This is a genomic window from Aeromonas sp. 6P (assembly GCF_051919525.1).
In the GTDB taxonomy this organism is placed as follows: Bacteria; Pseudomonadota; Gammaproteobacteria; order Enterobacterales; family Aeromonadaceae; genus Aeromonas; species Aeromonas veronii.
This window is the reverse complement of sequence record NZ_JBQBEO010000002.1, coordinates 564,579-617,799: the sequence shown is the minus strand read 5'-3', so window position 1 is coordinate 617,799 and position 53,221 is coordinate 564,579. Positions and strand designations below refer to the sequence as shown.

General features: G+C 57.7%; 71 protein-coding genes and 1 pseudogene (2 of these 72 only partly in view). 46 read left to right on the top strand and 26 right to left on the bottom strand.

Annotated elements, in window-relative coordinates:
* The 9 genes from ACTG2J_RS03075 to murJ form a co-directional block, all read right to left on the bottom strand.
* A protein-coding gene (locus tag ACTG2J_RS03075; protein ID WP_101530170.1) for a PilW family protein crosses the window boundary here: on the bottom strand, positions 1–605 show its 5' portion. It extends 397 nt beyond the left edge of the window; 605 of the gene's 1,002 nt are visible here — the first part of the coding sequence; its start codon is at positions 603–605; its stop codon lies off the left edge, out of view.
* On the bottom strand, positions 602–1,171 hold the full coding sequence (pilV, locus tag ACTG2J_RS03070) for a type IV pilus modification protein PilV (RefSeq protein WP_439965112.1): 570 nt from the start codon (positions 1,169–1,171) through the stop codon (positions 602–604). Before pilV ends, ACTG2J_RS03075 begins: the two co-directional genes overlap by 4 nt.
* 2 nt (positions 1,172–1,173) lie before the next feature.
* Positions 1,174–1,578, bottom strand: coding sequence for a type IV pilin protein (locus tag ACTG2J_RS03065; protein ID WP_216949680.1), 405 nt, complete (start codon positions 1,576–1,578; stop codon positions 1,174–1,176).
* Between the two features lie 110 nt (positions 1,579–1,688).
* Complete coding sequence (ispH, locus tag ACTG2J_RS03060; RefSeq protein ID WP_058057986.1) at positions 1,689–2,624, bottom strand: 4-hydroxy-3-methylbut-2-enyl diphosphate reductase; 936 nt, start codon at positions 2,622–2,624, stop codon at positions 1,689–1,691.
* Positions 2,624–3,076, bottom strand: coding sequence for an FKBP-type peptidyl-prolyl cis-trans isomerase (gene fkpB, locus ACTG2J_RS03055; protein ID WP_042059691.1), 453 nt, complete (start codon positions 3,074–3,076; stop codon positions 2,624–2,626). Before fkpB ends, ispH begins: the two co-directional genes overlap by 1 nt.
* The gene (gene lspA, locus ACTG2J_RS03050; protein ID WP_439989035.1) at positions 3,073–3,570 is read right to left on the bottom strand and encodes a signal peptidase II; all 498 of its coding nucleotides are present in this window, start codon (positions 3,568–3,570) and stop codon (positions 3,073–3,075) included. The genes fkpB and lspA overlap by 4 nt, the downstream gene beginning before the upstream one ends.
* Positions 3,570–6,431: an isoleucine--tRNA ligase gene (ileS, locus tag ACTG2J_RS03045; RefSeq protein WP_113740102.1), complete on the bottom strand. Its 2,862-nt coding sequence runs from the start codon at positions 6,429–6,431 to the stop codon at positions 3,570–3,572. The genes lspA and ileS overlap by 1 nt, the downstream gene beginning before the upstream one ends.
* A complete protein-coding gene (gene ribF / locus ACTG2J_RS03040; RefSeq protein ID WP_113740101.1) occupies positions 6,431–7,405 on the bottom strand; it encodes a bifunctional riboflavin kinase/FAD synthetase in 975 nt (324 codons plus the stop codon). Before ribF ends, ileS begins: the two co-directional genes overlap by 1 nt.
* Before the next feature lie 155 nt (positions 7,406–7,560).
* Entirely contained in the window at positions 7,561–9,123 is a 1,563-nt protein-coding gene (gene murJ, locus ACTG2J_RS03035; RefSeq protein ID WP_005348927.1) for a murein biosynthesis integral membrane protein MurJ, read from the bottom strand.
* 191 nt (positions 9,124–9,314) lie between these two features.
* Here murJ and rpsT point away from each other — a divergent pair, with 191 nt between their 5' ends.
* Positions 9,315–9,578, top strand: a complete 264-nt coding sequence (gene rpsT / locus ACTG2J_RS03030; RefSeq protein WP_005308808.1) for a 30S ribosomal protein S20 — start codon at positions 9,315–9,317, stop codon at positions 9,576–9,578.
* A gap of 49 nt (positions 9,579–9,627) precedes the next feature.
* On the opposite strand, the gene ACTG2J_RS03025 is transcribed toward rpsT, so the two are convergent.
* From ACTG2J_RS03025 to ACTG2J_RS02995, 7 genes are all read right to left on the bottom strand, one after another.
* Complete coding sequence (locus tag ACTG2J_RS03025) at positions 9,628–9,930, bottom strand: ArsR/SmtB family transcription factor (RefSeq protein WP_013724128.1); 303 nt, start codon at positions 9,928–9,930, stop codon at positions 9,628–9,630.
* A gap of 51 nt (positions 9,931–9,981) precedes the next feature.
* Positions 9,982–10,914 (bottom strand): transcriptional activator NhaR, encoded by a 933-nt coding sequence (nhaR, locus tag ACTG2J_RS03020; RefSeq protein WP_005340434.1) that lies wholly within the window; start codon positions 10,912–10,914, stop codon positions 9,982–9,984.
* Positions 10,915–10,979: 65 nt separating this feature from the next.
* Positions 10,980–12,035 (bottom strand): phage integrase, encoded by a 1,056-nt coding sequence (locus tag ACTG2J_RS03015; protein ID WP_323896417.1) that lies wholly within the window; start codon positions 12,033–12,035, stop codon positions 10,980–10,982.
* A gap of 57 nt (positions 12,036–12,092) precedes the next feature.
* Positions 12,093–12,575 carry a hypothetical protein gene (locus ACTG2J_RS03010; RefSeq protein WP_439997183.1) on the bottom strand — a complete coding sequence of 161 codons (483 nt, stop codon included), beginning with the start codon at positions 12,573–12,575 and terminating at the stop codon, positions 12,093–12,095.
* 16 nt (positions 12,576–12,591) lie between these two features.
* Positions 12,592–12,798 carry a membrane protein insertion efficiency factor YidD gene (gene yidD / locus ACTG2J_RS03005; protein WP_439997181.1) on the bottom strand — a complete coding sequence of 69 codons (207 nt, stop codon included), beginning with the start codon at positions 12,796–12,798 and terminating at the stop codon, positions 12,592–12,594.
* The gene (locus ACTG2J_RS03000) at positions 12,798–13,040 is read right to left on the bottom strand and encodes a hypothetical protein (protein ID WP_439997179.1); all 243 of its coding nucleotides are present in this window, start codon (positions 13,038–13,040) and stop codon (positions 12,798–12,800) included. The genes yidD and ACTG2J_RS03000 overlap by 1 nt, the downstream gene beginning before the upstream one ends.
* 9 nt (positions 13,041–13,049) lie before the next feature.
* Positions 13,050–13,733, bottom strand: a complete 684-nt coding sequence (locus tag ACTG2J_RS02995; RefSeq protein WP_439997178.1) for a LexA family protein — start codon at positions 13,731–13,733, stop codon at positions 13,050–13,052.
* 121 nt (positions 13,734–13,854) lie between these two features.
* Here ACTG2J_RS02995 and ACTG2J_RS02990 point away from each other — a divergent pair, with 121 nt between their 5' ends.
* The 19 genes from ACTG2J_RS02990 (at position 13,855) to ACTG2J_RS02900 (ending at position 22,311) form a co-directional block, all read left to right on the top strand.
* Complete coding sequence (locus ACTG2J_RS02990; RefSeq protein WP_439997177.1) at positions 13,855–14,049, top strand: Cro/CI family transcriptional regulator; 195 nt, start codon at positions 13,855–13,857, stop codon at positions 14,047–14,049.
* A 10-nt stretch (positions 14,050–14,059) separates the two neighbouring features.
* On the top strand, positions 14,060–14,269 hold the full coding sequence (locus tag ACTG2J_RS02985; protein ID WP_323896410.1) for a Cro/Cl family transcriptional regulator: 210 nt from the start codon (positions 14,060–14,062) through the stop codon (positions 14,267–14,269).
* 48 nt (positions 14,270–14,317) lie between these two features.
* On the top strand, positions 14,318–14,830 hold the full coding sequence (locus ACTG2J_RS02980; protein ID WP_439997176.1) for a phage regulatory CII family protein: 513 nt from the start codon (positions 14,318–14,320) through the stop codon (positions 14,828–14,830).
* A 10-nt stretch (positions 14,831–14,840) separates the two neighbouring features.
* On the top strand, positions 14,841–15,299 hold the full coding sequence (locus tag ACTG2J_RS02975; RefSeq protein WP_439997175.1) for a hypothetical protein: 459 nt from the start codon (positions 14,841–14,843) through the stop codon (positions 15,297–15,299).
* Between the two features lie 67 nt (positions 15,300–15,366).
* Positions 15,367–15,555, top strand: coding sequence for a hypothetical protein (locus ACTG2J_RS02970; protein WP_128830362.1), 189 nt, complete (start codon positions 15,367–15,369; stop codon positions 15,553–15,555).
* Between the two features lies 1 nt (position 15,556).
* The gene (locus ACTG2J_RS02965; RefSeq protein ID WP_439997173.1) at positions 15,557–15,820 is read left to right on the top strand and encodes a helix-turn-helix domain-containing protein; all 264 of its coding nucleotides are present in this window, start codon (positions 15,557–15,559) and stop codon (positions 15,818–15,820) included.
* Positions 15,821–15,822: 2 nt separating this feature from the next.
* Complete coding sequence (locus ACTG2J_RS02960) at positions 15,823–15,996, top strand: hypothetical protein (RefSeq protein ID WP_368227663.1); 174 nt, start codon at positions 15,823–15,825, stop codon at positions 15,994–15,996.
* On the top strand, positions 15,993–16,202 hold the full coding sequence (locus ACTG2J_RS02955) for a hypothetical protein (protein ID WP_019838929.1): 210 nt from the start codon (positions 15,993–15,995) through the stop codon (positions 16,200–16,202). The genes ACTG2J_RS02960 and ACTG2J_RS02955 overlap by 4 nt, the downstream gene beginning before the upstream one ends.
* Positions 16,199–16,735 carry a hypothetical protein gene (locus tag ACTG2J_RS02950; protein ID WP_439997171.1) on the top strand — a complete coding sequence of 179 codons (537 nt, stop codon included), beginning with the start codon at positions 16,199–16,201 and terminating at the stop codon, positions 16,733–16,735. Before ACTG2J_RS02955 ends, ACTG2J_RS02950 begins: the two co-directional genes overlap by 4 nt.
* Positions 16,732–17,046, top strand: coding sequence for a hypothetical protein (locus ACTG2J_RS02945; protein WP_439997170.1), 315 nt, complete (start codon positions 16,732–16,734; stop codon positions 17,044–17,046). The genes ACTG2J_RS02950 and ACTG2J_RS02945 overlap by 4 nt, the downstream gene beginning before the upstream one ends.
* The gene (locus ACTG2J_RS02940; RefSeq protein ID WP_439997169.1) at positions 17,043–17,327 is read left to right on the top strand and encodes a hypothetical protein; all 285 of its coding nucleotides are present in this window, start codon (positions 17,043–17,045) and stop codon (positions 17,325–17,327) included. Before ACTG2J_RS02945 ends, ACTG2J_RS02940 begins: the two co-directional genes overlap by 4 nt.
* Positions 17,324–17,581, top strand: a complete 258-nt coding sequence (locus ACTG2J_RS02935; RefSeq protein ID WP_439997168.1) for a hypothetical protein — start codon at positions 17,324–17,326, stop codon at positions 17,579–17,581. Before ACTG2J_RS02940 ends, ACTG2J_RS02935 begins: the two co-directional genes overlap by 4 nt.
* Complete coding sequence (locus ACTG2J_RS02930) at positions 17,578–19,941, top strand: replication endonuclease (protein WP_439997167.1); 2,364 nt, start codon at positions 17,578–17,580, stop codon at positions 19,939–19,941. Before ACTG2J_RS02935 ends, ACTG2J_RS02930 begins: the two co-directional genes overlap by 4 nt.
* An 80-nt stretch (positions 19,942–20,021) precedes the next feature.
* Positions 20,022–20,507: a hypothetical protein gene (locus tag ACTG2J_RS02925; protein ID WP_439997165.1), complete on the top strand. Its 486-nt coding sequence runs from the start codon at positions 20,022–20,024 to the stop codon at positions 20,505–20,507.
* Between the two features lie 2 nt (positions 20,508–20,509).
* On the top strand, positions 20,510–21,121 hold the full coding sequence (locus ACTG2J_RS02920) for a 3'-5' exonuclease (RefSeq protein WP_439997164.1): 612 nt from the start codon (positions 20,510–20,512) through the stop codon (positions 21,119–21,121).
* Positions 21,118–21,336 (top strand): hypothetical protein, encoded by a 219-nt coding sequence (locus ACTG2J_RS02915; protein ID WP_439997162.1) that lies wholly within the window; start codon positions 21,118–21,120, stop codon positions 21,334–21,336. The genes ACTG2J_RS02920 and ACTG2J_RS02915 overlap by 4 nt, the downstream gene beginning before the upstream one ends.
* Complete coding sequence (locus ACTG2J_RS02910) at positions 21,333–21,461, top strand: hypothetical protein (RefSeq protein WP_256042919.1); 129 nt, start codon at positions 21,333–21,335, stop codon at positions 21,459–21,461. The genes ACTG2J_RS02915 and ACTG2J_RS02910 overlap by 4 nt, the downstream gene beginning before the upstream one ends.
* Positions 21,454–21,786: a hypothetical protein gene (locus ACTG2J_RS02905; RefSeq protein ID WP_439997160.1), complete on the top strand. Its 333-nt coding sequence runs from the start codon at positions 21,454–21,456 to the stop codon at positions 21,784–21,786. Before ACTG2J_RS02910 ends, ACTG2J_RS02905 begins: the two co-directional genes overlap by 8 nt.
* Before the next feature lie 90 nt (positions 21,787–21,876).
* Positions 21,877–22,311 (top strand): hypothetical protein, encoded by a 435-nt coding sequence (locus tag ACTG2J_RS02900; RefSeq protein ID WP_439997159.1) that lies wholly within the window; start codon positions 21,877–21,879, stop codon positions 22,309–22,311.
* A gap of 78 nt (positions 22,312–22,389) precedes the next feature.
* On the opposite strand, the gene ACTG2J_RS02895 is transcribed toward ACTG2J_RS02900, so the two are convergent.
* The 3 genes from ACTG2J_RS02895 to ACTG2J_RS02885 are packed head-to-tail and all read right to left on the bottom strand — an operon-like array spanning position 22,390 to position 25,532.
* Positions 22,390–22,641, bottom strand: a complete 252-nt coding sequence (locus ACTG2J_RS02895; RefSeq protein WP_082037449.1) for an ogr/Delta-like zinc finger family protein — start codon at positions 22,639–22,641, stop codon at positions 22,390–22,392.
* Between the two features lie 57 nt (positions 22,642–22,698).
* Positions 22,699–23,715, bottom strand: coding sequence for a phage portal protein (locus ACTG2J_RS02890; RefSeq protein ID WP_421179694.1), 1,017 nt, complete (start codon positions 23,713–23,715; stop codon positions 22,699–22,701).
* Positions 23,712–25,532, bottom strand: coding sequence for a terminase large subunit domain-containing protein (locus tag ACTG2J_RS02885; protein WP_439997158.1), 1,821 nt, complete (start codon positions 25,530–25,532; stop codon positions 23,712–23,714). The genes ACTG2J_RS02890 and ACTG2J_RS02885 overlap by 4 nt, the downstream gene beginning before the upstream one ends.
* A 175-nt stretch (positions 25,533–25,707) precedes the next feature.
* On the opposite strand from ACTG2J_RS02885, the gene ACTG2J_RS02880 reads away from it, so the two are divergent.
* The 24 genes from ACTG2J_RS02880 to ACTG2J_RS02765 all read left to right on the top strand — a co-directional run bounded on the left by ACTG2J_RS02880 (position 25,708) and on the right by ACTG2J_RS02765 (position 43,786).
* A complete protein-coding gene (locus tag ACTG2J_RS02880; RefSeq protein WP_439997157.1) occupies positions 25,708–26,559 on the top strand; it encodes a GPO family capsid scaffolding protein in 852 nt (283 codons plus the stop codon).
* 10 nt (positions 26,560–26,569) lie between these two features.
* Positions 26,570–27,649, top strand: coding sequence for a phage major capsid protein, P2 family (locus ACTG2J_RS02875; protein ID WP_439997155.1), 1,080 nt, complete (start codon positions 26,570–26,572; stop codon positions 27,647–27,649).
* A gap of 3 nt (positions 27,650–27,652) precedes the next feature.
* Positions 27,653–28,381: a terminase endonuclease subunit gene (locus ACTG2J_RS02870; RefSeq protein ID WP_171279749.1), complete on the top strand. Its 729-nt coding sequence runs from the start codon at positions 27,653–27,655 to the stop codon at positions 28,379–28,381.
* 113 nt (positions 28,382–28,494) lie between these two features.
* Entirely contained in the window at positions 28,495–28,956 is a 462-nt protein-coding gene (locus tag ACTG2J_RS02865) for a head completion/stabilization protein (protein ID WP_439997154.1), read from the top strand.
* Positions 28,953–29,477: a phage tail protein gene (locus ACTG2J_RS02860; RefSeq protein WP_439997153.1), complete on the top strand. Its 525-nt coding sequence runs from the start codon at positions 28,953–28,955 to the stop codon at positions 29,475–29,477. The genes ACTG2J_RS02865 and ACTG2J_RS02860 overlap by 4 nt, the downstream gene beginning before the upstream one ends.
* Entirely contained in the window at positions 29,474–30,184 is a 711-nt protein-coding gene (locus ACTG2J_RS02855; protein ID WP_439997151.1) for a phage virion morphogenesis protein, read from the top strand. The genes ACTG2J_RS02860 and ACTG2J_RS02855 overlap by 4 nt, the downstream gene beginning before the upstream one ends.
* Positions 30,185–30,188: 4 nt before the next feature.
* Complete coding sequence (locus tag ACTG2J_RS02850) at positions 30,189–31,313, top strand: DUF2586 domain-containing protein (RefSeq protein ID WP_439997150.1); 1,125 nt, start codon at positions 30,189–30,191, stop codon at positions 31,311–31,313.
* 3 nt (positions 31,314–31,316) lie between these two features.
* Positions 31,317–31,772 carry a phage protein gene (locus tag ACTG2J_RS02845; protein ID WP_439997149.1) on the top strand — a complete coding sequence of 152 codons (456 nt, stop codon included), beginning with the start codon at positions 31,317–31,319 and terminating at the stop codon, positions 31,770–31,772.
* Positions 31,773–31,775: 3 nt separating this feature from the next.
* Positions 31,776–31,985, top strand: coding sequence for a TraR/DksA family transcriptional regulator (locus tag ACTG2J_RS02840; protein ID WP_017782570.1), 210 nt, complete (start codon positions 31,776–31,778; stop codon positions 31,983–31,985).
* A gap of 21 nt (positions 31,986–32,006) precedes the next feature.
* Entirely contained in the window at positions 32,007–32,321 is a 315-nt protein-coding gene (locus ACTG2J_RS02835) for a phage holin, lambda family (protein WP_049045767.1), read from the top strand.
* Complete coding sequence (locus ACTG2J_RS02830; protein ID WP_439997148.1) at positions 32,318–32,800, top strand: TIGR02594 family protein; 483 nt, start codon at positions 32,318–32,320, stop codon at positions 32,798–32,800. The genes ACTG2J_RS02835 and ACTG2J_RS02830 overlap by 4 nt, the downstream gene beginning before the upstream one ends.
* Positions 32,797–33,240, top strand: a complete 444-nt coding sequence (locus ACTG2J_RS02825) for a hypothetical protein (RefSeq protein ID WP_439997147.1) — start codon at positions 32,797–32,799, stop codon at positions 33,238–33,240. The genes ACTG2J_RS02830 and ACTG2J_RS02825 overlap by 4 nt, the downstream gene beginning before the upstream one ends.
* Complete coding sequence (lysC, locus tag ACTG2J_RS02820; RefSeq protein WP_439997146.1) at positions 33,122–33,367, top strand: Rz1-like lysis system protein LysC; 246 nt, start codon at positions 33,122–33,124, stop codon at positions 33,365–33,367. The genes ACTG2J_RS02825 and lysC overlap by 119 nt, the downstream gene beginning before the upstream one ends.
* Entirely contained in the window at positions 33,364–33,624 is a 261-nt protein-coding gene (locus ACTG2J_RS02815; RefSeq protein WP_216993494.1) for a putative phage tail assembly chaperone, read from the top strand. The genes lysC and ACTG2J_RS02815 overlap by 4 nt, the downstream gene beginning before the upstream one ends.
* 41 nt (positions 33,625–33,665) lie before the next feature.
* Complete coding sequence (locus tag ACTG2J_RS02810; protein ID WP_162837654.1) at positions 33,666–33,809, top strand: DUF6890 family protein; 144 nt, start codon at positions 33,666–33,668, stop codon at positions 33,807–33,809.
* Between the two features lie 6 nt (positions 33,810–33,815).
* On the top strand, positions 33,816–35,594 hold the full coding sequence (locus ACTG2J_RS02805) for a phage tail tape measure protein (protein WP_439997145.1): 1,779 nt from the start codon (positions 33,816–33,818) through the stop codon (positions 35,592–35,594).
* Entirely contained in the window at positions 35,594–35,917 is a 324-nt protein-coding gene (locus tag ACTG2J_RS02800) for a DUF2590 family protein (RefSeq protein WP_016352032.1), read from the top strand. The genes ACTG2J_RS02805 and ACTG2J_RS02800 overlap by 1 nt, the downstream gene beginning before the upstream one ends.
* Positions 35,914–37,101: a baseplate J/gp47 family protein gene (locus ACTG2J_RS02795; RefSeq protein ID WP_439997143.1), complete on the top strand. Its 1,188-nt coding sequence runs from the start codon at positions 35,914–35,916 to the stop codon at positions 37,099–37,101. The genes ACTG2J_RS02800 and ACTG2J_RS02795 overlap by 4 nt, the downstream gene beginning before the upstream one ends.
* Positions 37,094–37,792, top strand: a complete 699-nt coding sequence (locus tag ACTG2J_RS02790) for a phage tail protein (RefSeq protein WP_439997142.1) — start codon at positions 37,094–37,096, stop codon at positions 37,790–37,792. Before ACTG2J_RS02795 ends, ACTG2J_RS02790 begins: the two co-directional genes overlap by 8 nt.
* 63 nt (positions 37,793–37,855) lie before the next feature.
* A complete protein-coding gene (locus tag ACTG2J_RS02785; protein ID WP_439997141.1) occupies positions 37,856–40,537 on the top strand; it encodes a phage tail-collar fiber domain-containing protein in 2,682 nt (893 codons plus the stop codon).
* A 2-nt stretch (positions 40,538–40,539) separates the two neighbouring features.
* Positions 40,540–40,794, top strand: coding sequence for a hypothetical protein (locus tag ACTG2J_RS02780; RefSeq protein WP_439997140.1), 255 nt, complete (start codon positions 40,540–40,542; stop codon positions 40,792–40,794).
* Between the two features lie 324 nt (positions 40,795–41,118).
* Positions 41,119–41,619, top strand: a complete 501-nt coding sequence (locus ACTG2J_RS02775; protein WP_439997139.1) for a hypothetical protein — start codon at positions 41,119–41,121, stop codon at positions 41,617–41,619.
* Complete coding sequence (locus ACTG2J_RS02770) at positions 41,616–42,179, top strand: hypothetical protein (protein ID WP_284488926.1); 564 nt, start codon at positions 41,616–41,618, stop codon at positions 42,177–42,179. Before ACTG2J_RS02775 ends, ACTG2J_RS02770 begins: the two co-directional genes overlap by 4 nt.
* Complete coding sequence (locus ACTG2J_RS02765; protein ID WP_439997138.1) at positions 42,176–43,786, top strand: hypothetical protein; 1,611 nt, start codon at positions 42,176–42,178, stop codon at positions 43,784–43,786. Before ACTG2J_RS02770 ends, ACTG2J_RS02765 begins: the two co-directional genes overlap by 4 nt.
* A gap of 853 nt (positions 43,787–44,639) precedes the next feature.
* Here ACTG2J_RS02765 and ACTG2J_RS02760 read toward each other — a convergent pair.
* The 6 genes and pseudogenes from ACTG2J_RS02760 to rppH form a co-directional block, all read right to left on the bottom strand.
* Positions 44,640–45,047, bottom strand: coding sequence for a hypothetical protein (locus ACTG2J_RS02760; RefSeq protein WP_019445581.1), 408 nt, complete (start codon positions 45,045–45,047; stop codon positions 44,640–44,642).
* Complete coding sequence (nhaA, locus tag ACTG2J_RS02755; RefSeq protein WP_005348917.1) at positions 45,044–46,234, bottom strand: Na+/H+ antiporter NhaA; 1,191 nt, start codon at positions 46,232–46,234, stop codon at positions 45,044–45,046. Before nhaA ends, ACTG2J_RS02760 begins: the two co-directional genes overlap by 4 nt.
* A gap of 223 nt (positions 46,235–46,457) precedes the next feature.
* Positions 46,458–47,250: pseudogene (thyA, locus tag ACTG2J_RS02750) on the bottom strand (thymidylate synthase).
* Entirely contained in the window at positions 47,250–48,074 is an 825-nt protein-coding gene (lgt, locus tag ACTG2J_RS02745; protein WP_113740098.1) for a prolipoprotein diacylglyceryl transferase, read from the bottom strand. Before lgt ends, thyA begins: the two are co-directional and overlap by 1 nt.
* 67 nt (positions 48,075–48,141) lie before the next feature.
* Positions 48,142–50,421: a phosphoenolpyruvate--protein phosphotransferase gene (gene ptsP / locus ACTG2J_RS02740; RefSeq protein ID WP_005348914.1), complete on the bottom strand. Its 2,280-nt coding sequence runs from the start codon at positions 50,419–50,421 to the stop codon at positions 48,142–48,144.
* A gap of 14 nt (positions 50,422–50,435) precedes the next feature.
* Positions 50,436–50,963, bottom strand: a complete 528-nt coding sequence (gene rppH / locus ACTG2J_RS02735; protein ID WP_005357996.1) for an RNA pyrophosphohydrolase — start codon at positions 50,961–50,963, stop codon at positions 50,436–50,438.
* Between the two features lie 733 nt (positions 50,964–51,696).
* Between rppH and mutH the strand changes: the two genes are divergently transcribed.
* Together mutH and ACTG2J_RS02725 are read left to right on the top strand one after the other, a co-directional pair.
* On the top strand, positions 51,697–52,371 hold the full coding sequence (gene mutH / locus ACTG2J_RS02730) for a DNA mismatch repair endonuclease MutH (RefSeq protein WP_042084339.1): 675 nt from the start codon (positions 51,697–51,699) through the stop codon (positions 52,369–52,371).
* Positions 52,372–52,451: 80 nt separating this feature from the next.
* On the top strand, positions 52,452–52,775 hold the full coding sequence (locus ACTG2J_RS02725) for an isoamylase early set domain-containing protein (RefSeq protein WP_005348910.1): 324 nt from the start codon (positions 52,452–52,454) through the stop codon (positions 52,773–52,775).
* Positions 52,776–52,883: 108 nt separating this feature from the next.
* Here ACTG2J_RS02725 and rplS read toward each other — a convergent pair whose 3' ends face one another.
* Positions 52,884–53,221: the 3' portion of a 50S ribosomal protein L19 gene (gene rplS, locus ACTG2J_RS02720; RefSeq protein WP_005313505.1), read on the bottom strand. Its footprint extends 10 nt past the window's final position; 338 of the gene's 348 nt are visible here — the last part of the coding sequence; its start codon lies off the right edge, out of view; it ends in the stop codon at positions 52,884–52,886.

Here is a 53,221-nt window from a genome sequence, read left to right as displayed (position 1 = left end):
TAATAGATATAGTGCTGATATTCCCAAAGCTGACTTTCATTATTGGCCCCAAAGATCGGTCTGGTATTGCTCCCCTTAATACCGCGAATAACTCTCGCCTCTTGGCTATTGGTCGCCATATAAAAACGATTTTCATCCAAATTTTCGGTCTCAGGAATAGGTCGCCCAACCAGCCGCTTTATACTGATCACGTCCGAATTAGCTACTCGGTCAGCCTCTTTAATACAGGTGAGTCCCTCTAGCGATTTGGTGGCCGAGACCCGACTCACCCATAGTCCCCTGATGGGCGCTTTATTTGATGGTAAGCTGCCAACGTCACGTTCATCCAAGCAGTCATCATCGTCATCAATTACAATGTCATTTCTTAAAGAAGGGCCAATCTGTACAGGCTGGCCGGTATAAGCTCCAAAAAAGCCAGCCCATTTGATATCCTGGCTGATCAACCGAATGGCCAATCGACCATTTTCCTGTAATTCACTTTGATCAAAGGCATCTTCAGAGCTGGAGCGAGACATCACAAAAACTGTGAATACCCCCGCCAACAAAAATAGACCGAGCAGCATAGCGACTAGCCACTCTACCAGCGTGAAACCGCGAGAATTCATAAAGTCGTCGTCAGAATAAACTGGCGCCTCGAAAGATTATTTGCTGTCGAGAGTTGACACTCATTGATCAGCGTTGCTGCGGCGGCAGCAGCCCCCCCATCAGATATCTCTTGCTTGCCAGCCCAGAATATCCCGACAGCCAATACATTATTGGCCCGCCGCACCACGCAACCTATCGGTGAATTCAAGGAAGATGCAGCCCCCGACACACTGGCCCCAAGCAAGGCTTGTTGCCAGTAGTGAAGGTCGGCATTACGTAAATCTGCAGCACTGCAATTACTGATAGTGCCATCTTCCGATGCGCAAGTCGGTCGAGTTAAATTAGAGGCAAGACCTACCGCTGCAGAGCTTTCTTCACTCCAGCTGTCCCTGTTGATCCGCACCCGCTCGACCATATCGTTAGCCAGCCAGCTGGCAATCGTGCGCTGACGAGCTTCATAACTGGCAAATTTGGAATGGGTTTGCAAAGCAACCAGACCAAGCAGCCCCAACGACAGGATTACTGCGGTGATCATCACCTCCAGCAGGCTGAATCCTCTCTCATGTGATGAAACATGAATGGCCATGGCTATTCCCAACAGCTATTGCTAGCTGCACCAGAGGCACTTTTGACGCCCAACTGATTAATGGAAAACACTGTGCAATCGGTATCGTTAGCTTGGGCTGTCGTCGCGCCAGCACTGGCTGACAAGGTGTAGGTGTTACCTGATACGGCAATGGATAATTGATACAGACCATTCTCAGATGCACTACTGATACCAAGAGCAGCAGCAGAGGATGCATACTGATTGAAATCCATAAAATAGGTTTCTTGCCGATTGGCCGCATTGAGCAGCATGCTCTTGGCTTCGACACGATGACTGGTCAGCACATATTGCTGATAGGCGGGATAAGCGATGGTGCCAAGAATCGCCACGATGGCGATGACAATCATCAACTCAATAAGAGAAAAGCCACGAAAGTATCCAATCATATCCCATCCTTGGTGACAGACTGCTTCATAAGTTTAACGCCGAGCCTGTCTCTTGAACAAACCCGGCGCCATTATCAACACACTTTATTCTTAAGCCTTCCTGGCTGCACTCAAATTATTCTAAGTTCGGGAGGAACCTCAAAGACTACGTTCTCTTCACGGCCAGGATGCTCGGCGACCACCTTGCCTCCCAGCTCCCGCAGGCGGGCAATCACGTTTTGCACCAGCACCTCGGGGGCGGATGCACCTGCAGTGACGCCGATCGCCTTCACGCCTTCCAGCCAGCTCGCCTCGATCATCGACGCATCGTCGATAAGATAGGCTCTGGCGCCCACCTTCTCGGCCAGCTCGCGCAGACGGTTGGAGTTGGAGGAGTTACGAGACCCCACCACCAGCATGGCGTCCACCAGCCCCGCCATCTCCCGCACCGCATCCTGACGGTTTTGGGTGGCGTAGCAGATATCGTCCTTGCGCGGCCCCTGGATCTTGGGGAAGTGCTTGCGCAGCGCATCGATGACGTCAGAGGTCTCATCCACGCTCAGGGTGGTCTGGGTGACGAAGCAGAGGTCATCCGGATTCTTTACCTTGAGCTTGGCCACATCTTCCGGTGTTTCTACCAGATACATGCCGCCTTCGCGATTCTCGTACTGCCCCATGGTCCCGATCACCTCGGGGTGACCGGCGTGGCCGATGAGCACAGCCTCGGAGCCCTTGCGGCTGGCGCGATGGACTTCCATGTGAACCTTGGTCACTAGCGGACAGGTGGCATCAAATACCTTGAGGGCGCGGGACTTGGCCATCTCGCGCACTGTCTTGGCCACGCCGTGAGCAGAAAAGATGACGATGCTGTCGTCCGGCACCTCGTCGAGCTCCTCGACGAAGACTGCGCCAGCCTCTTTCAGCTTGTTCACCACATACCGGTTATGCACCACTTCGTGGCGGACATAGATGGGGGCACCGAACTTCTCCAGCGCGCTCTCGACAATGCTGATGGCGCGATCAACACCGGCGCAAAAACCGCGAGGGTTAGCGAGCAGAATATCCATTAATGCACCTTCTCCTCATCATCAACGCCCAGGATCTCCACCTCGAAGGTGACGGTATGACCGGCCAGCGGGTGGTTGAAATCGACCGTCACCGACATCCCGGCTACCGCCCGGATAATGCCCGGCAGCTCGCTGCCATTGGGCTGATCGAACAGGATGATGGTGCCGACTTTTGGCTCCACATCGGCGCCAAATTTGGCACGGTCGAGATGGTAGATATTGTCGGGATTGGAGAGACCAAAGGCCTCTTCCGGCGCCAGAGTAAAACTCTTGCTCTCCCCTTCGCACAGGCCCAGCAGACACTGCTCGAAGGTGGGGGTCAGGCTGCCATCGCCCATCCGCAGGCGGGCTGGTTTGCCGTGCAGCGCCGTGCTGTCGGCAACCGAGCCATCTTCCAGCTTGATGGAGAAGTGGAACAGCACGCTGCTGTTAGCGGTGATCTGCTGGCTCATGCCTGCTCCTTTTTCTCACCACGGAAACCGTCCAGCACAATCATGGCGGCCCCGATAAAGATAAAGCTGTCGGCCAGGTTGAACGCAGGCCAGTGAGCGGAACCCCAGTAGAAATCGAGAAAATCGACCACATGGCCCAACACCAGTCGATCAAAGACGTTGCCGAGGGCGCCGCCGATGATGAATGAATAGGCGATACCGCTCCAACGCTGGGTCACCGACTGCTTGTGCAGCCAGTGGATCAGCAATCCACAGATGGCAAAAGCCAGCACCGCGAAGAACCAGCGCTGCCAGCCCCCCTGATCAGCCAGAAAGCTGAATGCGGCGCCCTTGTTGTAGACGTGAACCAGATTGAAGAAGGGGGTGATCTCCACCCCCGGGTAACCAAATGGCAGCAACTTGACCACGGCAAGCTTGCTCGCCTGGTCCAGTACAAAGGCCAGCACTGCCAGCCACAGCCAACGCAGGCCGCTTTTATGTTGAGTCATGTTCATCAGGCAAATTGACGCGTTTCGCCGTCACCCTCGACGTTGGTGACGCAGCGGCCACAGATCTCTTCGTGACCGGCTATGGTGCCCACATCTTCGACATGGTGCCAGCAGCGGTCGCACTTGGCGGCGGCAGACTGGGCCACGCTCAGCCACAGGTCATCACGTTCGGTCGCCACAGAGCCTTCCGGCGCAGTATCAACCACGACCACCTTGGCCTTGGAGGTGAGCAGCACGAAACGCAGCTCATCGGCCAGGGCATTCAGGCGTGCAGCCAGCTCCGGCTTGGCGAACAGGGTCAGTTCGGCCTGCAGGGAGCCTCCGATACGCTTCTCGCCACGGGCCACTTCCAGCGCCTTGTTCACTTCACCACGCACGGTGAGGATCTCGGCCCAGAAATCGTCGTTCAGCACTTCGCCCGCTTCCAGCCCGAACAGGCCGTCGTACCACTCTTCAGTGAAGACGAACTCGCCGCGCTCACCCGGCAGCAGGGCCCAGATTTCATCGGCGGTGAAGCTCATGATCGGCGCCATCCAGCGCACCATGGCCTCGGCGATGTGATAGAGGGCGGTCTGGCAGGAGCGACGGGCCAGGCTGTCAGCCTTGGCGGTGTACTGACGATCCTTGATGACATCCAGATAGAAGGAGCCCATCTCGATGGAGCAGAACTGCATCAGCTTCTGTGTCACGCCGTGGAAGTTGTACTCGTCGAATGCGGCCACGATCTCGGCCTGTACTGCTTTGGCACGGCCCACAGCCCAGCGATCCACTACCACCATGTCGGCAGGAGCCACCATGTCGGTCGCCGGATTGAAGCCGTTCAGGTTGGCCAGCAGGAAGCGGGCGGTGTTGCGGATACGACGATAGGCATCGGCAGAGCGCTTGAGGATCTCGTCGGAGACGGTCATCTCGCCGGTGTAGTCAGTGCTCGCTACCCACAGACGCAGGATGTCTGCACCCAGCTTGTTCATTACGTCCTGCGGGCTCACCACGTTGCCGATGGACTTGGACATCTTGCGACCCTGACCATCCACGGTGAAGCCGTGAGTCAGCACCTGGTTGTAGGGAGCCTTGTCCTTCATGGCCACACCGATCATCAGGGAGGACATGAACCAGCCACGGTGCTGGTCAGAACCTTCCAGATACATGTCGGCTGGCTTGCCGTTGAACTCGGGACGGGCATCGACCACGGAGGCGTGGGTAGAACCGGAGTCAAACCAGACGTCGAGGGTGTCAGGCACCTTGTCGTACATGTCGGCGTCGCTACCCAGCAGCTCAGCCTTGTCCAGATCCCACCATGCCTGAATGCCGGACTGCTCGACCCGCTTGGCTACTTCGTGCATCAGGCGCACGGATTCCGGATGCAGTTCCTGGGTCTCTTTATGGACGAACAGGGAGATGGGCACACCCCAAGTACGCTGACGGGAGATACACCAGTCAGGGCGGTTCTCAACCATCGCCTGAATGCGGTTTTTACCCCAGGCCGGTACCCAGCCGCTCTGGCCTTGCTGGGCAATGCCGTCCTTCTCGATGCGCTCGATCTCTTCCAGCGCGCGCTTGCGCAGACCCTTCTGCTCCATGCTGATGAACCACTGCGGGGTGGCACGGAAGATGATCGGGGTCTTGTGACGCCAGCAGTGCGGATAGGAGTGGTTGAACACCTTGTGATGCAGCAAGGCGCCGCGCTCGGTCAGCACTTCGATCACGGAGGCATTGGCCTTGAACACATGCTGGCCAGCAAACAGTTCGGTATCCGGCAGGTAAACACCGTTGCTGCCAACCGGGTTGGCCACTTCCAGACCGTATTTCTGGCCGACCACGAAGTCTTCCTGACCGTGGCCTGGGGCAGTGTGTACGGCGCCGGTACCGGCATCCAGGGTGACGTGGTCACCCAGTACCACCGGCACGTCGAAGCTGTAGAAGGGGTGGTTGAATCGCAGCAACTCAAGCGCGGCGCCCTTGGCGTAACCCAGATTGTGGAACTTCTCGATACCGGCGCGATCCATCACATCCTTGACCAGCTCGGCGGCCAGGATCAGACGCTCGGGATGCTCACCTTCAACCTGCACCAGTGCGTAATCCAGATCGGCGTGCATGGCGATGGCGCGGTTGGCTGGCAGGGTCCACGGAGTGGTGGTCCAGATCACCGCAGAGATCGGGCCCTTGCCGGTGTGGCCTTCGGCGCAGTCAAACTTGGCGGCAACGGTCGCCTCATCAACGGCCTTGAAGCGCACATCGATGGAGGGAGAGTTCTTGTCGTAGTACTCCACTTCGGCTTCAGCCAGCGCGGAGCCGCAATCGGTACACCAGTGCACCGGCTTGGAACCTTTGTGCAGGTGACCGTTTTCAACGATCTTGGCCATGGAGCGGATGATGTTGGCTTCGGTGCCAAAATCCATGGTCAGGTAGGGGTGTTCCCAGTCACCCAGCACACCCAGACGGATGAAGTCGGTCTTCTGCGCTTCGATCTGGGTCTTGGCGTATTTGCGGCACTCGGCGCGGAATTCGGCAGCGGAAACCTTCTCGCCCGGCTTGCCGACCATGCCTTCTACTTTCAGTTCGATAGGCAGACCGTGGCAATCCCAACCCGGCACATAGGGGGAATCGAAACCGGAGAGGCCCTTGGACTTGATGATGATGTCTTTGAGGATCTTGTTGACCGAGTGACCGATGTGAATGTTGCCGTTCGCATAGGGGGGGCCATCATGCAGAATGAAAGAAGGCTTGCCCGCTTTGGCGCGGCGAATAGCGCCGTAGAGATCCTGATCGTACCAACGTTTCAGCATGTTGGGTTCGCGCTTGGCCAGATCGCCACGCATCGGAAACTCGGTTTCCGGAAGATTCAGGGTGTGTTTATAGTCGCTCATCAGTCCTGGGTTCCCTTCTTTTCTAAAAGAGTGCTGGGTAAATTGAATTGTGGCAGCCCGAACCAGGCTCGGGCCGCCAGGGCATCTCGTTCGATCTGCTCTTTCAAGGCAGTGAAAGAGGCAAACTTCTGCTCTTCGCGCAGCTTGTGGCGAAGCAGCACCTTGACCTGCTGACCATATAGATCACCAGAAAAATCAAATAGATGTACTTCCAATCTGGCTTGTGTACCGCTCAAGGTCGGCCGTACACCCACATTGGCTACACCGGGGAAGGTCTTGCCGGAACATATCACTTCCACCGCAAACACGCCACCGACCGGGATCACCTGACGCTTGAGGGCCAGATTGGCAGTGGGAAAACCTATGGTGCGCCCCAGCTTGTCGCCGTGGGCCACCCGGCCGCTGATGATGTAGGGACGGCCAAGCATCAGCTCCACCTCCGCCATCCTGCCCGCTTTCAAGGCCTCACGTACTAGTGTGCTGCTGACCCGCTGCCGTTCGAGCTGGAAGCTCTGGGTACTGATCACCTCGAAGCCGAAGCGATGGCCCGCCTCCTCCAGCAGGTGGAAATCCCCTTCCCGCCCCTTGCCGAAGCGAAAATCATCGCCGACCACCAGATAGCGCACTCCGAGCTTCTCCACCAGCAACTGCTCGATGAATGTCGAGGCCGCCTGCTCGGCAAAGCGGTAGCTGAAGCGCACACAGAGCATGCGGTCGATATGCAGCCCCTGCAGTGCTTCGTACTTTTCCCGCAACCGGCTCAGCCGGGCGGGCGCAGCTGTGCCGGCAAACAGCTCCAGCGGCTGCGGCTCAAACAGCATGACGCAGGCGGGCAATCCCAGCTGGGCCGCTTTCTCCTTGAGACGTGCCAATACCGCATGGTGACCCTGATGAACCCCATCAAAGTTGCCAATGGTTAATACACATCCCCGGTGACGGGGCTTGAGATTGTGAATGCCGCGAATAAGCTCCATCAGTGCCTTGTGCGTTGCTGCCATGGAAATCGGCGGATTATATATCAGGCAGCAGGCAGGGTCAGCCCTCATAGCCTGATTTCAACTATCCGGGCCCAATCCCGCCCCTTGGCGGCGCCATGAGACACTATCCCCATGACACCGCAGGATCACGGCTACTGCTGCCCCGATTTAAGGTGACGCGGCCGAATGCCCAGCAGCAGCAACACCACGGCATAGACCGCAGCCCCCAGCGACAGCAGCATGGTCAGCTGCAAACTGGCCTTACCCATGCTCCATGCGCCCCACTGGGCCAGATCCGGCGACAGATAGGCGAGCACGCCGCCCATCAGCACGCTGGCGACCAGCAGCTTGAGGCAGAATACGCCAGTATGGCGGGAGGGACGATAGACGCTCTGCTGGTACAACCCCTTGAACAGCAAGGCCGCATTCAGAGTGCCCGAGCAGGCGGTCGAGAGCGCCAGCCCCACGTAACCGAGCGGGTAGATGAAGATGAGGTTGCAGACCATGTTGGCAATCATCGACATCACCCCGATCCGCACCGGAGTTTTGGTGTCCTGACGGGCGTAGTAACCGGGTGCCAGTACCTTGATCAGCATCAGGGAGAGCAGACCGGTAGTGGAGGCCAGCAGGCTCGCGCTCGACATGCTCACTTCATGCAGGCCGAACTCGCCGCGCATGAACAGCACCCGCAAAATGGGCTCGCGCATCACCGCAATGCCTATCATGGCGGGCAGGCCGAGCAGCATCACCATCCGCACCCCCCAATCCATGGTGCGGGAGAAGTCCGCCGGATCGGCATCCACATGCTTCTTAGCCAGCGCAGGCAGGATCACGGTACTGATGGCTACCGCAAACAGCCCGAGGGGGAACTCCAGCAGGCGATCCGAGTAGTAAAGATAGCTGATGGCACCGGTCGCGAGGAAAGAAGCCAGCATAGTGTTGACCAGCAGGTTGATCTGGCTGACCGAGACCCCGAACAGGGCTGGGATCATCAGTGTGCGGATCTTCACCACCCCAGGGTGATTCCATCCCCACTTGGGCCATACCAGCATGTTGATTTGGCGCAAAAAGGGGTACTGGAACAAAAACTGCACCAAACCGCCCAAAAAGACACCAATCGCCAGCGAGATCTCAGGTTTGTCCATCAGCGGCGCAATCCACCAGGCCGCCGCAATCATGGTGATGTTGAGAAACACCGGCGTAAACGACGAGACTGCAAAGCGGCCGAAGGTGTTGAGGATGGCCCCCGCCATGGCGGTAAAAGTGATAAACCAGAGGTAAGGGAAGGTGATTTTGAGCATCAGACTGGCGAGCTCGAACTTCTCGGCCGCAGGGCCGCCATGCAGCCAGTCCCAGAACCAGCCCCAGCCAAACAGCGCGGTCAGCACACCAGACCCCAGCACACCGAGCAGGGTGACCACAGTCACTATCCCCCCCAGCGTGCCCGCCACTGCGGCCAGCAATTCACGCACTTCCCCCTCGTCGCCATTTTTCTTGTACTCCGTCATCACGGGAACAAAGGCCTGGTTGAAGGCACCTTCGGCGAACAGGCGACGCAGAAAGTTGGGAATGCGATTGGCAAAAAAGAAGACGTCGGCGGCCACCCCGGCACCGAGCAGATTTGCGATAACCACATCGCGAACCAAGCCCATTACTCGGGATGCCAGCGTCATTCCGGACACTATCATGCCGGATTTGATCAATTTCTTACTCAAGACGAGGCCTCTGGAACTGTCAGAATGAAAAGAATGCTGCTAGAATCGGCCGACAGTTTAACCGTCTCCCTACTGACACACCACCGGGAGGCGGTGTTTATTTGCACAAATCATTTGACAATATGTGGTTGGAAGGGCATATTTCCGGGCCTTTTCAATACACTCGCTAAGACAGTTTTAGGAGTTTTACCTTGGCTAACATCAAATCTGCTAAGAAGCGCGCTCTTCAGTCAGAAAAACGCCGTCAGCACAACGCCAGCCGTCGTTCCATGACCCGTACCTACCTGAAGAAAGTCATTGCTGCTATCGCCTCTGGCGACAAAGCTGCTGCGACTGCCGCTTTCGCTGTTGCTCAGCCGATCATGGATCGTATGGCGACCAAAGGCCTGATCCACAAGAACAAAGCTGCTCGTCACAAGAGCCGCCTGTCTGCCCAGATCAAAGCTATGGCTTAATCAGCTTCTGCTGATCAAAGCTGAAAAAACCGGCCTTAGTGCCGGTTTTTTATTTATCTGCGCTGCAATAAAGTCGATGCAGCAAACTGATCATTTCACGCACCTCATGGCTGCGCAGCGAATAGTAGACCGTCTGGGCCTCTTTGCGCGTTGTCACCAGCTCATCCCGCCGCAGCAGCGCAAGATGCTGTGACAAGGCCGACTGACTCAATCCCAATCGCTCGTTGAGCTCCCCCACCGACAGTTCGCGCTCCAGCAACTGGCACAGAATAAACAGCCGCCGTTCGTTGGCCAGCGCCTTGAGCAAGGCCACCGCTTTACTCGCATTGGCTTCCATCTCTTCAAGTTGCATCATATCTCTCCTCTACCACTGATCGCCGATGATACGTGGTGACGGGTCGTTTTAAAACGACAGGGTGGCCGGCTGGATGGCGGAGAAGTTCTCCTGGCCGGAAAAGAGAAAGGTAAAATCGCTCTCGCAGACCCGCTTCACCGCCGGATGCTGGATCATTCGCTCGGCGAAGATGACGTAATACTCCTCCATCAGATCCTGGGTTTCCCCGATCAGCATCACCCCCTCCCCCTCAAGGATCTCCTCCCGATAGATGGTGGGAGCCATGAAGATGCCCTGATTGAAGAAGCCAAACGCCTTCATCAAGGCGGCATCATCAAACTCGCCAAGAATGCTGGGAGAAACCCCCTGCTGCTCGAACCACTGGGTCAGCTGACGCCCCATGGCAGTACGGCGACCGGGGATCAACAGCTTGCGCTCCTCCAGACAGGCGGGAAATGGCTTTTCGGGCAATGGCGCCTTGCAGAAGAAGCTGACGCCACAGCCGCCCAGCCGTTTGGAGAGCAATCCAGCATGCTGGCTGGAATCTACCGGGCAGTCGGAGAGGATCATATCGAGCTTGTGCTCGCTCAGCTGCTCCAGCAGTAGTTCGTGGGTCGATTCGAAGCAGCGCAGGTGGATGGAGCCATCATTGGGGATGACAGAGAGCAGCACGCGGCTGGCAAGGCGCTTGGAGAGGGCATCGGCGATGCCGACGTCGAACAGGATCTGGCTCTCCTTGCGGTAGTTGACGATATCGAGCATCTCGTAGGAGAGGCTGAACATCTTGTCGGCATAACGAAACACCAGCTGACCCAGCTCGGTCGCCTCAAGAGAGCGCCCCTTGCGTTTGAGCAGCTTGCCCCCGAGGCGCTGCTCCAGCAGCTTGATCTGACCGGTGACGGTTTGCGGGGTCAAAAAAAGGGCTTCTGCTGCCTGGGTAACGGAGCCCTTCTTCTGAGTCATCCAGAAATAGTAGAGATGGTTGTAGTTAAGGTGTGACATAACGGCTGAATCCCTTGATTTTCAGGCTATCAACGGGGAATAAGGGGCAATAAAGGCGAATAATCCTAAGCTGTGCCGCCATTTTGCCGCCACATCTCCAACGGGTTTAATCGGGCGGCCTCTTCCAAATGGTCGGGGGCAAAGTGGGCATAACGCATCGTGTCACGAATGTTCGCATGGCCCAGTATCTTTTGTAGAACCAAGATATTTCCGCCATTCATCATGAAGTGGCTGGCGAACGAGTGACGCAAGACATGGGTCAGCTGGCCATCAGGCAATTCAATGCCGGTTGTTTTCAGTGCCCTGCCGAAGTCCAGATAGCAGGGCTGAAACAGCTGGCCGCTCTTGTTACCCGTCAGCAGCTCATCATAAAGCGCTTTGCTGATCGGCACCGTCCGGTTTTTGTTGCCCTTGGTGTTTGTATAAGTGATGCGGTACGGGGTGACCTGCGATGTGGTCAATGATTCCGCCTCACGCCAGCGCGCGCCGGTCGCCAGACAGATTTTTATAATGAGCGCCAAATCAGGGTTAGGGTATCGCTGCGCCGCCGAGAGCAGATCGGCGATCTGCCACTGCTGCAGAAAGGTCATCTCTGGATCGGGGGTCTTTACTGCGGCGGCGGTCTGCAATGGGTGCGGGTGCAGCCATTCACCCAAGCGGATCAGCTCACCAAACACCGCCTTTAGGAAGGCCAGTTCCTGATTAACCGTTCGCGCCGTGATGGCCTTTTTTGCTCCAACATTCCAACCGTTGTCGATTTCACCCGCCATTCGCTTGGCGCGGTAATGAGCCCACATTTTAGGGGTGACGTCGATCGCCTTCGGGTTTCCCATGCCGTTGCAGATGATCTGCAACTTGGCCAGCCTGACCTGCTGACGCTTAAGGGTCTGACCATGCAGCTTGAACCAGAGATCGATAAGATCTTGCAAGGTGCGATGCTCTTTCACCTCTTGCCCTAGCCAGGGCTTGGCCTGATGCTCATCCAGGGTGAAGCGCTCCCATGCCAAGGCTTCGCCTTTGGTGGCGAAGCGCTTGCGTTTGCGGGGTCCTTCACGGCCTTGGGGATAGACCTCGGCAAGCCAGAGCTTGGGCTTGCCATCGTCAAGTTTTCGGACGGTCATTGGTAAATAGGTAGCGAGAGTGCATCTATAGGATGAATATCCTGTCTAAAGACATTATCAATTCAATAACTTTTTAAGGTCATCAGGATTAACAATTTTTAGAGAAACATTTTTGAATTCTATAAATTCGCTAAGAGAGGCAGTATCTATAACTTTTAACGATACGTTTACGTCTGCTTTATCTGTAGTGACAGAGGTAACATCTAATGAGATATATGTGGGGTGCTTAGCGGAAAGCACATAGCTTTTTTTATCCCAAGTACAGCTTACATTTATAGAAAGGTCGCTTTTTGATTGTGACTGTATTGAAAATCCGGTGTTGAAATTTTCCTTCGGCACAGTTAAATCACAGTAATTTTCATCATCTTTACCGAAGTAAATAGATGAAGCGGGTTTCTCTGAAATGGTGAAGCCATCAGAAACAAACATCGTTGATAGCGGAGCATCTGCGGCAATGCTTGGCCGTACCTCATCGCCGCAGCCAGTGAGGAAGAAAGGCAGCAACATGGTAAGAAGAGATAAGTTGACGTGAGATTTCATAACGTATCCAGTCAGTCTATGGAAAATCATCGCCACCACCAGGTGGCTGGCAGCGATAAATTCTGTTAAGAGTCATCCGCCAGCCAACTAAAAATCCATATTTGCGTAAGGCTAGCAGTGCATATTCAGAACAAGAAGGATTGAAGCGACAACTGCTGCGAAGTGACTTAGGTGCAACAGCTCGGTAAAAATAAATCGCTCGAATACTTAAACAAACAAGCATTAGACGGGCTTGCGGAACGTGATGACATAATAAGAGGTGACGCCTGCTTTCTTACCAGACAAGGCACCAAAGCAACCAGGTTGAACATCAACTGCAAAAGAATCTACTCGCTGAAACTCCCAACCATCTACGGCCTGAGCGTTTACCGTGTGTTGTAAATAACTTGCCGCCGCGCCTTGAGCGTTATCTTTGCCAGTGATGGCAATAGTTGGGGGCACTTGGATCATTTTATAGGTGTACATAACGCGTCCTTATCGTTTTCTAAAAATACGGTGTTCAACCATCACGCCGATGATCTCGATATGCTGCCGGTCGGAATACATGGGCGGGTAATCGTCGTTGAGGGGAACCAGCTCAAACACCTCTTGCCCGTGCTCATCGATGCCACGAGGCCTGTACTTTTTGAAGGTGGCCTCGTCACTGCCGTTTTTAGCCACCACGAAATCACCCGGGCGTGGCTGTTCGTCAGGGTCAACGATCACCAAATCACCTTCGTTGAATTGCGGTGCCATCGAGTTGCCACGCAACCAGAGACCAAAACCACGGGGGCCGATGTCCACACTGGCCGTCACATACTCCACATTGCCATCAAAGCCCGTGGCCTGTTCGCATATCTCCCGCCAGTTGCCTGCCTGCACATAGCTGAGGATCGGTACTCGTCCACCCTGCGGGATGACCGCAGGCTCTACGTTGCGGTAACCAGGGAACGGAGACTCCGCCACGCCAGTGCTGCCTTCTTCTTTGCCGGTCAGCAGCCAATCGACAGACACGCCAAGCGCAGCCGCTAAGTCGTTGAGATAGCGGCCTTTTGGCTGGTTCAGCCCTGATTCCCATTTACCTACCGAAACACCGCTTATGCCAATCGCCTTGGCTAGTGCGGTTTTGGAAAGGCCGAGAGCAGTTCTTCTACTGAGTATTCGATCTGAGATGTGCATTAATCTAGCTTAACTTTCGAGACCAAACCTTAAGGTTAAATAATTCAAACCTTAAGCTTGCTTATGATTAAACCCTAAGTTAGGATTGCCATCATTGAAACTTAAGGTTTGAGAGGTGTATATGAAAAAAGCAGATGCCATCAACTACTTCGGGTCAGCGGCTGAGCTGGCGAAGAAGCTGAACATTTCAGAAGCAGCAATTTCCCAATGGGGAGAAACCATCCCACAAGGACGCGCCTACCAGATTGAGGTTCTGACCGGCGGCAAGTTGAAGGCCGATCCCATCAAGCCAACCCCTGATAACAACGCACAGTAAGGGCATCGCCATGACGCCAAACATCACTGTTTATACCTTTCCGGTTTGTTCAAAAGAGAAGTTCGCCGAGCTGGCCGGGTTCAGCGAAGACTACGTCCAGACCCTGCTTGAAGATGGCCGTTTGCCAACCCTGCCAAAAACCGGTCGGCGTCAGAAGGTGATCATCAATCTCGAAGCACTGCGCGAGCAGTGCCAAAAAGAGGCGCTGGTTTCACGTTGAGTTGCCTGGCAGCCAGCTAACCATAGCGAACTTTGGAGAGGAATCAGAGTGTCAAATAAGCCCGAAAATTCACACGGCCACTTTGTCAGTGCCTGCGAGCGTTTCAAGGAGAGGCATAACATCAGCCAGTTGGAACGCACCCTCGGCATGAAAAGCGGCGTGCTACACAACAAGCTCAACCAGGCATGCGAAAACCACAAACCGACAGCCATCGATCTTATCGCGCTGTACCACGCCACCGAAGGGGACGAAACCCTGATCGACGGCATGCTGATGGAATGCGGGCTGACCGCCATCGCCATCCCATCAGCGGAACGGGCGCCATCCCTCCCCCATCAAGCAATCGACCTCAATGCCAAGGTGGCCAGCATTGGCCAGCGGGCGCTGGAGCTGGCCGAGCGGGGACGTGTGTCGCGCACAGAACGCAACACCATCGTCAGTGTGGCTACCTCTGCAATGGGGTCGTTGGCACTGCTTATCCACGACATCGAAGCCCGCTTTCAGGCTGTGCCGACTGTCGCCTGCGCATCAGACCTCCTGATGCAAACCATGACCATGTAAGGGGAAACCCATGCAACAGCAACACATCAACCATGAAGAACGCAATCTGGCTGGCCTGACGCCAACAGAGCAAGTGGCCATGAACACCGCGGGCTGCATGCTGCTGCGCGAGATGTTCGGCAAGACCCGCAGCAGTCTGGACACAGACTGGCTGGCCATCAGCGCCGCCAAAAAAGCGGCCATCTGCACCATCGCCCGCCAGCCACGCGGCCAACTGATGACCGCAACCCTGTCAGCCCTGCCCCATGCGCAGCGCGAGGCGATCCGCCTGGCCGTGCTGGAGCTGGATTATCAGGGGGAGTTTCGCTGCGGCTGTGACAGCAAGGTATGGCATCCGGCACCGGTGACCACCCCAACAGGAGATATCGAAAGACTGAAAAAGGAACGGGCAGCACGGCTGCAACAACGGCGCGCCATTGCGGCGGGCATCGCGATCAGCCAACAAGGCCCGCGAGCGATCGGGCAATAAAAAGCCCGCTTAACGGAGCGGTAACTCCAAGCGGGCCTTCAGTAATCAATCCATAGGAAGAATCGACATGCAAACTTTAGCGATCCCCTGCGCTATGCGCAACCTTCGCATTCAACAACGTAAGCTTGCGGGCCGTTATGGCTCCCGTCTTAGCCAACATCCGGACGGTGTGGCGCTTATCGAGCGCTCCACTGCGCTGGCATGGGCCTCCCTGTTCAGTTGCATCACCCCCTGCACCACTTCACAAGGAGCCTGACATGAACGCGCCTATGACCGAGATCAATCTGCTGAACCACCGCGCCGCCAAGCGCCTGCGCCAGTTGCGGGAGCAGCTGAACCTGAGCCGCCCGAAGTTTGCCGACCTGCTGGGCATTCCGCCCACCACGCTCAAGAACTACGAGCTGGGATACCGCGAGATCGGCGGTGGCCTGCTTCTGCTGATCGCCAACCACCCAGGGCTGACCCAGTACACGGGCTGGCTGATGACTGGCATCAATGCCAACTGGCAACAGGGGGCATAACCATGGCCGCCGTTATCACTCGCCACACCGTTCCAAACATCAAGGCCGCCAGCGCCTATCTGGTGCAACAGGGTTACACCAACTGCGGCACAACTTGGCTGCGAGGACAGAACGGGTATGCCCGTATGGAGCGCCTGACCTCTGGCTCTATCCGAATCATCGAGGGGGTGGCATGAGCATCGATGCAATCCATATCGCCAAGCGCGCCGAGCTAGCCGTGCTGCCGCTGCTAACCGAGCTGTTGGCCAGTGGCGAACAGGAAAACCGGATCGCCCTGGGCGATCTCTACTCGGGGGATGAGTACATCCAGGTGCAACTGGTCGTAACCAGCCGCCCTGCAGATCTACTCGATGACGACTCCGTGATGGGGGATGAGGAATGAGCCAAGACCTGATGTTCCTTCGCTTGTTTAACGAGTTCGCGGCCGCAAACCCACAGGCTGCGGATGAATGGCTGTTCGCTGAGGGGCGAAGCGGTTTTACGTGGGATCTCGAAGAGGAGCGGCTGGTATTTCAGCCGCAAGACGATGCCGCTCAGGAGCCGGTTGATGACCTGCTGCCGTTTATGGATAACCCGTTCTTTATTGGCGTTGATATAGCCTCTGGCCCTGATGAAACCGTGTTTAACAAGCCAGTGGCCAATGAGCCGATCCGCCCTAATCGCCTGAGCGTTATCCGCATTAGCTTCTTTGTGCTGTGTCAGGACTGCCTGCGCCTCTCTATCTACTCCAGAGAGAAGCACGGCGAGCAAGAGTTCTGCCAGTGCGGAGGCCAGTGGTGCGGCTGTGAAAACTGCAATGAACAAGCGCTCCTACTGCTTCGCGGCGAGCGAGATCAAAACAAGCTGGGCCTGCAAGTCCCCATCTCAAGCTGGTCACCTGTGAACGGCTGCACTGTTGTAGGGGGTGCAGCATGAGCGACCTGTTTGAACTTGAGCCGCCAATTGATGAGCTGGGCAACTGCGAAGCAGGCCCTGCGCATCTGCAAGCTCCTGCGCCGGTAAGCCAGCTGACCAAGCACTGGGAAGTTGCCCAGGGCGAATTCATCAGCGCTGGTAGCGATGTCATGCGCAACCGCCAAGTGACCAAGGAGCTGCTGGCTCTGGGGGCCATCCGCGCCGTGTATTGGCTGGCCGTCGCCAGTGCCGAGCTGGCACTGGCCAAAGAGATCGCCGAGTGGTGGGCCGAATGCGAACCGCTCCACGGACTTGGGGAGACCATCAAATGAGCGCCATCAAACCGGAACGCCTCACGCTTGAAGCTGAAATCAAGGCTGACATTGCAACCATGTCAGACATTGCCGAGGTCTCACTGAGAACGCTTTGCCAGTACCAGTCCCTGCTCGTCACCATGCGGCGGGAAAATCATCCCTGCCCGCGTTGGGCCCGCCAGCGCCTGCTGTTTGAATGCAGAGAGGCGCGCACCGCATACCAAGAGGCATCAGAGACCATCGCGATTGAACGGCAGGAGTTGGTAGATCTGCGGCTTGATCGGGAGGGCCGTGCATGAGCTACCACCTGATCTCCGAGCTGCAAACCCGCGTCGATAAGTGGCGCGAAACCATGCTTGATGACGCCGCCCGCCTGCGCTACTACCAGCGCAACCTGCTGGAGATGCGCCGTTTCTCCCCGCGTCCGCATAACAGCATCACCCTGACCCTGCGCCAGTGCGCCGCAGCCAGGAAGATGATGAATCATGCCAGCAGAGCGCTGGCGTCCTGCAGAAGCAACATCAAAGAACTGTCGGGTAACAATCTCCAATGACCAACCAGAACGACAAAGGGCCAGCCGCCGAGGCTGGCCAACTTGGTTTTGCCATCTCTCGCCTACCAACGCCAAAGCGCAACCAGCTACCGCTGTCTAAAAAGGCCCTGCGGTCGCGCATCGATGCGCTCGCCAACTCGATGCCGGGCACCAAGCTGGAGGCCGCCTTTGTCGGCGCTCCTGGTGAATACGATCTGGTCTGGGCTGTGCAACTGCTCGATGGCCTACCCCCGCAGTTTACCCAGGTGCTGTTCAAGCAGTACGTGCGCCGCCGCAAAGATGGCACCGCCCGCAATTGCCGCAGCGCCAACATCTGGTTACGGGAGAGGGTGAAATGGGTTCGCTCTCTGGTGATGGCGCTGCCGGTCGATGCCCAGCAGCTGCGCGATGATGACGGCCGCAAGCGGGTCGCTCACCAGTTCGCCAACCAGACCGCGGCCATCTGGAAAAACATCGAGCAGAGCACCACCAAAGGTGAAGGGGATCTGATGGCGACATGGGAAGCCATCAAGCAGCCTGCCGACCAGTGGGCATTCATCGGCAAGATGCCGGACTTCAAAACCATCGAGGCGCGGAATAACTGGATCCTGAGCGTGATGGTGCGCCTGCTCTCTGCCAAGTGGTGGGAAAAGCGGGTAAACCGCTGCTGGGATCGGCTGCAGGAGCACATCGCCATTCTGCTGGGCAAGGTACGCAAGGGCGTCTCTGCCTACGTCTCGAACGCCACCATGAAAGTGGTGCGCGAGCGCAAGCGGGCCATGATGCGCTGGCTGGCCGAGTCGGAAGTGATGAACAGCCAGCACGATCTGGTGATATCGATGAAGGATTGCTGGGAGGCCAGCGTCTCCAACCCGGTCAACCGCCGCGCCGAAATGATGACCCGCATGCGCGGCTTTGAAGATTACGCCGAAGACCAGGGGCACGTCGGGGTGTTCTTCACCTGGACAGCCCCGAGCCGCTTTCACGCCTGGAAGACCGCCAGCAATGGCAAAACCATCGAAAACGACAAGTACCAGGGCGCCACCCCGCGCGAAACTTGCGCCTATTTGGGCAAGCTGTGGAGCCGTGCCCGCTCATATATGAAGCGCTGGGGGATGCCTGTCTATGGCTTCCGAGTTTGCGAGCCGCACCATGACGGAACCCCGCACTGGCACATGCTGCTATTTATGCGCAAATGCGACCGGAATGGGGTGATCGACACCCTGCAGCGTTATGCCCTGACCGATGATCGGCAGGAGCTGGAGCGTAGTAATCAGGGCGCTCCATTCACCGACTTCACTCCGCGTTTCGATTGGAAGGAAATCGATCCATCCAAGGGCGATGCCACCGGCTACATCGCTGCCTATATCGCCAAGAACATCGACGGTGAGCATGTGGATGGTGATGACGAGGCGGGAACCAAGGCTGACCAAGGCGCCCAGCATGCCTGCGCGTGGGCCAGTTGGTGGGGGATCCGCACCTTTCAACAGATCGGCGGTGCGCCTGTAGGCATCTGGCGCGAGCTGCGCCGCATCAGCAACGCCAAGAAGAATGGCGAACTGGTGGGGCCACCCAAGCCGGTGTTGCAAGACCCGCGCTTTGAGGCGGCCCGATATGCCGCCGATAACGCCATCTTTCGTTGCTACATCGAAGCCATGGGCGGCGCACTGGCTACCCGTGCCGAGCACCCCATCAAGCTGGCCCACCTCATCGAGGAGCAGGCCAACAGCTACGGCGAAGACATCAAACGCCTGATGGGGCTGCACTCCGCGCACTTGGGTATCAAGACCCGCCTGCAAGGATGGGAAGTGGTACCAGCAGGCACCTATGAGGCCGCCAAAGCCGCAGGGGCTGCCGGTGTGGGTGTGGGTTTAGGTGTTGCAGTTCAGTCGGGCGACAGCCCGGCTCCTTGGAGCTCTGACAATAACTGTACGCAGCCGGATCCAGAGGCGTTTGCGGATCAGTTAATGGCAGAGCAATGGGGTTTATCGCCCTTCTCCATAGGTCGTTTGCGCTCAGGCGCCAGCGTCAGCGTGGACGGTTTCAGCCTCTGGCTTGAGAACGGTCAGGTGCAATCGGGCCGAGCGATCCCGAGCGAGCCGGATTGGCAGCCAGAGGGCCAGCGGCCAGCCGAACAGGGCCAGCCGGATGAGTACGCGCTGCCGGAAGGCGATGAGGACTGGCCGATGCTGGTTGAGCTGTGCGGCAAGGTTTACCAGGCACAGGGCCATGCCGGGGCGTTCCGCTGGATCGAGATGCTGCCGGAGCCCTACCAGTCACACATGTGGGCAGAACTGGAGAAGCTGGACACACCGGAGTGGCTGCAAGAACAGAACGACTACAGCGAACAGGAGTGGGAAGCATCATGCCTGCGAGCGTGATGGTTTCGCATAGCTCCACATATAACGGCATGAGCTCCACACATAGCGAACAGAGCTCCACATATAACGGGGATAACGTGATGAAAACCACAGTAAGCCGCGAAGAGTACCGCCGCCTGGATAATCGGGTGACCTGCATTCTCCAGCAGCGCTGGCCAGCCAACGAGATCAGTCAGTGGGTGGGGATGCTCAAGGGCAAACAGCAGTCCATAGCCTGCGCCATCCTACGCCGCCGGCACCCTCGCCCCGCGCAGCTGGCTCTGCCGGCCATCGCCGACGAGGTACCGAACCCGTTTCAGGCCAGCACCAACCGACCCACTGTGCCGGTGCGATCAGCCGATGGCCGCACTGTTGGCCGCCGCCATATCGTGGACGGGCTCACCCCAGTGGCCATCGACCAGAGCGGCACCATCCGCTGCGCCGTCACTGGCCGCACCCTCTTTATCGCACCGGGCAGCCCCATCGACCGAGCCAACCCGGGCGCCGCCGAACATCTCAACAAAACATACCAGCCAACCCTGCACCAGGTAGTGGCTGACCATCGTCAAATCGAAGCAGGAGAGTAACCATGAATAACGTAATGCTGGATCTGGAATCCATGGGCAAAGGTCCCAGCGCGGCCATCGTCACCATCGGGGCCGTGTTCTTTGACCCGATGACCGGTGAACTGGGCGCCGAGTTCGAGGCGCATATCGACCTGCGCGACAGCGCCCAGTTCGGGGAGATCGACCCAGACACAGTGCTGTGGTGGTTGGGGCAGAGTGATGAGGCACGCAAGGCCATTGCCTATAACGTGGACGGCGAAAAACGGATGGCGCTGATTCAGGCGCTGCAAAAGTTTCAGGCATGGCTGCTGGCCAACGGGCAAGGGGACAAGCGCCCTTATGTGTGGGGTAATGGCGCGGGATTTGACTGCACCATCATGGCCAACGCCTATACAGCCGTGAACAAAAGGCACTTTGTTGGCTACTGGAACGGATTTAAGGATCGGGACGTGCGCACCGTTGTTGATATGGGGCGTGACCTGCTGGGCTTTGACCCCAAGAAAGATATGCCATTCGAGGGAGTGGCCCATCGCGCGCTGGATGACGCCAAGCATCAGGCTCGCTACGTCAGCGCCATCTATCAGCGGATGCAGGCAGCAGTGAACGGGTGCACGGTGGTAGGGGGTGCGGCATGAGAGACCCACGCAAATGGCCGAAGCCGGGTGATGTGATCACCCGCTTCGGTGTCACCAGGCTTGTGACAGCCACCAAGATGAACCGGCGCGGCACCCTCACCCATGTGGAGTATCGCCATCCGGAGTTTGACCTGCCAAAGAGAGAGGTCACCATCGCTAGCTGGCGGGCATGGGCCAAGCAGGATGCCATTGTGGTAAGGGCGGTGTGGCAATGAGCGACCACATCGACCCGCTCGGCATCATATGGCTGATCGGCCACGTGCTGTTTTATCTGATCGTCATTCCGGACTTGTGGCGCCGTTGCAGATGGGGAAGACAGAAGGGGGCAAGGGATGAATGACGCTACCAAGCGCAAGCAGGCCCAGCGGGCAAGACGGGCGGCTCTCGGTATCAAGCGGGTGGAGGTGGCGCTCTCAGAACGGGAGCGCCAGCAGCTGGACCACCTGCGTATCGCCAGGGCTGGCAGCGGTGAGCCATATTCAGCAGATGAGTACATCAGCACCCTGATCAGGCGAGACTGGGAGAAGTGGCTGGAGCAGGAGGCCGAACTGAAAACGAAGACCTGCCAGCACTGCGACTGTAAATTGCCGACCGGATGCGGCGGTACATTCAAGGGACAAGCATCGTGCTGGCACACCCAGGGCGACAAGACACTGGCCTTGTAATGGCGAAAATCGCGAAATGTGTCCGGTCACGCGCCAAGGAAGGTGCTGCTTTGATAGCATACCGTTTCAACCCCAAACGAGAACAATGATATGAAACGCGTTGCTGCAGCCAGCCTGTTGTTGCTGGCCACCTATGCCATGGCCATCAGTGCTACCGAAAAAACAGCGGTCATCGATCGCTGTAAAGACCAGATGAACCAATACGGTGCCACAATGGTGAAAGCATGTGTGGACCAGGATCTGGAAGCATATGAGCTGTTAAATGCCAATTACCAGCCCCATGAGAAGATCGTCAAGTTCTGCGTCAGAACAACCAAGCAATTCGGCTGGAATATGGTCAAAGCCTGTGCCGACCAGAATATTGAAGCGAGGCAGGCTATAGTGAGCAATCAAGAGAAATACGCAAAGTACGAAAAGATTCTGGACTCCTGCGCAGACAGGATGGGAAAGATAGGGGGGTGGGTCATGATCAAGGCCTGTACCGATCAAGATATCGAAGCCGAGCAGGCCCTCTCTCAATACTGAGCTTTTATACCAAGGCTTAGATAAAAATGTCGCAGCGGCCAGCCAAACACTAATACATCACCAGAAACAAAGAGGGCGCTATTGCGCCCTCAATCCGTTCAGTACCATTTGCCGCCCCTCTGGCGTGAGTGAACCAACAAGGTTCAGTACCAACTGGCTCGCCGTTCTCGATGAAGGGCTCAGGGGATGCGAATAAGAGAGGCACGCAACCCATGTGTGGCCGCACTCTGCATCTGTGCACTGACAATAAAGGTCAGAAACATCAGGGCTGAGCTTGTTGGTCTTGGTAATGCGACCACGTTGGCCACACTCTTTGCAATACACCCGCATCACATCCCCCTTTCTCTTATAAATCAACGATCTATTATGCCATGACATACTGTTTATTTATACAGAAGAACCGATAGTTTCCCGAAAATCGACCCACAGCGCGCGGGGCAGCCCGGCACTGTTGATGGAGTCCTTGATCAGTTCGCACAGTGGCAGCACCTCGTTGCGGGCATAGGTAGCGTCATACTTATCAGGGTCACCCAAGCCGCCGCCGCCATTGGTCGGGATGATACCGGCCAGCGCAGGCGGGTACCGGTGCGCCGTCAGCACATCCTGGGCGGTGATCCCCTTGATGGCTGCGAACTCGTCTTTGGTCGCGATATCCCCAACCGGGATCAGCTTGATGCCATCCGGCTTGCCTTCAGGGATGTTCACGAACATCGAGCGGAAGTTACCAACCCCCTTGGAGTTGGCGATCATCTGCTTCATCTCCTCCTCAGTTTCATCGTCCATGTTCGGGTCGGTGGTGTAGAAGATGAACCCCATGTGGGCGCCGTTGAGGAAGTATTTGCGGCGGAACAGGGTGGCATCCTGGTTGAGCAGGGCTGACTGCAAGCCGCCCAGATAGTCGGGCATGCCATAGACCTGCTGCTCTGGGTCATACTGGGCCAACCAAATCACATCCTCCGGCCGATAAACAAGATTAGGCTTGCCCTGCTGCAGATAGACAAAGCACCCGTCAGCCCGGCGGCGCAGATAGACGCTGGAAAGCGGGTGCAGCCCAACAACCTGGCCAAAGCCGTTGCGCAGCTTGAGCAGGCCGCCGTCACCAAATTGCACGTAGTTGTGCACATAGGCGGTGATGACATTGCGCTGGGTGGTGAAGCGACCCGCCACCATGTTCCGCCGCGCCATAAGGATCGCCCCGTGGTGAGCATTGGCCCGCGCCACCTTGGCCAGCCCCTTGCGGTCGATGGGAGGCTGGTAATATTCCCCATAGGGGTTGAAGAATACCCCGGTGTAATCGGTCATCCAGGCCGTGGGGTCGATGGCCTCCGCCGTGCTGAACATCACAGATGGACGAGGGGATGAGGTGGCCACCTGCTGGGCCGGTTTTTGCTGTCGTTTGGTCATGCTGCCTTCTTCTGCTGGCTGGTTACCCAGGTGGATTTACGTTTGCGGTTGGTATCGAGCGGCTCGTTGGCCACGGCGTGGGCGATGGCAAAAAACACGTCAGCGTGTCCGGTCACGTTGTCCCGAGCGGCGCGGAACGTCATCTGGCCGCCGCCGGTGGTGCTGCGCTTGATGGCGAGGAATGCCAGCGGGATATCCCGATCCGAGCCGTCCCACTCGATGCGGTTCGCCTCCACCACATCGATCATCTTGAGTACCAGCCGCGATTTGCTCTCGATGCTGTAGTTGATGGGGTGGCATACCCCTTTGAAGGTGGGCTTCAACAGGTCAAACACCCCGGAGCCGATGCCGGACACATCGACCCCTAGATAGGTGACCCTGAACTTCTTGGCGATGCGCACGATCTCCTGCGCCTGAAACTGGAAGTTGAGCCCGCGCCAGTAGTGCTTCTCCAACACACGGAACCGCTCACCGGCGACCATGGGCGGGGCAACCACCACAAGGGTGGCGTTGTCGCGGGTGCGGCTCGGGTCGTAGCCCATCCACACCTCGCGCCGTCCGAACGGGTCAGGCCGCCCGGGCTTGTAGTCCTCCCACCGGCTCGGGTCCACCCCTGCCCGCTCCATATCCTGGAACTTGAAAACCGACAGGGCATCATCGATAAACCGGCACATGTAGAGGCGATCGAACACCTCTTCGGGGTACTCGTCCTTGAGCTCCTCGATGTCGATGAGGTTGCAGCCAAGGCGAATGGCATCCTCGATGGTGATGACGTAACGCCACTGCCGATCGGGGCAGATGCGGCCGCCGTCGCGCAGCTCATCTTCACCAGGGAAATCGATGGCCACCCGGCTCGGGCGTTGCCCCTTCCAGCGATCCCCCGTCCAGAACCGGTACGCTTCGTGCACCTTGCTCGATGGCGTTGAAAAGTAGGTCTTGCGCCAGCGGCTCTGGGTCGCCATGGCGCTGGCCACGTCCGACAACTTCTCGAAGTTGGGGATCCAAAAATACTCATCGATGTAGACGTTGCCGGAACGGGACTGGGCGCTGTTGGAGTTGGTCGAGCAGAAGTGCAGCTCGGCCCCGTTCGACAGCACAATGGGGTTACCGGTCAGGGTTACGCCGAGGAAGGTCTGGGCAATCTTGCAGATGTAGGAGCGGAACACCTCTGCCTGGGCGCGGGTGGCTGACAGGAATATCTGATTGCCGCCGGTCAGTACCGCATCCTCCAGCGCCTCACCGGCGAAGTAGTAGGTCATGCCGATCTGGCGTGACTTCAATATGTTGCGGGTGCGAGGAAGTGCCGGGTCGTTCTTGGCCTCGCGGCAGCGCAGCTGATAGCCGAACAAGGTACCAAGCCACTCGGCAAAGTCTGCCTCGGTGAGGTGGCCGATCTCGTTCTTGGCCTTCTTGCCGCCCTTCCCTTTGCGGCCACCGCCATCCTGCCCGCCCCTGCTGCGCGGGGAACGGTCGGGGGAAGGCTCGTCACCGGATTCACGGCGGGCGGTCAGCGCCTGCTGGCGCTCGGCCAACTTGAGTGCCTTCTCTTTCAGGCTGACATGGTGCCCGACCAGTCGGTCGATTTCGTCGAGTTCTTCGGGGGTTTTCTTCTCTCGGCCCAGCAGAGAGTGCAGGCGGCGGGCAATGGCATCCTCCACCGCCTCTTCGGTCAGCAGGTCACGCCAGCCGTACTTCTCGGCCCAGAAGTAGACTACCCTGCAGGAGTTCAGGCCAAGTTCGTCCTTGATCTCCTGGGGTGTCCAGCGCTTAAGATAAAGCCCCCGCGCAGCATTGCGGATCTCTTCGGGATACGCCACGGCGCCTCCATCTTGTGAATGATGGCGCCATCATAGCCAGCCCCCCGCCCCCACTTATCGCCCTGATGTTCCAAGCAATTCGGATATCCCCATGGATCCGAATCGCCTTGAACACAACCGGATGAATACCCCTTGCCGACCCGATAGCCTGAGCCCGTATCAATTGGGAGCAGGCATGAACACATCAACCTTGAGAACTGGCTGGGTCTGCATCGCCACCGAAGGCACAACCGTCGATGGTCGGGAGATTACCGCCGCTTGGCTGACTGACATGGCCGAGACCTACGATCCGGAATACTACACCGCACTGATTTGGCCTGATCATGACCGCTGGTCGAACTTCGGCTATGTACAGGAACTGAAGACAGAAGTCGTGGATGGCAAGCTCAAGCTGTTCGCTATCCTGAGCCCGACCCGTGATCTGGTTTATTACAACCAGGTTGGCCAATACCAATTCTGTTCCATCGAGCCGCAAGAGCAATTTGCCGATCTGGGCCGCACCTACCTGCGCGGCCTCGGCGTTACCGATGAACCAGCCAGCACCGGCACCACCCACCTGAAGTTCAAAGACAAGAGTGGCAAATCTCGCCTGATTGGCACTAGTGAGCCGCTGGATCTCTCCACCTTCAAACTGCCAAAGAACGAAAAAGCCGACGGTCTGATCACCAAGTTTTTCAGCTTCTTGGCCAGCCATGGTGAACAGGAAACCAAACCAACCCCCAGCCATCCAGAGGATGAGGAAATGACCAAAGAACAGTTCGACCAGTTGCTGGGAGCCGTCAACGGCCTTGGCTCCAAGATCGAAGGATTTAGCGCAAAGCTGGAAGCAAAGCCGGAGGTAACGACCGATCCGGTGACTGAACCGAAAGAAGAAGACGACAAGTTCAGCAAGCTGAACGAGACCATCACGGGTCTGGCAGCCACCGTCGGCGAGCTGAAAGGCCAGATCGACAAGTTCTCCGTTGAAGTGGATGGCCAGCGCCCGAGTCCACTGGGCGGTGACGACTCCACCTATCAAGTTTGCTAAGGAGCATTCAGTGAGCCAAACCCTGACCGTTCAGGCCGAACAGCGCCTGAACAAATACTGCGATGCCCTGGCTAAAGCCTATGGCATCGACATCACCAAGCTGGGCAAACAGTTCAGCGTCACCGGGCCGGTTGAGACGACCCTGCGCTCTGCCCTGCTCGCCTCCGTCGAGTTCCTCGGCATGATCACCTGTCTGGACGTAGACCAGATCAAGGGCCAAGTGGTGCAGGTCGGCGTCGGCAAGCTCTATACAGGTCGTAAAAAAGGCGGGCGCTTCAAGGGCAAGGTCGGCGTGGATGGCAACACCTACGAGCTGACCGAGACCGACTCCTGCGCATCTCTGGACTGGTCAACCCTGTGCACCTGGGCAAATGCCGGTAGCGAAGGCGAGTTCATCAAGCTGGTTGGCGAGTTCGTCAACACTGCATTCGCTCTCGATATGTTGCGCGTTGGTTGGAACGGCGTCTCTGCCGAAGAGAACACCGACCCTGATGCGCACCCGCTGGGTGAAGACGTCAACAAGGGTTGGCACCAGATCGCCCGCGAGTGGAACGGTGGCAGCCAGATCATCAAGGCGGAAGCGGGCAAGAAGATCTACTTCGACCCGGACGGCAAGGGCGATTACAAGACCCTGGACGAGATGGCCTCCGACCTTATCAACACCACTATCGATCCGCTGTTCCAGCAAGACCCGCGTCTGGTGGTGCTGGTAGGTACCGATCTGGTGGCGGCAGCTCAGGCCAAGCTCTACAGCGAAGCCACCAAGCCGAGCGAACAGATCGCCGCCCAGCAACTGGCCAAGTCCATTGCCGGTCGCAAGGCGATGATCCCGCCGTTCTTCCCGGGCAAGCGGATGGTGGTCACCACCCTGGACAACCTGCATTGCTACACCCAGCGCGGTACCCGCAAGCGCAAGGCAGAAGATAACCAGGACAGCAAGAGCTTCGATAACCAGTACTGGCGAATGGAAGGCTATGCCCTGGGCGAGCACAAAGCCTACGGCGGCTTTGAAGAGGCAGACATCGTGATCGGTGCCGATCCGGCAGCGGTTGCAGCACTCGCCGCGCCTGCGCAAGAGCCCGGGGCGTAAACCATGAGCTCACCCGGCCAACGCCACAAGCAGCGAGTGCATGCCATGCAGGGGGCCGAACAGGCCGCCTGCACTGGCGTGGCCACCGGTGCGGTGGCTGACAGCCTGCACCTGCAAATGATTGCCCTGGAACAGGACATCGTTCGCTTGCGCAAGCTGGCCCGCATTGGGGATCGGGTGAACATGAAACGCGACGAGCTGATGCCCAAATACCGCCCCTATGTGGAGCGGTATCTGGCCAGCGTGGCCGAGTCCGGCCAGTCCTACCAGAACGAGCTGTTTCAAAGGCTGGTGATCTGGGCCTTTGATGTGGGCGACTTCGACACCGGCATCGCCTGGGCAGAGCTCGCCATCAAGCAGGGACAGCGCACCCCGAACAACTTCAAGCGCGACTGGGCCACCTTCGTGGCAGACACCGTGCTGGAGTGGGCCGAGAAGAACGCCGCCGAAGGCCATGCCGTCGAGCCCTGGTTCTCCAGGGTATTCGACAAGGTGCGCAACGAGTGGCGCCTCAACGAAAAGCTGACTGCCAAGTGGTTCAAGGCGGCGGGTTGCCTGCTGCTGCGCGACCAGGACGGCCAGCCACGACCGAGTGCAGTGGGTGACAGCGCCACCCTGGAACAAGCAGCCCACTGGCTGCTCCAGGCCGAGAAGCTGCACCGCAAAGCAGGGGTTAACACCCTGCTGCTCAAAATTGCCATGCGCCTGCGGGCGCTCAATCCGGAGCAATAAGACTCTCCGCGCCACCGCACCCCGGCGGGGAGGATAGGCAAGCCGCAAGGCCACCGCCGAATCCTGTGATCCGTGGCTTCAGGGGTGCACCTATTCAACCAGCGAGGTCACTGATGTTTGCAGGCAAGGATATCGACTACAGCGCCGCCACTATCCGCAATGACGGGTTCTGGCCAGATGTGGCCGTGGCCGACTTCGAGCGCCGCCGCGCCCTGCCTGCAGACCTCGACCAACAGACCACAAGCGCCGCCCTGCTGGCTGCCGTCTCTGAAATAAACCTGCAACTGGCGATGCGTCAGGCCGCGCTGATGGCCGAGGGCTACGCCAGCGCCGCCAAGGTGCCGGGGCCGATCCTTGAGGGCGGCACCAATGCCCTGACAGAGCAGTATCTGGCTGCAGTGTTTGCCCGTGCCAAAGCAGCCTTGCTGCCGGAGTTCGCCAGCGTCACCGAACGGGCCGCCGCAAACAACCAAGTAGAGCGATCCCCAGACCAACGCGCCCAACTTCTGGCCGAGAGTCAGCAACTGGTGCGCAGCATCAAGGGCAAGCGCCGTGCGGGGGTGTCGTTGATATGAGTGACGGCATGAACGAACAGCAGGCACAGGGCTATTTCCTCCACGCTCTCCACGCCGAGATCCTGCGGGTGCTGCCAGCCAAGTGCCACAAGCATCTGGATAGCTGGATGGAGAACGGCACCATCCGGCTGGAGCCAAAGAACATGGGCCCCACCGGATTTGATGTGGCATGGCTCACCTATCAGGCGGTGTTCACCGTCGAGCAACTGCCGTTTCGCGAGCTGGATCCGGCCATCGTGCTGGCCTCGGTGGCCGCCTGGGTGCAGGAGCATGACGATTTTCGCGAGCAGTTCGAGCTGGCCGATCCCGAATACGCCGTCACCCCGAACGATGAGAAGACCGCCGATCTCGAGATCCAGCTCGCCTTTACCGAGCCGCTGCGCCTGATCGAACACCCCAAGGGCCCCATCAACTGGATGGGCAAGAGCTGGAACGTGGCCCCGTATGAAATCTGGGTGGCAGACCATATCGACCTGAACGTCGGTGACACCGGCCATCACCAGATCGGTGACCCGTCATGATCACCGTATCCCTAGATTACAAAGGGGTAAAAGAGCAGCTCAAATTGCTGGCGTTGCCACCAAAAAAACGGCAGCGCTTGGTGTGGCGGGCCGCAGAGTCTCTCAAGAAGTTAGCTGCTCGCAATGTACGCCAGCAGAAAAGCCCTGACGGCACCAGCTGGGCCCCACGAAAAAGGGGTAAACGCAAGCTATTGCAGGGCCTACCAAAGTCATTGGTCATCCATGAACCAAGTGCAGTTTGGCCAGAGCTATTCATCCGTTTTGGCAAAGGGAACTACAAAACCACCGGAGGTAAAGCGATTCATGCCGGAGTGGTTGCCGCCAGCCATCAACATGGTTTCTCTCAAACAGTCAGCGCTGAAAGCAGAAAAAAAATTGCGCCGAATGAGGCTAGCAGAGGCAAGCCAGCTACCAAGGCACAAGCTCGCAAGCTACGGGAACTGGGGTTCAAGCGGCCGGGCAAGCGCAAAGGCAAATACCGCTCAGCCTCCATTGGCTGGATAACCGAGAACATCAATTACCCCCAAGCGGGGTTGTTGATCAAGAAGCTCAAGGGCGACCCCAGAAAGCAAAGCTGGAATATCACGGTTCCTGCCCGCCCGTTCCTCGGCGCCAATACCAAGCAACGAGAGCAAGCCTTTGCCCGCGCCCTGCAAAGCATCAACTACGGCTGGGACGTCAACAAGCAAGAGATGAAGAGGAAATAACGCCATGTGGCCTTATGTACAGATCAACAACTTGAACCAGATGCAGGGGCCCGTGACGGAAGTCGAGCGCCACCTGCTGTTCATCGGCACCGCGCCGACCAACACCGGCAAGCTGCTTTCGCTCAACACCCAGAGCGACTTCGACAAGCTGCTGGGCGAGGCCGACAGCGAGCTGAAAACCAACCTTCAAGCCGCCATGGTCAACGCCGGTCAGAACTGGACGGCTGCCGCCTTTGTGCTGCCCACCGACATGGACTGGAAAGATGCCGTCCGTGAGGCCCAGAAAACCCAATCCTTCGAAGGGTGCGTGGTACTGGGTCAGGAGTGGGACGAAGCGAAAATCAACGCCGCCCACGCACTCAACCAGGAGCTGATCGCCAAGTGGGGGCGCTGGCAGTTCATGCTGCTGGTCGTGGCGGGCATCGTCACTACCCTCGAAGGCGGCCAGGACTGGAGCGAATACGAGGCCAAACTGGTCGCGCTGCAAGATGGCATCAAGGCGGAATCCGTCACCCTGCTGCCGCAGCTGTGGCCGAACCTCGCTGGCGCCTATGCCGGTCGCCTGTGCAACCGTGCGGTGAGCATCGCCGACAGCCCCGCCCGGGTGAAAACCGGCGCCATGGTGGGCCTTGGCAACAAGCCGAAGGATAAAGAGGGCACCGAGCTGCCGCTGGCCACCCTGCAAACCCTGGAACAGAACCGCTATTCGGTACCGATGTGGTACCCGGACTATGACGGTATCTATTGGGCAGATGGCCGCACCCTGGACGGCGAAGGCGGCGACTACCAGGTGATCGAAAACCTGCGGGTGGTCTACAAGGTAGCCCGCCGGATGCGCCTGCGCGCCATTGCCCGCGTCGCCGATCGCTCCTTCAACTCCACCCCTGGCAGCACCGCCGCCGCCATCATGTACTTCGGCAAAGACCTGCGCGAGATGGCCAAGGCCGTCACCATCAACGGCCAGCTGTTCCCGGGCGATATCGCCTCACCCAAGGATGGCGATATCACCATCAAGTGGACGGCCAAGAACTTGGTCTCCATCTACGTGGTGGTGCGCACCGTGGACTGCCCCAAGGGGATCACCGTCAACATCATGCTCGATTTGAGCCTCAACAACGGGGAGGGCTAACCCATGACCAGACGCATTTCAGGCCAGAGCTTCGATACCGAACTGATGGGCGCCATGGTGCACGTCGAGAAGGCCAGCCTCACCATCACCGACAACAGCGCAGTGGCGCAAACCCGTGGCATCCCTGACGGCTATGTCGATGGTGACGTGGCGGCCGAGTGTGAGTTCGAGCTCGATTCAAAGAACTTCACCCTGCTGTGCGATGCGGCCAAGCGGGCCGGTAGCTGGCGCGGGATGAAGCCTGACGATGTGCTGTTCTACGCCGACACCGGTGACGAAACCATGAAGGTAGAGGCCTTCGGCGTGAAGCTGCAGATCTCTGACCTGCTGGATGTAGACCCCAAGGGGGGCAGCAAGGGGGTGCACAAGATCAAGGGTTTCGTCACCTCCCCCGACTTCGTTCACATCAATGGCGTGCCGTACCTCTCCGAAGACGACACCCGCCACATGAAGGGCTAACGGATGGATCTGATCGACCGTGCCACCCAACACGCCGAGCGGATGCTGGCGGCCCAGTTGGATAACCAGCTCGGCCGCAGTCATCACCAGGGCGAGAGCCTGTACCACTGCGAGGAGTGCGGTGATCCGATCCCGGAAGCGCGCCGCCTGCATGTGCCGGGTGTGCGCCTGTGTGTCAGTTGCAAGAGCCGCGCAGAACGGCGCGGGCAATAACGAGAACGGGATATGAACCCTATGCCAAACAAAGACCCCACCCTCTGGGCCGCCCTGCTGGCCTGGTTGATGGATAACTGGCCCGCCGTTTCCGGGGCTCTGCTGGCGTTGAGCATTTCATTTATGCGCATCACCTATGACGGCGGCAGCGGGCGCCGCCGCCTGATCGAATCAACCATGTGCGGCCTGATCACCTTGGCCGCCGCATCCGGTACCACCCTGCTCGGCGTCCCCTATGAGGCGGCCCCGTTTATCGGCGGTGTGGTGGGGCTGCTCGGGGTAGACATCATCCGCGAGCGGGCCAAGTTGGTGTTCAACAAGAAGGAGGAGGGATGATGGCTCTGCGCTGGATTAACGAGGCTCGCAAGTTCTTGGGCCTGAAAGAAATCAAAGGGTCGAAGCATGCTCAGGAAATTCTGGACATGTGGAAAGCCATCAAACGGGGCGGCATCCGAGACGATGAAACCCCGTGGTGCGCCGCTTTCGTGGGCGCTTGCCTGGAACGGGTTGGCATCCAGTCTACCCGCTTCGAGAGCGCCAAAAGCTATCTGGGTTGGGGCGAAAAACTGGATCGCCCGGTGCTCGGCTGTGTGGTCGTGTTCAGCCGTGACGGCGGCGGCCATGTGGGCTTCGTGGTCGGAAAGTCACCCTCTGGCAACTTGCTGGTGCTGGGTGGCAACCAAGACGATGCCGTGAACGTGAGAGAGTTTCCGCTCAGCAGAAAGCCAAGTTATCGCTGGCCGCTCAATGAGCAGCTGCCAGTGGGTGATCTGCCTGTTGGCACTCCGGCCCAGCTGTCGATGGGTGAAGCATGAACATCATCAAGGAGTTGTTCTCCAACGTGCTGTTCGTACTGGTGCTGGTCCTGCTGGTAACCATACGAGCAGGCTATGGGGTGCTAAAAGAACGCACCAAGGCGCTGGCTGATGCCGACAGCACCATCAGCACATTGCAGTTGGCTAACCAGTTGATGGCCGAAGACCTCGAAACTCTTTCGAAGAAGGAATCGGGCTTGCGCGCCCTGCTTGAACACCAGAACGCCGCCTTGGCCGATCTCGACCAACAGAACAGGAAGACCGCCGATGAACTGCAACAAGCCTTGGCCACGCCACCGGAAGGCCGCCCGAACTGCGCTAGTGAGCCTCTGCCTGTTGGCGCTCTGCGCCTGCTCCAGCCAGCCACAGACCGTAGTGCAAACCAAGGTGGTCAAGCGGCTACCGCCGCCGGGGCTGGTGCCAAACTGCCCGGAACCTGAATTCATGGGGAGCACCTACGGCGATGCCGTGCGATTTATCCCCACCATGCAGACGGCTATGCGCCGCTGCCAAACCCAAATCAACACCCTGAACCACTGGATTGAACAAGAGGAAACCAACCAATGAGCAAGAAAATCGTCCTGACCGTTGCCGGTACCGACATCAGCTTTGAGCCGACCATGGTGGCCTACAACGGCTTTATCAACGACATGATGCCGAGCGACAAGGTGGCACCGGCTCACAACTACCTGAAAAAGATCGTCTGCCAGGAAAGCAAAGAGGCGCTCGATGAGCTGCTCAAGCGCCCGGGTGCTGCGTTGCAGCTGGCTGGCGCCATTAACCAGCAGTTCGCCCCTGATCTGGAAATCACAGTAAAAAACTGACGGCGCGCGCCGAGGCCATCGAGCGCAACCAACTGGAGCAGGTGCTGGCGCTGCGGCGCCACTACCTGCCCCACGAAGATGACGATATCGACAGCCTTGCCCGCGCCATCTGGTTAGACAAAAACGCAAGAGAGTCCAACGCCGCCGCCGTGGCCGAGGGCATCGCCAAAGCATTCAACGGATAACGACCTATGGCCTGGATGGAAAAATTGATGATGCAGGTGGCTTTGGTGGATCAAGTCACCAAGCCCCTTGCTGGCATCAATGCCCAGATGGACAAGGTCAGCAAGGCAGGCCGTCAGGGCTGGAGTAGCATGGCAATGGGGGCCACCACGGTGGCCGCCGGTGGCATGGCGATCCAGTCTGCTCTGGGCCCAGCCATCGAAATGGATCGGGCGCTGGGTGAAGTAGCCTCGCTCGATGTGAAAAAGGATGTGCTCGGGGCGTTGGGGCGCGAAGCACTAGCCCTATCGGTAAAGTACGGCGAATCGGCAACCGAGATTGTCCGTTCCTCCTACGATATCCAGTCGGCGATCGCGGGGCTGGAGGGCAACGAGTTGCCCGCCTTTACCCGCGCCTCCACCACGCTCGCCAAGGCGACCAAGGCCGACACCGCCACCATCACCAACTACATGGGCACCATGTACGGCATCTTCGAGCAGCAGGCCAAAATGATGGGTAAGGCCAACTGGGTGGAAGACTTGGCAGGCAAGACCGCCACTGCGGTGCAGATGTTCAAGACCACCGGCCAGGGCATGGCCGATGCGTTCGGGGCAATCGGGGCAAACGCTACAGCCGCTAATGTCTCAATGGATGAACAGTTCGCCGTGCTCGGCATGCTGCAATCAACCATGAGCGGTGGCGAAGCGGGCACAAAATTCAAGGCTTTCTTGGCTGGGGTGGGCAACGCCCAGAAGACCCTCGGCATGCAGTTCACAGACTCGGCGGGCAACATGCTGCCGGTGCTCACCGTGCTGGAGAAACTAAAGGCTCGCTATGGCGAAACCATGAGCGTGGCAGAGGGGGACGAGCTCAAGAAGGCATTTGGTTCTGATGAAGCGGTCAGCATGGTCAAACTGTTGATGACCAACACCAAAGGGCTGGCCACCAACATCAACGCGCTGGCAAACACCCATGGTATGGGCAAGGCAGAGCAGATGGCCGCCGCCATGACAGACCAGTGGCAGCGGGTAGAACAGGCGTGGTTCGCCATCCGCGCCGCTGCGTTCGGGGTGGTGCTGCCCGCCATCAATGCCGTGGTGGGCACCTTTGCCGATGGCGCCAACGATGTGCTGCGCTGGACACACCTCTTCCCGAACCTGACCAAGCTGATCAGCTATGCCGCGCTGGCCATCGTGGGTTTGAGCATGGTGACCGGAACTTGGATGCTGGTTGCCGGGGTAGCCAAGCTGGCCACGCTGGGGCTGGGTATTGCCTGGTCAATCATCATTGCCCCGCTCAACCTGCTGAAAGCGGGCCTTGTGAGTTTTAGGGCGATCTTGTTCGCGGTGAATCTAATGATGGCCGCTAATCCCGCTGTGTTGCTTGCCTATGTAGTTGGGACTGTATTGGTAGCAGCCATTGGAGCGGTCATCTACTACTGGGACGACCTGAAAAAGACCTTCTCTGACTGGGGCGTGTTCCAACTGCTCGGCAAATCCATCGACTGGCTGATCGACAAGCTGAACATGATCCCGGGCGTCAACATCGAAGCGGGCTCTATGCCTGATCTGAACCTGCCGAACCCTGCCAATATCAACGCCCCGCTCGCTCGCTATCGCGAAGGGAGCAATGGCTCAGGAATTCCGTCCGGTGGGCTTGGCCAGCAGCTGATCCAGGCCAACGCAGCCGCCACCACCGCCAACCAGAAACCGGCAAAAGCCCTGAGCATCGGGGAAGTTCATAACCACTTCCAGAACCCGATGACCCCTGAGCAGATGGCCGAAAACGCATGGCTGGAGACCCCGTGATGAGTGATGCCAAGTACATCGATATCTGGGTAGTAGACGGGGCATGGCAGCTGGATGCCGGTGGCCAACCCCGTTACACCCAAGACCGCCACAGCATCGGTCAGGACATCAAGCACCGGATCATGGAGTCAGGGCTGGCCAGCAAGCTGATCGGCGAGCGCAGCCCCACCCTGCGAGCCGATGTGATGACCGAAATCGAGCTGCTGGTCGAGAACGACACCCGGCTGATCCCCGGCACCATCGTGATCAGCGAAGAGGCACCCGACCGCATCCTGGTCACCGCCCGCACTTATGAATTTGGCGATCTGGAGGTAACCCTGTGAACCTGCGCCCAACCGTGGATTTTATGGCCCTGCTGGCAAAAAGCGGGGTACCGACAACCGAAGAGGCCATGGAGGTCGAGCTCAAGAAGGAAGTCGAGGCCGCCGGGTCGCTCATCACCAACGACAGCGATGTGAGCCCCTTCTGGCGGCTGGTGCGCGCCGTGGTGATTACCCCGGCGCTATGGCTGATCCGCACTCTGTTGGCGGGCCATGTGCTGCCTGCCGCCTTTGCCGCGACCGCCAGCGGCAAGTACCTCGACCTCAAGGCGTGGGATGTGGATCTCACCCGCAAGGCCGCCCAGAAGACCCGCGGGGTGATCAGCTTCACCAAGACCAATCCGGCCGCCGCTGTCACCATTCCGGATGATGTGTGGGTGACCACCGAGCGCAACAACGGCACCATCTACCGCCTCAAGCCTGTGCAGGCCGTGGTGAGCCCAGCCGGTGAGGCGGTTGCCAAGGTGATCTGTGAGGCCGAGTTCGCCGGGGTGGCCTGGAATCTGGCCCCCGGCTACTACAATCTGCTGAGTCAGCCGATCGACGGCATCCTGTCGGCCCGCAACTCGGAACGGGAGTGGATCACCACCCCGGGCGCCGATGAAGAGAGCAACGATGCGCTGGCGCTGCGCATCCAGAACCAGTTCTCGGCCACCGGTCGCTATCACATCGATGCCATCTATCGCTCCATGCTGGCCAGCGTGGCGGGCATCAGTGCCGATCACATCGTGTTCGAGCATGACGCCCCTCGCGGCCCAGGCACCGCCAACGCCTACATCATGCTGGAAGTGGGAACCACCCCAGCAAGTCTGGTGGAGCGGCTCAACGACTACGTGGCCAACCAGGGCAACCACGGCCATGGGGATGATCTGCTGGTGATGGCGATGCCGGAGGTCGAGCACGACCTGCATCTGCAGTTGTGGCCGGTGGCGAACCTGTCGGACGAGCAGCGGGCCGATCTGCTGGCCGGTGTCAAGGCGCTGATCCGGGCGGCATTCCGCCAGTCGGCTGATTATCCGCAAGTGACCCGCACCTGGCCGCAGTCGCGTTTCTCCCTGAGCCAGCTGGGCCGCGAGCTGCACCAGGCATTCCCGCAGATTGCAAGCCTCGACTTTGCCGAGCGCGACATTGTCGCAGGTCTCGAGATCCCGCGTCTGGCCGAGCTGGAGGTGCTGCTCAATGACTAAGCAAGGCAAGCCGTTCAATCACCAGCAGGAGGCGCCGCAGCTGCCGCCCGCCTCCGCGCCGTGGTGGGAGGATGGTCAGACCATCGCTGACGGGGTGCGGGAACCCGCATTTCTGGCCCGGGGGATCATGGCCTTCTGGCAGAGGATGCGCGGCTGGCTGCTGCAGCCACTCACCCAACAGGACGCGCTGACCTGCTCCGAGTCCATGCTGGCCCTGCTGGCGTGGGAGCGGGATATCAAGCGCTTCAAGGGGGAGCCGCTTTCCCTCTATCGCAAGCGGGTCAAATACGCCTTCGTCAATGCCCGCGATGCGGGCGAGGTGGCCGGATTCAAGCGCATTTTCGAGCGGCTCGGCATCGGTTGGTGCGAGCTGCACGAACGCCAGGAAGGCGAACCATGGGACGTGATCACCATCGAGGTGGCTGACAGCGACCTGACCGAAAACCAGACATTGATGGAGACCCTGATCCAGCACTACGGCCGCACCTGCCGCCGCTACCGCTTCCAGGTGCTCTATCCGGCGACAGCTTATCTGCACTCATCCCGTATCGAGATGGGGCAAGAGGTGTTCGCCGCAACCCTCAATAAACCCGCCTGCAAGCGCTACGTGCGAGCAGGAAAGATTGACTTCATTCAACACGTTTACGGGGCCACCCTGCCCCGCAAGGAGACTGCGCGATCAGCCAGGTAATCACCAATGCATTCGAAAACTACTGGCAGAGCTGCCTGACTGCTGAACAGCCCGTCGTGCTGGATGAAGTTCATCCTCGCCGACATCCCCAATCTGGATATCACCTCCCCCATCGACCCGGATACCGGCCTGCCGCCGGAAAGTCAGATTGTGCATCGCCAGAACGTGGACCAGCGCGGCCGCATCAACAACAACGCGGTGGCCTACACCATCGTGATGGATACCACGGTGGGCGACTTCTCGTTCAACGCCATGTACCTGCGCAACAAGCAGAACGGCGTGATCGGGATGATTGTCTACAAAGGGCGCGAGACCAAGCTCAAGACCGACCAGACCACTGGCCAGACTGGCAACTCCCTGGTCAAGTCGATGCTGATGGGTTACGACCAGGCGGCCGAGGCCACTCTCACCCATGTGGATGCAGGTACTTGGCAGATTGACTATGCCGCCCGCCTGCGCGGGATGGATGAAGATATCCGCCAGTTGCAGGCCGATCTCTATGGCCATCACACCTTTGTCGGTGATGGCTTCAAGGTGGTCGAGAAAGATGGTGCCTATCAGGTAAGCCAGGGCGTGGCCATCATCGGCGGCCTGCGGGTCGAGCTGAAGGCGCCGGAGGTCATCCACCCGGGCACCAAGCCGATCGGCGTCTGGGTCGATGTGCATCGCGCCGGTTCGCTGCTCTCCGAACACCAGAACCACTTCACCATCATCACCAGCGTGGCGGATCTGGCTGACCATGTTGACAGCAACGGCTATCAGCACTATGTGGCCCAGCTGGGCACAATACTGGCTGACAGTACCATCGAGGATGGGCGTTCACAAAACAGTCAAGGTCAGTGGTTAGAGCAAGGGGATGTGGTATTACGTAGAGAACTTTCACTACCGTCTGGAGCCAGCCTTATTGGTGGGGTCATCACGCCGATCACCTCAAAATTCCTCGCAGGAGGAGCTATAGACGGCAAGGATTCCACGGCGGCGATTACAGCAGCTGGAGAGATTGGTGGAACTTACTATGTGCCAAAAGGTACATATATCATAGAAAGCGCCATGATCTCGAAAGATACTACATTCATTTTTGAGGTTGGAGCATCATTTAAACGCGCTAGCGGATTAGACATAAGGAAGAGTTATTGGGATGAAGGTGTCCCAATGATTGACGCCATAGCTGATGGGCTAACCATCACGTTCATTGAACCAACGTTCGATGGAAACAAGCTTAATCAGCCAGTGGTGCAAGTAGGTTACGCTGATCAAGGTGCCACGACTGAGCCGGCCGGTTGGACGTTCAGATATACACCAGTAAACGCTGATAGCGCGAATAATTGCCGCTTTAACTTCATTAGGCCGACATTTAAAAATGGAACGTCTGGTTATTTGCTAGTGCGGGGGGATGACGTCAGACGTAGGTTTAAAACAGAAGTTGTACTGCAAGACCCGAAGTTCACAGACACAATTTATGGTTACGGAAAGGGAGATCCTGAGACACCGACAGCACTTGGATGGAACTCGGATTATGTTACTGCTTACGACTATGTGGACATCTACACAAGTAACCTAGATATGGAATACAGCGCGGTGCCAACACCGGTAGGCCGCTACGCACCAGTGGGCATTCGCTGTACATTCTATGGATCAGATGTGACCAAAGCTGGCGGCGTCTCTATCTATGCTGTTGGTAAAACAACGCTTAAAGGTCTTGGTCGCAAATCACAAAGCTGGGATGGGTCTGACTTCAAGAACAGTAATGGCATAGGAGCTATCGATGGATACGGAGATTGTCGCAATTTCTACTTTGATGCTGTTGCAGCGGATGATTGTGAGAACGTGCCACTGCGAGCTAAGGCGACAATTTCAAATTATTATGTTAACAGCGCTGTATTAAGAAACTGTCGGCGCGGTTTGCAGGTGTCTCCAGCCGCCTCTGGAGTCATCGAAGGAAATATATGCGTAGGCAGTGTTGAAGCTTACGGTGGATGGAACCCGCAATTAGAATTTGTTGGGAATACGCCTTCAGATAAACTGAATAGTGTCAAAATAGGTAGTGCAGTGATATCAGGGGGGGTTAATGGAGAGGGTGCCACAGGTAATATAGGAGGGGTGGTTGTACGTAATGCAAAGACATTGATGGCACTGCTTGAAATTAAAGATCAGGATAATACCGGATTCTATTTTAATTCCTGTGATTTCTTTGACGTTAACGTGCGCACAGAAAATACAGCTGCAACAGGTGTAACTGGGTTAATTGCAGAGCCGTGTAATGGGACTATAAATTCGATAGTTAAAAAATGTGTCGGTTATGGCATGACAATTATGGGGGAATGTAGCAGCCTGCTAGTTTCTGCGGATGTAGATGGTGCAACTGATTATGGATCATACGTTGCCACGAATAAAGGTAATGTAGTAATTGACAGGTCATCTTCAAAGAATATATCAGGTCTTGGAAGGGGTTATTATCTTGGTCCGTCACATGGAACTATATCTAACAGCTCAGTAGACCAAAGCATTGTAAATCCTGTGGCAGCTGCTGATTTAGGGCAGGTGGTACAGAGTAACAACTCTTGGAATGCAAGGAGCAACATATTCAAGGCTGGAATAGGTGCACCGACAACAGGCAAGTTTAGAAAGGGGGATATGATTTATGTACCTCCTGTATCAAGTGGTTATATTGGATGGGTATGCTCTGTAGCTGGTGATGCCGGTAGTACAGCTGTTTTTAAACGTTTTGGTTCAATAGAGGCTTAACTATGGCGATTAAAAAAATTGTGAATGACATAGTGGGTAGAGAGCTTGAGCTTTATATTAGGCTTAACTCAGTTGAGGTGAGTAATCACGGAGTGGCAAGTAGTTTTCTATTTAGAGGGTTCGAGAGTCGAGAACATTTTGTTAATGGTTATGGATTCTTGTGGGAGTATGAGGTTACTGCGGTGATTGATGTTTCTGGGAATATATGGGAGCAAGCATATGCATTGATAAAAGACGATAGGTCTGTAGATGTTTAGTGGCAAGCTGTTCAAATGTTGGCAATGGTAGAGCTGTTCTTGGGGATTTGTCTGTATTAACAGGAATGAAGCAAGTCAAGTTGAAGGACCGAGCTGATGCGCTTTGGTGGTAATTTAAAAATTGAAGGTGTTGATTTAATGGCTCAGCGGAAAGAATTGGATACATTAGCCGTCGCTAGCAGTTTTATCACTGTCATTGCATATAAAAATGGCATAGGCCAGCACACAATAGCAGCAACAATAGCCATCAAATCAATGGCTGCCAAACTACATGACGGGGCAGATCCCCATCTTCCTGCTGGCCAACTTCATGCCGTAGCATGGATGGTAACAGCGAATAGTGAACAGGAACTGGCTGCCAAGTTGGCCGAGGTATGCGCAGTGCTGCCGCTGCCTGAGTGGTGCGCCACCCTGCGCCGCCTCACCGCCGAGAACGACCTGATGGCACAACCAGCGGCGGCCATGGTGCCGCGCTGGAAGGCGGGCGACCCGCTGATCTGGGATCCGCTGCGCCGTAACTTGCTGGTCTCTGCCGCTCGAGCCGCCTTGCAGCAGAGTGAGGACAATTCGCCATCACCGGAGGCCACCCGCGCCAAGCTGGCCGCGCTGACCAGCAAGCGCACCGCCCGCATCGCAGAACTGGACGCCGAGCTGGCCGCTAAGCCGAGTTTGGCTGGCAAGATGTGGAGCTGGCACGGCTATGGCGATCCGGCGAGCCTTGCCGCCCAGTTGCAGGGGAGCGATCACCCTGACCACAGCCATGCCGTTGGCGCCCTGCTGCTCTCACCAGAGCCGCTCACCTACTGGCAGGAGTTAACCAAATGAGCCGAACAGCAATGCTCACCCTGGACGGTGAGCCCATTGTGATGAAGTCGATGCGGATCTCGGCATCGATGCAGTTTCAGGACAAGGACAACAGCGGCCAAACCAGCTCGACCAGCAGCTCGGAGCAGGGGGAGAAGGCCAAGGAGCTCGATGTATCTGGTTTGGTGCCGTTCAACGATGAGCAGACCCTGAACAGGCTGTTTGAACTGGCCGCCGCCAAGCAAGACGGCGGCCAGCGCCATATCTATCGGGTCGGTTCGCTGCTGGCCAAAGGCGTGAAGGTGCGCCAGGCCAAGTTCGCGGGGCGCATCACTGCCAGCGAACAGGAGGGGCTGCTGGCGTGGCAGGTGCAATTCACCTTGCGCGAACATAACTCGGTACCGGAGAAGCGCGAGCAGCGCCAGCCCAAGCCAAAAGTGACTGTCGGCCAGGGAGCCGAGAACGCATCGACAGCCAATACAGCCAGCCCAGCCGCCGCCACTACAGAGCAAGAGCAGTTGAGCTCCTGGGAAAGGATGGTCAAGGGGCTGGATGACAAGCTGGGAGATGTAATGGCGTGAAACTTGCGACCAATATGACGGTAGGTGGCGAGCAGCGTCACCTGGTAGACCATGACATTGTGCTGGACTTGTCAGCCGGTGGCCGCGCCTCGATGACCATTGACGGGGCCGCGTGCAAGGGGCAGGTGATGACCGTGGACATTGGCTATAACAGCCAGCTGCGCCGCTGGTTCACCGGCTATGTCTATGATGTGCAACCAGCCGCCAACGGGGCCAGCAAGCTGATGTGTCGTGAACTGGCGGGGGTATTGGGTAGCCGGTTCCCTATCAGCATCCAGCACCCCACCTTGCGCAGTGTGCTGGCGTGGTTGTCTGAACAAACCAGCCTAACCTTCCTGCTGCCTGATGGGGTGGACTACACCGACACCCAGATCCCCAACTTCACCAGCGCGGGCACCGGTTATCAGTTGCTGAACAACGCGGGCCGCGCATTCTCGGTACCGGATTTCATCTGGCATCAACAGCCGGATGGCGCCATCTTCGTGGGCAGTCATGCCCATAGCCGTTGGGCGGGTCGGCCGGTCGAGCTTGATCCGGCCTTCTCTGCCCGTCAGGCTGGCAACACCATCACCACAGCACCGATCCCGGCCATGCGCCCGGGGGCCATCGTCAACGGTCAGCGGGTGGTGAGGGTGCGCCTCAAGGGTGATGAGATGACGCTCACCACCGCTACCCCGGATAAACCGGTTAAGTCGCCAGAGCGCCGCAAGATGGAGGGGGAGTTCCCCGAGCTGGCCGACCAGATGCACCTGCCAAAGTTCGGCCGGGTCGAGACAATCAGCGACAGGGCGGCCGCTGGCCAGCTCAATGATCCATTTCGCCCGCGCTATGCGGTGGATGTGCAACTGTTGGGCGAGGATGGCAAGCCGGATGAACAGACGCCGCTCTATCGCGCCGTGCCGCTGCCTGTGATGTTCGGCGGGCCTGAGCAGGGGCTGCTGCAGTTCCCTGTCGAGGGGACGCTGGTCGAGCTGGGGTTCGCCTTCGGTCGCGCCGATCGCCCATTTATCCGTACTATCCTGGGCACTGGCTGGGCGCTGCCGGATATTGAGCCGGGCGAGCAGCTGCAACAGCAACGGGCCGAGGTGTTCAGCCGCACCGATACCGTGGGCAACCAAACCCGCCACACTGACCGCAGCCAGCACGACAAGGCACTGCGGATGATCCGCGAGGCAGACGAGTACCAGGGCGAGTTCGGCCAGCACCAGCTGACTGTCTTGGCCAACAGCGTGGAAGATATTGGGGCCATGAAGCGCATTGAGGCGCTCGGGGATATCGAGCTGCTGACAGCCGAGGATATGATCCTGGGCAGCGCTGGCGACATGAGCACCACCACAGGCGGCAATCTGGAGGAGGATATCGCGCTGGTTCGCCGGGCACTGGCCGGTGAGCTCCAGCACTTCGAAGCGCCAAAGTCGTGGATGGGCACCGAGGGAACCAACATCTTCCGGCTGCTAAACCAACTGATGACAGTAGTGGAGCAGTTGGCCGCCACTGCCGCGAGCCACAACCACGGCGGGCCAGGGCCAACCAATGCCGAGACATTCACAGGCCAGAGCCAGCAGGCTGGGCAACTGGCCGGCACCCTCGCCCCCATCATCGAGTAACCAACCCAGCAACCAAGCAAAGAAGGCCCCGCATCTGCGGGGCCTTCTTCTATCTGCCTGACAGCGCCTGAGCATGGCCAGGGAAGGGCGCCGCATGTTAGGGGCACCATCAGGCAGGCGCACAGCATACGTGAAGCACAGGGCCGCGCACAGCCGACAGCGCGTGGCGGAGAAGCCCACGGCGGCGTCTGCGTCACGGAATCCGCGCTCTTCCGCTCCCGCCTGCGCGGCTCATCAAATAAATTTTTTGCAAAAGTGGATTACCGCAAAACCATATGCCCAGGCCGCGCCAGACAAAGGATCTGGGGTGCGCTGAGGATCTGCAAAGAAGGATCTTTTTTTCACTGTTTTGCAGTTATCGCCACCGGATTTCAGCAGGCGAAAAAATGTAAGTTGTTGATTTTGCTGTGGTGTGCGTGTTTTCCGTGGGGATTGGGACGATCTCGGGGGATCTCGTTGCGCGCGGCATTCATTGCTAAATCTCTTTTGTTTCAGTTAGTTGGGCTCATATTGAGGGATTATGGAAACTGAAATTTTGAAACGGCACTGAGCAGGGAGGGAGCTGTGGCAAGTGCGCCACGGAAAAGAGGTTTTTTATTGTTTGTGTCCGGTCACGCGAGGACGGGCGAACACTGAAGGAAACCGATCACCAGAATCGCAGTCGCCATCAAGGGGGAGAAGGTAAGCCTATTTCCCAGACGCCGGGAGGGTGGTCGGCAGATATCGAGCGAGGAACAAAGTGGCGGCAAAGCCAAAACCCCGCCGCCATTTTGCCGCCACAAACTGAAATAACAACCACAAGTCATTGAATTTAAAAAACAATAAATCAATTAAACACTAGAGATGGTTGTAGTTAAGGTGTGACATCCGATGGGGTTCCCGCTTGACGCGGACTCCGGTAGCAGCTGAGTTCAACCGCCAGAATGTCATACATGTCGCTAACCGAGTCAACCTTGTTCGCGCCAAACTGCTCCATCAGACTGGCCTTGAGGCGTGCCTTGTCCGGCATCCGGTCAGCGCAATAACGCTTGTTGGAGCGCTTGACCATCTCGCCAGCCCGGCTGCTTAGCGCCCGCTCGGAGAAGGTCTCGCCAAAGCGCGCCTTGGCCTGCTTGTCCCCCAGCAGCAGGGCACTGTCTACCACTCCGTTCAGATAGGCAGAGCAGTTCGCCGAAGCGGCGTCCTGCTTGCAATCCTCCAGCCCGCCGGCCCAGGCCGCGGGGCTCAACAACAGCATCAACAACCCTGTATGCAGCTTCATAGTCCCTCCGTACTCTGTTCCCCTTCTCCCTTGGGAAGGGCCATGCGCAAGGCCAGATAGCCGACTACCGCCGCCATGGTGGAGCCCACCAGGATCCCGAGGCGAGAGTAGCTGCCGTAATCCAGCCCACCGTGCTCGAAGGCGAGCGACGCGATAAACATCGACATGGTGAACCCGATGCCACAGAGGATGCTGACCGCAAAAATCTGCTTGAAGTTGACCCCGGGCGGCAACTGGGCGATGCCCAGCTTGACCGACAGCCAGCTGATGGTGAACACCCCGAGCGGCTTGCCGATAAACAGCCCCAGCATGATCCCCATGGGTACCGGACTCAGCAGGGAGGAGAGACCAATCCCTTCCAGCGATACCCCTGCGTTGGCAAAGGCAAACAGAGGTAGGATCAGATAGGCACTCCAGGGGTGCAGTTGATGCTCCAGATACTTGAGTGGCGAGGCGTAACGCTTGCCGTTAAGCGGAACCATAAAGCCCACCACCACACCGGCCAACGTCGCATGGACACCAGACTTGAGCACCGCAACCCAGAGCACCAGACCAACCAGCATGTAAAGGCTGATCCTGTCCTCACCACGACGATTCATCCAAAGCAGGGTGAGGGTTGCCAGAATACCGATGGCCAGCGCCTCCAGCGACAGTTGCTGGGTATAGAAGAGCGCGATGATGATGATGACACCGAGGTCATCCATGATGGCCAGTGCCAACAGGAATACCTTGAGGCTCACCGGAACCCGCTTGCCAAGCAGCGCCATCACCCCGAGGGCAAAGGCGATGTCGGTCGCAGCCGGGATCGCCCAGCCAGCACGCGCCACTTCATCCGAATAGTTGAAAAAGGCGTAGATCAAGGCCGGAGCCAGCATGCCGCCCACCGCCGCAATAGCAGGGAAGGTCGCCTGAACCCGGGTCGAGAGCGCCCCTTCCAGCATCTCTCGTTTCACTTCCAAGCCAACCAGCAGGAAGAAGATCGCCATAAAGCCATCGTTGATCCAGAGCAGCAGCGGCTTGTTGATGTCGAGGGCCGCAATGCGCACCTGCACCGGCGTGTCGAGAAACGCCTGATACCCGCCAGCCAGCGCGGTATTGGCTAAAATCATTGCCAGCATGGCAGCCATGATCAGAATAATTCCGGAGGCGGCCTCCAGCTTCAGGAACTTTTTGATTACGTCACTCATGGTTAAATTTTCCACCGTATTGCTTTGGTTTGAGTCTATCTCCTGCAACAACCAATGGAAAATCGTTTCTTGCTGCTCAATACAACGAAAAAACCGAAGGCAAAATAGAACATACCTGCTATAAGCAGGTTTTTCCTCGTCTCTGGCTACCGTCTTATTAATCAATAAAATGAATTTTCAATTATTTAACTGCATAAAAAAGGCGCCCTGAGGCGCCTTGCTATCAGATGGCGACGGGCGCCTTGATGCCGGGATGGGGGTCATAACCCTCGATCTCGAAATCCTCGAACTTGTAATCGAAGATGGAGTCAGGTTTGCGCTTGATCATCAGGGTCGGCAGCGGGCGCGGCTCGCGGGATAGCTGCAGCGCAGTCTGCTCCATGTGGTTGGAGTAGAGGTGCACATCACCACCGGTCCAGACGAAGTCACCCACTTCCAGATCGCACTGCTGGGCCATCATGTGGGTCAGCAGGGCATAGCTGGCGATGTTGAACGGCAGGCCGAGGAACACATCACAGCTGCGCTGGTAAAGCTGGCAGGAGAGCTTACCGTCCGCCACATAACTGGAAGAAGGCGTGGCAGGGAGCCAGCGCCATCTTGTCCAGCTCGCCCACGTTCCAGGCGGATACGATGATACGGCGCGAATCCGGGTTGTGCTTGATGTCATCCACCGCCTTCTGGATCTGGTCGATGACAGAGCCGTCGGCCGCAGACCAGGAGCGCCACTGCGCGCCGTAAACCGGCCCCAGATCGCCATTCTCGTCGGCCCACTCATCCCAGATGCTGACGCCATTTTCCTTCAGATAGGCGGTATTGGTATCGCCATTGAGGAACCAGAGCAGCTCGTGAATGATGGAGCGCAGGTGGCACTTCTTGGTGGTCACCAGCGGGAAACCTTCCGCCAGATTGAAGCGCATCTGATGGCCGAACAGGGAGACAGTACCGGTGCCGGTACGGTCTGACTTGACGGTGCCCTCATCGAGGATTTTCTGCATCAGGTCGAGATAAGCTCGCATTATTTCACCTCCTTCACGGCATTACCGAACAACTGCGGACGCTTGTAGGCAACCCAAATCATCAGGGCACCGGCGATAATCATCGGGGTGGAGAGGATCTGGCCCATGCTAATTTCCTGGAAGTAGAGACCGAGCTGGCTGTCCGGCTGGCGCACAAACTCCACCAGGAAGCGGAACAGGCCGTAGAACAGCAGGAACATGCCGGAGATGGCACCACGGGGCGGATTCTTGCGCCAGAACAGGTTGAGGATGATGAACAGCACCACCCCTTCCAGTGCGAACTGGTAGAGCTGGGAGGGATGACGCGGCTCGGGGCCCGCCTCCGGGAAGATGATGGCCCAGGGCACATCGGTGACCCGGCCCCACAGCTCGCCGTTGAGGAAGTTGCCGATCCGGCCAACGCCGAGACCAAACGGAATGAGCGGTGCCACAAAGTCGGCCACGGTGAAGAAGTGGCGCTTGGTCTTGTGGGCAAACCAGATCATCGCGGTGATCACCCCGATCAGACCACCGTGGAACGACATACCGCCGGTCCAGATCTTGAACAGATAGGTGGGATCCGCGAGGAAGAGATCGAAGTTGTAGAACAGCACGTAACCGACACGGCCACCGAGGATCACCCCGAGGAAACCGTAGAACAGCAGATCCGACACCTCGTTGCGGGTCCAGCCGCTATTCGGTGTATCGGCGCGACGGCCGGCAAGCCACATGGCAAACGCAAAACCGAACAGGTACATGAGACCATACCAGCGTACCGATAGTGGTCCCAAACTGAATGCTACGGGATCAATCTGCGAGAAAACCCAATATCCATCGTGCTGCATATGCGGCCCCAGTCAAAATAAAAGCCGCATTTTCCGATCATTCGTCAGCAGGGACAAGGCATGATTATCAATCACTCTGTTTCGATTTATGACCGGCTCGCAGCAAACCGCCCAAACCATGCTCCTCCAGATAGCGGGCAAACAGGCCGCGCAGTACGTGGGGGTTGTCATGTTTGAGGCCATCGGCCATCAGTTCGGTCAACTCGCTCAGGGTGGATTGACGCAGCACGTACTTGATCCGGGCGATGTTGTGGGTATTCATACTGAAGCGGCGATAACCCATGGCCAGCAGCAGCAATACACCGACCGGATCACCGGCCAGCTCGCCACACACCGACACCGGCTTCTGGTAGCGATGGGAAGCATCAACCAGCTGTTGCAGGGCGCGGATCACCGCAGGATGGAAGGCATCGTAGATGTTGGCAACGCGGGAGTTGTTGCGATCCACCGCCAGCAGGTACTGGGTAAGGTCGTTACTGCCCACAGACCAGAAGTCGATGAGCGGCGCCATCTCCGGCAAGATAAAGAGGGCTGAGGGCACCTCGATCATCACCCCTAGGCTGGGGTAGCGGATCACTGCATCGCGGCTCGCCGCCTCTTCCGACACCTCTCGCCACGCCTGATCCAGCAGACGACGGGAGGCTTTGATTTCGCTGACGCTGCTGATCATCGGCAGCATGATGGCCAGATTGTCCAGCCCTTCACTAGCCCTCAGCATCGCTTTGAGCTGCACCAGAAACAGTTCGGGGTGATCCAGGGTGATCCGGATCCCCCGCCAGCCAAGGAAGGGGTTTTCCTCGACGATGGGGAAATAGGGTAACGGCTTGTCGCCGCCCACATCCAGCGTCCGCATGCAGACCGGTCGGTTGCGGTAGGTCTCCAGAATGCCGCGATAGCGGGCAGTCTGCTCCCACTCGGAGGGGAAGCTCTCCTGCAGCATGAAGGGGATCTCGGTGCGATAGAGCCCGACCCCGTCCGCCAGCTGGTTGAGGGAGATCTCGGTATCGGCGCTGAGACCGGCGTTGAGCAACAGGGAGACCTTGGTGCCGTCGGCCGTCTCGGATGGCAGGTTGTCGACGCTGCGCACCAGGGTATCGAGCGCCCGCTCTTCGCTCAGCAGCTGACGATACTCGGTCAGGATCACCTGATTGGGCTCGATGAAGAGATCGCCGCTGTAGCCATCGACGACCAGCATGCGACCGCCTATGTCACCAAGGGGCAGATCGACCCCCATGATGGCGGCCACCCCCATGGCGCGGGCCAGAATGGCCGCATGGGAGTTGGTTCCCCCCTTGAGCGAGACCACCCCGGTCAGATACTCGCGGGGCACTTCCGCCAGAATGGTGGCTGTCACCTCGTCGGCAACCAGCACCACCGGCTCGCCGATGGAGATATGTTCCGGTTCATTCTGCACCAGTCGGCTGATCAGCCGCTGGGCAATATCCTTCACGTCGGTGGAGCGCTCCTGCAGGTAGGGATCCTTCATCCCCTTGAACTGCTCGATCAAGCGATCGCTAATCAGCTTGACCGCAGAGACCGCAGTCCAGTGCTCCTTGCTCACCTTGTTGCGAATGGGCTTGATGTAGCCGGGATCGCTGAGCAGATGGAGATAGATATCGAAGATCGCCACCGAATCCTGGCTGTAGCTCTCGCGAAAACGCAGCGCCAGACTCTCCAGATCGTGGCGCACCTCCTCAACCGCCAGCTCCAGCCGCGCCAGCTGGCTGGCATGGTCTTCATCCTTGCGCGGGGTAATGGACGAGAGCGCCTTACGGGGCCGCCACACCCAGGCCTTGGCCATGGCGATGCCGCTGGCACCGGCAATACCACGCAGCGGCTTGCTCCAGTCGGTCTTCTGCAACCACCCCTTGGCTTGCGCCTGGGCGATCCGCGCCGCCAGCTGGGCCGCCAGGGTGACCATGAAGGACTCTTCCCCCTCATCGAAGCGGCGGCTCTCCTTCTGCTGCACCACCAGAATGCCGACTACCTGACGCTGATGCATGATGGGAGCGCCGAGGAAGGAGCGGAACGCCTCTTCGGCAACATCGGGCAGGAATTTGAAACTGGGGTGCGCGGGGGCATCAGCCAGGTTGATCAACTCTTCCCGCTGACCCACCAGACCGACGATGCCTTGCTCGTAAGGCAGAGTCACCTTGCCGACTGCGGACGGGGCCAAGCCGTCGGTAGCCGCCAAGCGATAGCGGCGCACCTCGGGTTCCGAGACATAGACGGAGCAGCAGTCCACTGCCATGGCGTGCCGGGTCTGGCTCACCAATGCCTGCAAGGCCTGCTCGAGGGTATTGGCCTCGGCCATGCTCTCGACGATACGTCTCAGTTCCGTTAACAACTAATCTGTGCTCCTTAACGGGCGCGGTTGCGCCGCCCATCCTTCTTGTTGACCTGCACTACCGGCACTGGCATCGCCAGCGGGGCAAACTCTTTCATGACCCGGCGGTAAACCTCCCGCTTGAACGAGACGACCTGACGCACCGGATACCAGAAGCTGACCCAGCGCCAGTCGTCAAATTCGGGATGGCCATGACAACCGAACTGGATCCGCGACTCCTTGCCCGAATTCAGCTGTAACAGGAACCATTTTTGTTTTTGGCCAATACAGACCGGTGAACTGTCCCAGCGGACAAGACGTTTGGGTAAACGGTACTTTAGCCAGTTACGACTGGTGGCCATGATGGTCACATCTTCGGGCTTGAGGCCAATCTCCTCATACAGCTCTCGATACATGGCCTGCTCTGGCGTTTCACCATCATCAACCCCCCCCTGCGGAAACTGCCAGGAGTGCTGCCCATAGCGTTTAGCCCACAACACTTGTCCTTCACGGTTACAGATCACGATACCGACATTGGGACGAAATCCGTCGCCATCAATCACGTGATCACCTTATAAAGGCTGAATCTATAAGGAGATTGTTCCACATTCACTCCGTGGCAGCAAACAAGGAGTGAATCCCCTGTTTCATGAATAACTTTCGATTTCAAACATACTTATAAACAAATCCAAGGATCCGCGCCCCCAAGTTGCCCACCCAGGCTGTGCATAAAGCTGTTAGCAAACGGGTATATACAGTACTTTTTAACTGTACGCGAAAAGTGCCCCTCCGTATCACCACGCGACATAAAATATAAAAAATCATTATTTTTTATAAACTTGAGATAAGGCAACTGGATCTAGGTCCATGTTCCCCCAAGAGTCAGATCCATGATCCGGATTGTGAACAAGTTCAACTGCTCAAAGATCCACCGCGGCGAAATTATCCACAGGAGTGGCACAATATCTACCCCGTTTACCCTGTAAAAATGGGGTGGCATTCACAATTTTTTGTAACATATCAGCGACTCCAATCACTTTCATCCACTTATCCAAGATTTCTGTGGATAACTGTGTGTAACATCATGCACAAACCCTTGGACAACTATTTCGAGGTCAAACCAGACCTGGCTTACTGCTCGATAAAACAGACAAAATCCTTTAAAATCATAATGATGAACTGATAGCCCCCAAATTCTCTGCATTTGATCTTATCCACTCAGGATCGGTTATAAAAACAGCGATCCTTCTCGGGATCCTCCCCTGTTAGAATATGGCGAGCAAGATGGAGCCAACTATGCCAAGCAATCCCCAATCCGAGCAGGAGTTATTGAGCCGCGCCTATGCCATGGCCGGCTTCACGCTGGCGCAGCTGGCCGCCGAGGCTGGTGTTGCGGTGCCCAAAGACCTGCGCCGTGACAAGGGGTGGGTCGGTCAGTTGATCGAGCTGCAACTGGGAGCCAGCGCAGGGAGCAAGCCGGAGCAGGACTTCCCGGAGCTGGGGATCGAACTCAAGACGATCCCCGTGGATCCTCAAGGCAAACCGCTGGAGACCACCTTCGTCTGCGTCGCCCCGCTGATCGGCGTCAGCGGCCAGCGCTGGGAGGAGTCCAACGTACGCAACAAGCTCTCCCGGGTGCTCTGGATCCCGGTGGAAGGCAGTCGGGAGATCCCGGTTGGCGAGCGGCGAGTCGGCATGCCGCTGATGTGGAGCCCGAATGAAGAGGAAGATCGGCTACTGCGTCAGGACTGGGAGGAGCTAATGGACATGATAGTGCTGGGAGAAGTGGAGCAGATCAGCGCACGCCACGGCCAGGTGATGCAACTGCGGCCCAAGGCGGCCAACAACAAGGCGCTGACTCGCGCCATCGGCCGCGATGGTCAACCCATCATGACCCTGCCCCGCGGCTTCTATCTCAAGATCGACTTTACCCACAGTTTGCTGCAACGCTATTTTGCCTTGCCGACTTGATCTGCCTTATCAACATCTTTGTCATATGGTGGTATAAAAATAGACAGGAGCCATTTTTAACTCACAGACAAGGAGGCGTCATGCCACTGATCAAACAGTTTTTAAAGTCCAAGCCCGAGGTCAAGGTGACCTTTGCCGTAGAGAAAGAGGCAGCAGCAGGGGCGGAACAGGTGATGCTGATCGGCGAGTTCACCCAGTGGCAACCGGTCGAGCTGAAGCGCATGAAGAGCGGCGAGTTCAAAGCCACCCTCAATCTGCCGACCGACGGCCCGGGTTACTTCGAATATTGCTACCAGCTCATCACCCCGGCAGGGGAAACCCTCTACGAGAATGACTGGGCAGCGGATGACTATGTGCCAGGCCCCTTCGGGCGAGACAACTCGGTAGTTCGGGTCATCCAGTAACGGCTCCCAGATAGCCAATAGACGGATACAAAAAAGGCTCGCCATTGGCGAGCCTTTTCACTACCTGTCGAGCTATTTGCCGACATACCGACACCAATTCGAATCGAATTAGTTGAGCTTCTCTTTGATACGAGCAGCTTTGCCGGACAGGTTGCGCAGGTAGTACAGTTTGGCGCGGCGAACATCACCACGACGCTTCAGTTCTACACTGTGGATCAGCGGAGAGTGAGTCTGGAATACACGCTCAACACCTTCGCCGTTGGAGATCTTGCGAACGGTGAAAGCAGAGTGCAGACCGCGGTTACGCTTGGCAATAACGATGCCTTCGAAAGCCTGCAGACGCTCTTTACCACCTTCTTTAACACGAACTTGAACACGTACAGTGTCGCCCTGGGCAAAAGCCGGGATGTCGGTACGCAGTTGCTCTTGTTCAAGCTGCTGAATAA

Bases quoted from the DNA above. Each gene is read 5' to 3' on its own strand.
- ACTG2J_RS02935 (WP_439997168.1), top strand. From the start codon at position 17,324: ATGAGCTACCACCTGATCTCCGAGCTGCAAACCCGCGTCGATAAGTGG.
- ACTG2J_RS02965 (WP_439997173.1), top strand. From the start codon at position 15,557: ATGAACGCGCCTATGACCGAGATCAATCTGCTGAACCACCGCGCCGCC.
- ACTG2J_RS02905 (WP_439997160.1), top strand. From the start codon at position 21,454: ATGAATGACGCTACCAAGCGCAAGCAGGCCCAGCGGGCAAGACGGGCG.
- ACTG2J_RS02915 (WP_439997162.1), top strand. From the start codon at position 21,118: ATGAGAGACCCACGCAAATGGCCGAAGCCGGGTGATGTGATCACCCGC.
- ACTG2J_RS02860 (WP_439997153.1), top strand. From the start codon at position 28,953: ATGAGTGACGGCATGAACGAACAGCAGGCACAGGGCTATTTCCTCCAC.
- ribF (WP_113740101.1), bottom strand. From the start codon at position 7,405: ATGGAGCTTATTCGCGGCATTCACAATCTCAAGCCCCGTCACCGGGGA.
- ACTG2J_RS02815 (WP_216993494.1), top strand. From the start codon at position 33,364: ATGAGCAAGAAAATCGTCCTGACCGTTGCCGGTACCGACATCAGCTTT.
- ACTG2J_RS02770 (WP_284488926.1), top strand. From the start codon at position 41,616: ATGAGCCGAACAGCAATGCTCACCCTGGACGGTGAGCCCATTGTGATG.
- ACTG2J_RS02830 (WP_439997148.1), top strand. From the start codon at position 32,318: ATGATGGCTCTGCGCTGGATTAACGAGGCTCGCAAGTTCTTGGGCCTG.
- ACTG2J_RS02800 (WP_016352032.1), top strand. From the start codon at position 35,594: ATGAGTGATGCCAAGTACATCGATATCTGGGTAGTAGACGGGGCATGG.
- ACTG2J_RS02760 (WP_019445581.1), bottom strand. From the start codon at position 45,047: ATGAAGCTGCATACAGGGTTGTTGATGCTGTTGTTGAGCCCCGCGGCC.
- ispH (WP_058057986.1), bottom strand. From the start codon at position 2,624: ATGGATATTCTGCTCGCTAACCCTCGCGGTTTTTGCGCCGGTGTTGAT.
- ACTG2J_RS03025 (WP_013724128.1), bottom strand. From the start codon at position 9,930: ATGCAACTTGAAGAGATGGAAGCCAATGCGAGTAAAGCGGTGGCCTTG.
- ACTG2J_RS02840 (WP_017782570.1), top strand. From the start codon at position 31,776: ATGGATCTGATCGACCGTGCCACCCAACACGCCGAGCGGATGCTGGCG.
- ACTG2J_RS02930 (WP_439997167.1), top strand. From the start codon at position 17,578: ATGACCAACCAGAACGACAAAGGGCCAGCCGCCGAGGCTGGCCAACTT.
- nhaA (WP_005348917.1), bottom strand. From the start codon at position 46,234: ATGAGTGACGTAATCAAAAAGTTCCTGAAGCTGGAGGCCGCCTCCGGA.
- ACTG2J_RS02910 (WP_256042919.1), top strand. From the start codon at position 21,333: ATGAGCGACCACATCGACCCGCTCGGCATCATATGGCTGATCGGCCAC.
- ACTG2J_RS02945 (WP_439997170.1), top strand. From the start codon at position 16,732: ATGAGCGACCTGTTTGAACTTGAGCCGCCAATTGATGAGCTGGGCAAC.
- pilV (WP_439965112.1), bottom strand. From the start codon at position 1,171: ATGGCCATTCATGTTTCATCACATGAGAGAGGATTCAGCCTGCTGGAG.
- ACTG2J_RS02880 (WP_439997157.1), top strand. From the start codon at position 25,708: ATGAACACATCAACCTTGAGAACTGGCTGGGTCTGCATCGCCACCGAA.
- ACTG2J_RS02890 (WP_421179694.1), bottom strand. From the start codon at position 23,715: ATGACCAAACGACAGCAAAAACCGGCCCAGCAGGTGGCCACCTCATCC.
- ACTG2J_RS02780 (WP_439997140.1), top strand. From the start codon at position 40,540: ATGGCGATTAAAAAAATTGTGAATGACATAGTGGGTAGAGAGCTTGAG.
- ACTG2J_RS02790 (WP_439997142.1), top strand. From the start codon at position 37,094: ATGACTAAGCAAGGCAAGCCGTTCAATCACCAGCAGGAGGCGCCGCAG.
- ACTG2J_RS02950 (WP_439997171.1), top strand. From the start codon at position 16,199: ATGAGCCAAGACCTGATGTTCCTTCGCTTGTTTAACGAGTTCGCGGCC.
- ACTG2J_RS02825 (WP_439997147.1), top strand. From the start codon at position 32,797: ATGAACATCATCAAGGAGTTGTTCTCCAACGTGCTGTTCGTACTGGTG.
- ileS (WP_113740102.1), bottom strand. From the start codon at position 6,431: ATGAGCGACTATAAACACACCCTGAATCTTCCGGAAACCGAGTTTCCG.
- ACTG2J_RS02940 (WP_439997169.1), top strand. From the start codon at position 17,043: ATGAGCGCCATCAAACCGGAACGCCTCACGCTTGAAGCTGAAATCAAG.
- ACTG2J_RS02870 (WP_171279749.1), top strand. From the start codon at position 27,653: ATGAGCTCACCCGGCCAACGCCACAAGCAGCGAGTGCATGCCATGCAG.
- ACTG2J_RS02975 (WP_439997175.1), top strand. From the start codon at position 14,841: ATGCAACAGCAACACATCAACCATGAAGAACGCAATCTGGCTGGCCTG.
- ACTG2J_RS02835 (WP_049045767.1), top strand. From the start codon at position 32,007: ATGCCAAACAAAGACCCCACCCTCTGGGCCGCCCTGCTGGCCTGGTTG.
- ACTG2J_RS02995 (WP_439997178.1), bottom strand. From the start codon at position 13,733: ATGCACATCTCAGATCGAATACTCAGTAGAAGAACTGCTCTCGGCCTT.
- ACTG2J_RS02725 (WP_005348910.1), top strand. From the start codon at position 52,452: ATGCCACTGATCAAACAGTTTTTAAAGTCCAAGCCCGAGGTCAAGGTG.
- ACTG2J_RS02960 (WP_368227663.1), top strand. From the start codon at position 15,823: ATGGCCGCCGTTATCACTCGCCACACCGTTCCAAACATCAAGGCCGCC.
- ACTG2J_RS03065 (WP_216949680.1), bottom strand. From the start codon at position 1,578: ATGATTGGATACTTTCGTGGCTTTTCTCTTATTGAGTTGATGATTGTC.
- mutH (WP_042084339.1), top strand. From the start codon at position 51,697: ATGCCAAGCAATCCCCAATCCGAGCAGGAGTTATTGAGCCGCGCCTAT.
- ACTG2J_RS02775 (WP_439997139.1), top strand. From the start codon at position 41,119: ATGGTAACAGCGAATAGTGAACAGGAACTGGCTGCCAAGTTGGCCGAG.
- ACTG2J_RS03015 (WP_323896417.1), bottom strand. From the start codon at position 12,035: ATGACCGTCCGAAAACTTGACGATGGCAAGCCCAAGCTCTGGCTTGCC.
- ACTG2J_RS02785 (WP_439997141.1), top strand. From the start codon at position 37,856: ATGAAGTTCATCCTCGCCGACATCCCCAATCTGGATATCACCTCCCCC.
- ACTG2J_RS02900 (WP_439997159.1), top strand. From the start codon at position 21,877: ATGAAACGCGTTGCTGCAGCCAGCCTGTTGTTGCTGGCCACCTATGCC.
- ACTG2J_RS02855 (WP_439997151.1), top strand. From the start codon at position 29,474: ATGATCACCGTATCCCTAGATTACAAAGGGGTAAAAGAGCAGCTCAAA.
- ACTG2J_RS03010 (WP_439997183.1), bottom strand. From the start codon at position 12,575: ATGAAATCTCACGTCAACTTATCTCTTCTTACCATGTTGCTGCCTTTC.
- ACTG2J_RS02970 (WP_128830362.1), top strand. From the start codon at position 15,367: ATGCAAACTTTAGCGATCCCCTGCGCTATGCGCAACCTTCGCATTCAA.
- fkpB (WP_042059691.1), bottom strand. From the start codon at position 3,076: ATGAGCCAGCAGATCACCGCTAACAGCAGCGTGCTGTTCCACTTCTCC.
- ACTG2J_RS02865 (WP_439997154.1), top strand. From the start codon at position 28,495: ATGTTTGCAGGCAAGGATATCGACTACAGCGCCGCCACTATCCGCAAT.
- lgt (WP_113740098.1), bottom strand. From the start codon at position 48,074: ATGCAGCACGATGGATATTGGGTTTTCTCGCAGATTGATCCCGTAGCA.
- ACTG2J_RS02990 (WP_439997177.1), top strand. From the start codon at position 13,855: ATGAAAAAAGCAGATGCCATCAACTACTTCGGGTCAGCGGCTGAGCTG.
- lspA (WP_439989035.1), bottom strand. From the start codon at position 3,570: ATGAACATGACTCAACATAAAAGCGGCCTGCGTTGGCTGTGGCTGGCA.
- ACTG2J_RS02850 (WP_439997150.1), top strand. From the start codon at position 30,189: ATGTGGCCTTATGTACAGATCAACAACTTGAACCAGATGCAGGGGCCC.
- ACTG2J_RS02895 (WP_082037449.1), bottom strand. From the start codon at position 22,641: ATGCGGGTGTATTGCAAAGAGTGTGGCCAACGTGGTCGCATTACCAAG.
- yidD (WP_439997181.1), bottom strand. From the start codon at position 12,798: ATGCTTGTTTGTTTAAGTATTCGAGCGATTTATTTTTACCGAGCTGTT.
- ACTG2J_RS02925 (WP_439997165.1), top strand. From the start codon at position 20,022: ATGAAAACCACAGTAAGCCGCGAAGAGTACCGCCGCCTGGATAATCGG.
- nhaR (WP_005340434.1), bottom strand. From the start codon at position 10,914: ATGTCACACCTTAACTACAACCATCTCTACTATTTCTGGATGACTCAG.
- ACTG2J_RS02805 (WP_439997145.1), top strand. From the start codon at position 33,816: ATGGCCTGGATGGAAAAATTGATGATGCAGGTGGCTTTGGTGGATCAA.
- ACTG2J_RS02920 (WP_439997164.1), top strand. From the start codon at position 20,510: ATGAATAACGTAATGCTGGATCTGGAATCCATGGGCAAAGGTCCCAGC.
- ACTG2J_RS02845 (WP_439997149.1), top strand. From the start codon at position 31,317: ATGACCAGACGCATTTCAGGCCAGAGCTTCGATACCGAACTGATGGGC.
- ACTG2J_RS03000 (WP_439997179.1), bottom strand. From the start codon at position 13,040: ATGTACACCTATAAAATGATCCAAGTGCCCCCAACTATTGCCATCACT.
- ACTG2J_RS02985 (WP_323896410.1), top strand. From the start codon at position 14,060: ATGACGCCAAACATCACTGTTTATACCTTTCCGGTTTGTTCAAAAGAG.
- ACTG2J_RS02955 (WP_019838929.1), top strand. From the start codon at position 15,993: ATGAGCATCGATGCAATCCATATCGCCAAGCGCGCCGAGCTAGCCGTG.